Here is a 57,671-nt window from a genome sequence, read left to right on the forward strand (position 1 = left end):
AGCTTTGGCGCGTAACCTGCACTTCGCAAGGGTTTGGTGACGACTATTTTGTAATATTGCTCTACCATTAAATAGATATTGATGATAAATTCGTCTATGGGCATCTCACAACTCCATTGTATTCTTGGTCGAAAACAATAGATTAGTGAGGTGCTCTTCTTTTTTCAATCACTTTCGAAGTTGAGAGTGGGGTTATATTTATAATGCGCAAATGATATCGCAGGTTATTGGCAGCCTTGTATGACGGTAGTAATGTATTCAGGTAATCCTGTTACCATCGGTGCCTAGGCGTTGTACTATGCTTATAACCCTGCTAACGGTTTAGGCGTAATATACCTATCATCCAAACGATTCTTGGCGTCAAATTATTTATCAACCCAGCCCTGCTGTCGGGCATAGGCAAGTTGCTCGGGCGTATCGATATCATAGCTCAGCTGTTTATTGAAGACTGTACTGATTTCACTGGGCGAGAGCGCTCTGATTAAATGACGTAGGCCTTTGTCTCCACGTATATGAAACTGCCATTGTTTAAGTAGCTGATAATCGATAACTAACGGTAGACCAACGATGGGATTTTTCGTTTCATTTTTGACCTCGGCTTTACGCTCGATATGGTCATCTTTTGATAACGTATCGAAAATCTGCCAATACTCATAAGCGCTAGCAGCCACTAGATGCTTACCGGCTAGCAATCCATTAACATGTTCCATATCCAATAAAACTTGGTCAACCCCCATAATCAACACTCGCTCAAGCGCTTCATGATTAAAATCTTTATCATTAACAAACTGAGTCAAGGCTTCAATAGCAGTATAAAGACTATGTCCCATACCAGTTTCGGGCGTTTGGTTAATGACAGTTTCGATATGTAGATGGGTGTCGCTTAGTTTTGCTATCTCACTAGCTATCGATGCCTTGTTTTTAGGAATAACAACAATAATAACTTGCGGATTTGTGCTTGCTGCCAGTCTTATCATATGGCTAATTAACGGAACACCATTTTTACAAAGCAGCTGCTTAGCTTGACCCAGACGACGACTGAGGCCACTGGCTAAAATAATGATGCCATGGTTGGTTTGCTGCTCAAGGTTTTGATTTGATATTGCGGCACTATTTGACGTCGAGTCACTTTTCTTCATACATCGCTCAATATTTCAGATGTCGTATTATTGCTCGCTGAAAATTTGGCAGTCGCAGTTTGCTTATGCATAACGGCGCTTATTTGTGCCATGATGCCAAGTGCTAAAGCTTCAGGGCCATCACCGCCTAATTTATAACCAATCGGATAGTGGAGTTTTTTCACGCCCTCACTTAAACTTGCCGGATTGTCTTTGACAGCACGAATCTCATTTACCAAGCGCTCGGTTCGATAACTTGGGCCTAATTGCCCAAGATATTTATAATGAGTAGGATGCTCTAACAATAGTGAAAGACGGGCACGGTCTTGGGTCAAACTGTGCGACATCAACGCGACCGCCGCATGACGACTGAGCTTCAGCAGTTTCTCATTATCGTCCAATGCGACTGGCATCACGATATCCGCTTCGGGAAAACGCAGACGCGTGGCATAGTGAACGCGACTATCAATAACGCTGACATGCCAATCTTGTAATTTTGCCATGGTCACAAGCGGCATCACATCATTCCCTGCCCCGCAAATAAGCAAACGGTGTTGTGGTTGTAGACGCTGGATAAGCCATTCTGTGGTGATATCACCGTTTTTTAGGACAACGTATTCGGTATTTTTGTTAGAAACTTCATGCGTTGACAGTTTTTTAATGGTATCTCTAATCTCATGAGTAAAAATATTCGATTGCTCAATGAACCCTTTATTGCCCATACTAGCGCCACTGACAAAAGTTATTTTTTCGTTAGCAATATAGTCTTTCAAATCTAGCCGAAGCCCAATGGGTAAATGGTATTGATCATTTGCGCGAATTAACGTCGCTATCGTTGTAGGATTTTGGCTACGACGAACATGACGAATAACTTCTAAAAACGGCCTTGCGGCTGTCAAACGCTCAAACAGTACATGAACCTTGCCATTACAGCCCAAACCGAAATTTAGCTCATTTTCTAAATCGCCATTTCCATTGCCATTACTTTCACTATCATCATCTGCCTCGTCACTCTCATCACTACCCGTTTGATAAACCTGCACGTTTGCGCCATGACGCGTCAACCAAAAAGCACGTTTGATGATATGTGGTTCTAGGCAACCACCGCTAATCATCCCAACCGAGCGTCCATCAGCGCAGATAAGCATCATTGCCCCAGGCCGACGATAGGCCGAGCCTTCGGTACGTACTACCGTTGCTAACACCGCACCGATGTTTTGCTGCTGCGCCTCGCCTGCGAGCTTTAGAATATCAGCGACCTGATTCATAGTGCCTCTTATCTCTATTTATTTTTATTTTAGTTTCAGTTTTAATGATTAAAATTGCATTTCGCCTTATAAAAACCCGCTAGTGATGGCCGCTAGCGGGTTTTTATATCAAGCATCAGTTAGCCATTCGTTAATATCGACTATCAACAATAGTTATTCTGGCAACTCATAAAGCAGCTTATCAAGAGTGATTGGGAAATCGTAAACGCGCACACCGACCGCATTATAAATAGCATTAGCAATAGCCGCCGCTGCTCCAGAAATCGCGGTTTCGCCAATCCCTTTGATATGCATGGGATTGGTATAAGGGTCATCTTCTTCGACCAATATTACCTCCAGTTGCGGCACATCGGCATTGACCGGCACATGGTATTCAGCAAGATCATGATTGCATAGGCGACCATCACGCTTATCATGGATGATTTCCTCCATAAGCGCCGAACCAATACCGAAAACCATACCCCCGTAGCATTGTGAAGTGGCGGTTTTATGGTTAAGAATACGTCCGGCAGCAAAGGCGCCCGTCATGCGTTTAAGACGAATCTCGCCAGTCACTCTATGGACGGCGACTTCCGCGAAATTGACACCAAACGACGCTTGGCGATGGCTTTTGGCATTTTTTCCTGGTTTGATTTGACCTTTAGCGCTCATTTTTTTCTCATCGCATGCAGCGATAATATCTGCCAATGCATAAGACTGAAAATTGCTAAAATCGTATTTTTCTGCAGCAGACTCGGGTAAAGCTAAACCCGTTTTTTCAGTGACTGTATCTTTTAAATCTAGCGCTTTGTCTTTAAGCGTTTCAACCGCTGCTTCTGTTACGCTAGGGTCATGTTCACCTGCTCGTTTAATCTGACCTTTATCAAGCTGAATGGTGTCTGGATAAAGCCCGACTTTTTCTGCCAACATATCGCGTAGTTGCTCACAGGCAAGATAGATACCGCTCCCTGCACTTGCGGCGCCCACACTACCACCCGAACCTGAAGCCGGTGGCAACTCACTATCACCCAGCTTCATCTCGATATGGTCTATTGGTAAGCCTAGTAAATCAGCGGCAACCTGAGAAAATACCGTATAAGAGCCCGTACCGATATCGGTCATATCGGTTTCGATAATGGCTTTAATGCCAAGGGCTTTTGAATCGTCAACTTGCAGTGTCGCCCGCGCCTCTGACGGTTTTAATTGGTTACCACGAGCGGATGCCGCCATCCCCGTACCAATCCACCAATCTCCCTCTAACTGACTGACAGGTTTAGGATTGCGCTGCTCCCAACCGAATTGCGCCGCCCCTTGCTCCATACAAGCAAGTAGCTGCCGCGTCGAAAACGGAATGTCTTGGCTTGGGTCTTGCTCAGGCTCGTTACGACGTCGCAGCTCAAGCGGATCGATATTCAATTGCGTGGCCAATTCATCCATCGCACATTCAACCGCAATCATACCGACCGCTTCACCGGGTGCGCGCATAGAGCCAGAAAGCACGTAATTCATATCTACTTGTTTATAATTCACGCGGCGATTTTCACCGCGGTATAAATATTTAGTCGATAATGCTGTCGGCTCAAAAAATGCCTCACCCGGTAAATTACTGCCAACGGTATCGTGAATAAAGGTATTGATGATGCCGTCTTTATCACAGCCAATGGCGATACGCTGGCGAGTGTTTGAGCGTCTAACGGTCGCTTCCATCACTTGCGGACGCGTCATACTGATCAGCACCGGACGACCAAGCTCTTTTGCCGCAATCGCTGCTGCAATCGACTCAGGCGCGATACCCAATTTACTACCGAAACCGCCACCAACAAAATAAGAAATTAGTTGGACCTGATCTTTTTTTAGATCTAAAGCATCCATCACTTGCTGTTTGCAAGGTGCAATCATTTGGTTTGAGGTATACATGATGAGCTTATCGTCTTCCCAATAAGCCAGCGTCGCATGCGGCTCCATCGGCGAGTTGCTTTGACTTGGCGTATGGTAAAAGCGATCGAGAGTAATTTCCGCTTGCGCCAAGCCTTTTTCAGGGTCGCCTGTAACAGAATTTTTATCTGGGCCCTTTTGCTCATTGACATCATGAGCACTTGGCAGCTCTTGGGTAAAGTTTAATGCCGCTTGTTCGGTCTCATTTTTATAAGTGACTTTAAGGGCATTAGCGCCTTCGGTCGCCGCTTCAAAAGTCTCAGCAACCACTACCGCTATCGGCTGCCCGTGATAATAAATCTCGCTAGCGCCTTGGGTTGGTGCTTCGGTCTCACCGCCTTGCTGTGAGTTTCGCAAAAAATGCTTAGGATCGGTCACCACTTTGATGATGCCAGGAATATCTTCTAAAGCACTGCTATCGATATTTTCCACTTGTCCTTTGGCTATTTTCGCGCCAACTAAAACGCCGTAAACTTGATTTTCTCGATAAAACTCTGCTGAGTAAGGTGCTTGTCCGCTGACCTTTAACGAACCATCAACACGGTTAATCGGTTTGCCGACCAAATTGCTTGCTGTTTTGTCAAAAAGCGAATCGACAGGCTCATTCATCATCATTTTTTTGGTAGGTTCTGATGGCAATACTGAGTCCAATAATGACATGATTATGCTCCCTCGCCCGCTAAGGCGCGCTGAATAACTTGTTTAAGTAGGCGACGCGTCAATGGTATTTTAAAATCGTTTTGACCGTGACCTTTGGCCTCTTTTAATAATAAGTCTGCGGCTTGTGCGATCGTAGCGTCATCACCCGCCGTGCCCGTTAATAATGCTTCAACATCTTCATTACGCCACGGCATCACCCCAATACCACCAAACGCCAAACGTACAGTCGCCAAATTACCCGTATCATCGCTCTCTATGACAGACGCACAAGACACTAAGGCAAAGGCGTAAGAAGCGCGGTCACGTACTTTGTCGTAGGTATGCATGCCTTTGATAGGCGATGGTAAAACAACATGAGTGATAAGCTCGCCACTCTCCAAGACATTTTCGATATGCGGCGTGTCTTTTGGCAGACAATAAAAGTCTTTGACTGGAATAGAACGGGTCGAACCATCTGCTTTCACCGTTTCAATGACAGCGTCAAGCAACCGCATTGCCACCGCCATATCCGATGGGTGCTGAGCAATACAGGCATCACTTGTACCTAAAACAGCTAGGGTACGGTTCTCGCCATTAATCGCTGGACAGCCACTACCGGGTTCACGTTTATTGCACGGACTGTCGGTCTGATAAAAATAATAACAACGCGTGCGCTGTAAAAAATTACCGCCAGTGGTGGCTTTATTACGCAGTTGACCCGTCGCGCCAGCTAAAATAGCGCGCGATAATACCGGATAATTGGCAATGACCTCCGGATGCGCCGCCAAATCACTGTTGGTGACCAGCGTACCGATACGTAATCCGCCATCAGCAGTCGTTTCGATTTGCTCAAGCTCAAGACGGGTGATATCGACCAATTTGGTTGGTGTTTCAATCTCAAACTTCATTAAATCTAAGAGATTGGTACCACCGCCGATAAATGACGCATCTTTTGGGCTGGCAGCAGTCGCTGCTTGCTCAGGAGCTTCGGCACGGACATAGTCAAAGCGTTTCATAAGTGAGCTCCTAATTGGGCGTTATGGTTTTTATTTTGTGACGCCTCATTTTGCGACGGCTTACTAAGCTGAGTTTCACTAGGCGGCGGCGACCAAATACCGGTAACGCTTGCAGCATCTGAGCCTTTTGTAGGTATAGTATTTTTTGTAGTTATAGTAGTAGAGACAGCTTTACCTGTTACGTTATTTTCCAAGACTTGCGAGATGGCATTAATAATGTTCGGATAAGCCGAACAGCGACAAATATTACCGCTCATGCGTTCGGCGATTTCTTGTACCAGCAAGCCATCAGGATTTTGCAAATCGGTAGTCACATAGCTTGGCCAGTTTTGCTTAATCTCTTCAATCAAAGCAGTGGCTGAACAAATTTGCCCCGGCGTACAGTAACCGCACTGAAACGCATCGTGGTCTTTAAACGCTTGCTGTAAGTCTGAGAGCGATTCAGGCATTCCAATGCCTTCAATCGTCGTAATCTCATCACCGTCGTGCATGATCGCAAGGGTCAGGCAAGAATTAACCCGTCGCCCATTAATGAGCATGGTACAAGCGCCGCATTGACCGTGGTCGCAGCCCTTTTTGGGTCCAGTAATTTGTAGATGCTGGCGGCAGACATCAAGCAATGTCGTGCGCGGATCAAGATTATCGAGCTGATAATCTTGCTGATTAATCGTTAACGTCAAGGTAGACATGCTGGCTTCTCGCTGGCAGTTATTCATAAAAGGATAAGTGTGCACGCTCTTAAACAGCGTCAATCGTTTCATTATGGCGTATCAAAAACAGCGCTTTGTTTTTACTTTGTAGTCATTGTAGTGTAGTTTTTTTAAGCAAATAGTAAGGACAAAACTTTTTTGTCAACTTTTAAACCTACGATAACTCTCCTTTACAACTGCGGTTGGCTGCTTAACCTCGTTAGTAGAACCTGTAACTTAGCAACCATTGTAATCACGATTTCATTCTCTTAATATGGATTCAACTTTATAAAACCTTCTATAAATAAATCGAACATAATCAATAAAATAGGTATAAAAATATGGAAAACTCAAATCAACCGCTATCCGGAAAACCTCTGCGCATCGATATCGTCTCAGACGTGGTTTGCCCGTGGTGTATCATCGGTTATCGTCAATTGGCTGAGGCGCTCAAGCAAACCAATACCGAGCACGAAATACACTGGCATCCATTTGAGCTAAATCCTAATATGCCAAACGCAGGACAAAATTTGCGCGAGCACATTATGAAAAAATACGGTTCGAGCAAGGAAGAATCAGACGCGAGCCGCCTTAGAATGACGCAAGCGGGCAATGAAGTTGGCTTTGAATTTAATTTCAACGATGACACGCGGATACACAATACTTTTAATCTGCATCAGCTGTTGTATTGGGCAGGTCAACAAGGACAAAAGCCGATGCATGACTTAAAGCAGGCGTTATTTGGCGCGCACTTTACCGATGGTCGCAACATCTCTGATAATACGGTGCTGGCTGATATTGCAGCGGAAGTTGGACTTAATCGTGAAGAGGCGCTGGCTGTGCTGGAGGATCAGCGTTTTGCCAAAGAGGTACGCGCAGAAGAGCGCCACTGGCAGCAGCAAGGTATCCAAAGCGTACCAGCAATGATTTTTAATGAGCGGCACTTGGTCAGCGGCGCGCAAGGCGTGGACAATTACGTCAATATTTTACAACAATTGGCTGCTATGCAAGAGTAAATAAAGCTTTGCTAATAGGACTATGATTAATGAGTAAAGAAAAATTACTGACGCTGTCAGACGAAGCAGAAGAAATTGTCTTGGATAAGCTTAGAGAGTATATGAGCGAGGAATTTGATGTTGATATTGGCAACCTGCCTGCTAAGTTTTTATTGGATTTTATAATCGAAACCTTGGGACCACTTCTCTACAATCAAGTGGTCGACGATATTGAACCTTGGTTATACGATAGATTTACAGGCGTTTTAGAAGATATGCACAGCTTTAAAAAAGATTAAAAGGCATACAAAAAAACGCCGCCCCATTATAGGAGCGGCATTTTTATTTAATAGCGTTAAAAAAGCTTAGCTATCTAAGCATCATTCTAGAAATGCACCACAGAGCGAATACTCTCACCTTTATGCATCAAGTCAAAAGCTTCGTTGATATCTTCTAACGGCATGGTATGAGTAATAAAGTCTTGTAACGGAATTTCTCCTGCTAGGTAGCGCTCGACGTAGCCTGGCAACTCTGAGCGACCTTTGACACCACCAAAGGCTGAACCGCGCCAGACGCGACCTGTGACTAACTGGAATGGACGGGTTGATATTTCTTGCCCTGCGCCCGCGACACCGATGATGACTGACTCGCCCCAACCTTTATGGCAGCACTCTAACGCTGAGCGCATGACATCAACATTACCGATACATTCAAACGAATAATCAACGCCGCCATCGGTCAGCTCAACGATGACATCTTGGATTGGCTTATCGTAGTCTTTTGGATTGATGCAATCAGTCGCGCCCAATTTTTTGGCCAATTCAAACTTGCTTTCGTTAATATCAATGGCAATAATACGGCTGGCCTTGGCCATTTGTGCACCGATAACCGCTGATAGTCCGATACCGCCTAAACCAAAGATGGCAACCGTTGCACCTTCTTCGACTTTTGCAGTATTCATGACAGCGCCCATACCAGTGGTCACGCCGCAACCAAGTAAGCAAACTTCTTCTAGCGGCGCTTCTTTGTTCACTTTTGCCAATGAAATCTCTGGCAACACCGTATATTCAGAAAAGGTTGAGCAACCCATATAATGGTAAATTGGCTCGCCATCTTTATAAAAGCGCGTCGTACCGTCTGGCATTAAGCCTTTACCTTGGGTCTCACGTACCGCCGAGCACAGGTTGGTTTTACCTGAGCGGCACATTTTACAGACGCCGCACTCTGCAGTATATAAAGGAATGACATGGTCGCCGACTTGCACGCTGGTGACGCCTTCGCCGATTTGCTCAACGATACCGCCGCCTTCGTGGCCTAAAATTGCAGGAAACACACCTTCTGGGTCTTCACCAGATAAGGTGAACGCATCGGTATGACAAACACCACTGGCGACAATTTTCACCAGTACTTCGCCTTTTTTGGGCAGCATCACATCCACTTCTTCGATAGACAATGGCTCATTTGGCCCCCACGCAATGGCGGCTTTGGATTTGATAAAGTTATCTGACATAGTATTCTCTCTTTTTAATTAATTTTATCGTTTATTATCCGCAGACCAATTTAGCTTATAGCGCTTACTTGATAGAGGCAAGCGCTAGTTATAGCAGTTTATATTTGAGCTGTTTGTAAAGGATTCATTTTATGCTGTCCATTATAGTTGTTTCTGCTGTGATAACAATATGCTATATTTGCAAATATCTTTTACACAATGGTAATAATCATGCGCTGGGATGGCATTAGCGAGTTCGTCTATGTGGCGGAATACGAAAGCTTTACACGAGCAGCAAAAGAATTGGGTATTTCAACCGCGCAGGTCAGTCGGCAGATAAGCGCCTTAGAAAAACGCCTTAACATTAAATTGCTCTATCGTACGACGCGCAAGGTATCGCTGACTGAAGAAGGTCGGGTATTTTATCAGCATTGCCGCGGTGTGCTTGACGGCTTAGATGCGGCCGAACAAGCCGTAAGCAATTTACAAACCAAACCCCAAGGCAGAATTAAACTGACCGCCCCTGTCACCTATGGCGAACAGCAGTTATTGCCCCTTATCAATGATTTTATGGTGCAATACCGCGATATCGAAGTGACGGCTTTTTTAAGCAATCAAAAAATTGACTTAATTGAGGGTGGTTATGATTTGGCGATTCGTATTGGCAAATTAAGCGACTCAACGATGATGGCAAAAAAACTTAGTCATCGTACCAATTTTGTCTGTGCCGCGCCCGCTTATCTAGAAAAGTACGGCGTACCATATTCTCTAGTCGACTTAAGACAACATAATTGCTTACTTGGTACGCGGGATTATTGGCACTTTATAGAAAATGATAAAAACGCTGATAAGGAAATAAACTTACGCGTCTCTGGCAGCGTGCAATATAACAGCGGTCACAGCCTAGTCGATGCGGCACTAAAAAGCTTGGGTATCGTGCAGCTACCTGATTATTATGTACAAAAACACTTAGCGTCCGGTGCACTGGTTAGCGTGTTAGATGACTATAGAGAGCCTGAGGAAGGGATTTGGGCGATTTATCCGCACAATCGTCATTTATCGCCAAAAATCAGATTGCTGGTGGACTATTTAGCAGAGCGCTTATCTTAATAAAGCTTGAAAGTGGCGATTTAGGATTAAGGCTACTTATTGTTGTAAGTTAAGTAAAGTCTTATTTTGACGACTTAGCACGTTTTATTGGAGCGTTTAACTCTACTTTTAGCTTTTTTGCACATTCAATAATTTTCTTACGATCGGCCGCTATAGCGCCATATTCAAGCGCGGTTTTACGCATTTGCACCGTGACGTCATAATGCGGATAGCTGGCGTATTGATGAAATAAGCGCTTATCTACTTCAATCAGTGCGGCAAAATCGTGCAACTCTTGCAAGGTATCAGCCAGCATATGGCACCATTTATAGCCTTTAAATTCTATTTGCATAAAATCCACGTAAATTGCCATATGCCTGCACTCCTCTATTTTTACTAAAAATTTATCACGCTCTAAACAGCACCTTCAAAAACAGCCATTAAAACAATTCACTTGTCTCTTTCTTGAGCTGTTTAAGCACCGTTTGATATTCGCTATCGCTGGTTGTAAGGGTACTTAAACGGCCATAGCGTAGCTTGCGATAGTGTTGTTGAATCTGCTCAATTTTTACTTGGACAACTTTTGAATCACCACTAGCAGTTAGCTTACTGGCATTATTATGCTTACTACTATTTTGACCACTGTCATCATCGATTGCGCTTGCCAAACGCGCAAGCCAAGCCAACTGCCCTTCACTCTCTGAACGCGCTAACGATTTATCCGCTTTAGCGATGCGTTTTGAGAGTTGGGCAAGCGGCAGGTCTGCTGGGTGCCAACGTTTGCGGCGACGCTGCCAGATAACAAACACAAGCATTGCCATAACGCTAATGGCACTTACTGCCAACCAAGTGATTTGCTGCATGATTGAGCGAATATTAAACCATTTCAGTAGCGAATCCGCTTGCTTATCTTGATCGTAACCAACGACGTCCTTTTGCCAATAGTAGCTCGCTTGGTCTGACAGACGGCGTAAGGTTTGCAGCATTTGATACTGCTGATAGCTGATTTGTGCCCCAGCGCCCTCGCCAAACATTGCTGCTCCTCGCGCCTGTGTCAACGCATCCATGCCTTGCTCGACGCGCTCAGGGGCGACAAAAGCTGTCGGATCGACACGTACCCAGCCTTGACCGTCAAGCCAGACTTCCGTCCAAGCATGCGCGTCCATCTGCCGCACTTCCCAAACGTTACCGTTACGACTAGGCTCTCCGCCTTGATAGCCGGCGACAACGCGAGCAGGAATACCAGCGGCGCGCAGCATAAAAGTAAAGCTAGAAGAATAATGCTCACAAAACCCCGCTCTGGTGTCAAATAAAAACTCGTCAATACGGTTGGTATTTAAACGTGGCGGTGATAGCGTATAGCGAAAGTTCGTTTGATTTATCCAGCGCTCGATTGCCTGTATATAGCGCACGGGATCCGAGCCAGACTGGGCAAATAACTGCTGCGCCAGTAGGCGTGCTTGCGGATTACCGCTACTTGGTAGTGCAAGATTGAGACGGCGCGACGCCTCAGACAGCACAGGGTCGATACGCATCGGCGCAAACTGCAAGACATCGTAGCGCAGCTGCTGGGTAACTGGCTGATCTTTTCGTAAGGTAAAATTTGAGGTAATACTGATATCTTGCTGCTGAGCAAAAGGATAATCAAGGCCAAATAGCCAGTTTTGCTGCGTTGGCTCTAAGATAATTTGATAACGATTCGGGGTAATTTTCACCTCATCAGGAACGGTCGCTAAGGCATTCGCTATCCAATTTGGCATTTGCGGCGCGGGTTGCCATTCTCGTTGCTGCGGACTGGGACGCCATGTGACCCCGTCAAAATTACTAAAAACCAAACCACGCCAATAAAGCTGCTGCTGTGGCGGGCGCTTAACTGCAAACTCTACCCGAAAAGCCAGCTCAGTCGACTGGCCCAAATTTGCAAAGTCGCCGGGCGACATACTGTCAGAGACACCTGTAGACGCTTGCTGACCTGAGAGCTGTACTGACCATAGCGGCGGCAAGCGCGGAAAGAATAAAAACAGCACGACCAACAGCGGCAATGCGCCAATACCCAGCACACCCAAAGTACGCAGGCGACCATCACCGCGAGTATTGCCATCATCGTTAAGCGCTATAAACGCCAACAATACAATGACCGCACCGATGATTACCTCTAGTGTTGTCACAATGCCTTGATCCATCAAAAACAGTGAAGCAAGGACAAACAAAGATAAATTGAGCACCACATAGACATCACGGCGCTTGTACAATTCCCACAGCTTACTGATAAGGCACAGTACTAAAAATGCCACACCCATATCCAGACCAAACGCCGTGTTATAAGTCACCCATAAGCCCACAAGCCCAAGTAAGAAGCCAAGCATTTGCATGCTTTGATAAACGCGCTTTAGATGCGTCAGTTTTTTAAACTTAGCTTTAATACGCGGTAGTTGGGCAATGATACTGACCAGCGCAAAACCTATAAGCCATAACGGCAAGTGCGCGGCATGCGGTAAAATAACAATAACTTGCGCAATTAATACCCAATAATACGCTGGCAAGGCAAATAGCTTGCGAGTCCATTTAGCATCGCTAGCCTGCTCAGTGTGAGAAGTGATATGTTGACCCAAAGCCAATTGTGCAAAGTTCGCAGGATTTATCTCTGTCTCATTTGCAGAGTAATTTTGAAAGTTGGTCATGGTGCTTTTGCCAACCTTAACAAGCATGCTCGTGCAAATGCCTCACCTTCACCCATCGGTGCATGAGAGGATTGATCAAAACGCATGTCATTCGGTAAGCGTATATTAAATGGGACGCCAAGTTCACCCAATGTCAGCACCCCATACGCCATTTGCGCCAGTTTTTGTTCATGCTGCGCCGCTGGCATATCAGCATAGTCTAAGGTTTGCTCATGGCCAACAGGATCAGCGAAATGCTTGGTAAACATCCCTTCGCCGCGCGCCACGTGACCCCAAGAAACGCGGGCTAACGACTCGCCTTCGATATAATTATCAAGCCGGTCAAAGTCGTCTTGACCTTGGCGATATTGCCCGCCTATGGGCAAATCCTCCGGACTGGCAATGGCATATTGTGCCTGCCAGTCAAATACTTCAGGTTTTGGATAAACCCACGCGCTACGGGCGAAATAAACATACGACCATGCGCGCATAATCCCTAACGGATACACAGTTTTTATTTTTAATCTTGGTAATTCTAGCTGCCCACGACGATGTGTTTGCACCGGCAAACGAATGATTTGCTCGTCTTGTAGGCGCGTGACCAATACTGAGGGCTGACTATCAGCGTGAATCTCATGTTGGTTATCGTTGTTTTTATTGGCTTTTCTATCGACCTTTTTATGAGGCTTTTGCTCAGTTTGCGCAGAGACAATTTGCTCAAAGGTAAATAATAACTGCCGTCTTGGTCGGCGGCTGTCATTACGCAGCTGCAACGTGACCCAAACAGGCGCGCCGGCTTCTGCCATGGTGATATCAAGCAGACGGACTTGCAGACCCGAGATATGGGCGAAGGTTACATGAAAGCTAATGAGCCAGACGCTGATGAGATAAAAGCACAGCCCCAATACCAAGTTATTACCATAGTTGATACCAGCGATAAAGGTGATGATTAATAAAACGGCAAACAGCAACCCTTCACGGCTAAAAAAGATATAGACGTTACGCAAATTCAGCGTCGCACTATCACTTTTGGGCGCACGCGAGGCAAACCAACGGCTTAACACTGAGCGAGCTGGTACGGTTAAGGCTTTTGGCAATATGCTCATGACTACCCTATCCTTACCATAAAAGATGCAAACAATTAAACAACGTCAGCCACATCTGCCAAAATGCGTTGGGCGATGGTTTGTGTCGCTTGTCCTCCCGTCACATGCGCAGGCACGAAACGCTGGCCAAGTCGATGGTCAGTGACCGCCGCAAACACCGCTTGAATATCTTCAGGCGTCACCTCCATATGTCCCGATACATAAGCATATGCTTGCGCCGCACGCTGTAGTGATAGCACACCACGCGGTGATAAACCATGATAATCAAAGCTTGCACGCGTTTTTGCGACCAGTCTTTGCAGATAATCCAACACCACATCGGCGACATATATTTGCTTGACCCCTTGCTGCGCTAATAATACAGCCTGCGTATCAAGCACTGCGGGCAGCTTTTTTAATAGCTCACGACGATTTTGTCCCTTTAACAGCTCGCGCTCAGCGGCAGGCGATGGATAACCAAGCGACAAACACAATAAAAAACGATCTAGCTGCGATTCAGGCAGCGGATAGACGCCCGCTTGCTGCAATGGGTTTTGGGTGGCTATGACAAAAAATGGCTGCGGCAATAGATAGGTTTGCCCATCTTGTGTCACTTGCCGCTCCTCCATCGCTTCTAATAACGCGCTTTGTGTCTTAGGGCTAGAGCGATTGATCTCGTCGGCGAGTAACAGCTGCGTAAAGATAGGGCCGGGACGAAACTCGAATTGCTGCTGACTTTGATCAAAAATACTCATACCCAAGATATCTGCTGGCAGCATATCATTGGTAAATTGCACGCGGCTAAAGCTTAACCCGAGCAATTGCGCCAAGCCTTGCGCCAACGTCGTTTTACCCATACCTGGCAGATCTTGCAACAACAAGTGCCCGCCTGCCAAAATACCACTGAGCGCCAGTTTAACCACCTCGGGTTTATCTAGCACTATTTGATTTAATTGCGCCATTAGCTGAGCAATTTTTTGCTGATTATGGCGATAGTCATTGGTGGCTTGGCTCATTATCGATTCTTGGCTCATTTTTTAATGAAATAGGTTTAAAAAAGAACACCTCTCTGTTAGGTATTTCTCAATCGAGCGTTGCTGCTATTTTGTTTCATCAACTGTTGGTACCGGTGCCCGCAGCGTTGATAAATAGGCAATCACATCGGCACGCTCCTTACTATCTGGCATCGGATCTGACAGCATTTTTGAATCGGGCATGGCTTTTTCAGCATCAGCGATATAAGTATCAAGCGTCTTAGCATCCCATACCCAACCTGATGCCGCAAGCCCTTCGCTATAGGTATAATCCTCTAGCTCGGCGGCTTTTGCGCCATAAATATTCATCAGCTGCGGCCCTTTTTTATTGAGCCCAGGGTTAAGCTGATGACACTGACCGCATGCGTCTTGGTATATCAGCGCACCGTTATCGGCATCACCCTCAGTATAAAGCGGCAGCGTGACCGGATCTCGATAATCAGGCGGTGTTTTTTCACAAGCGGTGAACAATAGCATAGCGGCACATACAGCGCCTAATGAGTATTTTTTGATAATAGACATGGTGGAATAATCTTAAATTGAGGAGCAGAGGCTATGTATGCGCCTACCTTCACCATAATACAAGGTAAAAAGGATAAACAAACATAACGCTGCGTAGAAGTATATATCGTTGCTAACCGTTAAACAGGGCTAATGTAACATGAAGTTTATTTACCCAAATTTAGCTCTCGCTTGCCACTTTTATGGTATTACTAGGTGCTTCTAAATAATAACCCTGTAAGTAGCGTGCGCCTACGCTCCACGCGACTGACATGGTCGCCGCATCTTCAATATATGGCATCAAGACATCAACGCTAATTTCATTGGTACGCATGATGAGCGACTTAACCGTTTCTAAATTCTCTGGGTTATCAAGGCTATCGACATAATTTCGGGCTAAGCGCACCATATCAGGCTGCACAAAATTGGCCAGCTCAACCGATTTAGCAGACGAGCCAAAATTATTAATACCCAGCTGACAGTTTACTTAGTTAAGCGCCGTAAATTGAGATTTCGCCACGGTTAAATGGTCAGCAATGTCTTTTTCATTAAACTGCAAGGTTAGCGCGCCCGCTCTGCCGCCAACTGCATTGATGAGTTGACTAGCAACGCTCGGTAGTTTTTTATCTATCAACGACGCATTGGTCAGTTGTACCAGTAACCTTGCATCTGGATGGGATTTACGCACATCATTGATTTTTTTACAGGCATTAATCAGTATCCAGCGATCAATTTTTTCAAGGAGCTTGTGCGCTTTAGCCACCGCCATAAACTGGTCAGGGGTCAGTACGGTATTGTTTGCATCGGCTAATGGCAGGCGTAGATACACCTCAAAGAAATCACTGCGATCATGATTGATATCATATATGGGCTGGAAAGACAACTCAAAGCGATTATTAGCAATAGCATCGACTAAAGACTCAGCAAGGGCATGATCATCACTATTGGCATGTTCGCTAGCGTCATATAAATGGTATTTATCACCATGATTGGAGGTTTCAATCATAATTTGATTGATAGCATCCAGAGCCCGTTCGAGCAACACTTTTGGCTCAGGCGTATTTTTTTCTATTTTTACGATCGCAATACTTGCCGTCGTACTTGTCGTCCGTTTATCCACTTCAATTAGCATATCACTAATGGTCGAGCCAATTTTCTTAGCCAATTTCTCAAGCGCAGCGGTATTTTGATTTTCTACCAAGATAGTAAAAGCGGTATCGCTAAAGCGACTCACATGGCTGTTTCCCTCTATCTCATTTGTCATTAGCTCATCTATTGATGAGGGCGACATAATAAGAACAGACTCATAATACGCAGTGATGGCGGTTCAATAGAATCTAGCAGGTCATTATTAGCAATCCTTGCTATATCTTTTATCGCTTTAGGGTCATAGTCTTTTTCGAGGGTATCATTTGTCTCTCTGCTTTTTATTGATGCCTCAGGGCCAAAAAATGAATGAACGTTTTTGCACGCCATATGCTCAGCCGTTGCTACTGGCTCTTTTGGTTTGGGCAATAGTCGCAAGGTACGAAAAACGGACAAATCGTCGTTATTGACAGCGCCACCATTAAATCTACCGTCAAATGTCTCTACCGCTAACCCTTTATCGGTGGCATGTTTTTTTGGCAAGGTATCGTAGCGGGGTTGCTGATAATCTGGTAACGCTTTGGCGACAATCAAACTTGATAAGCTTTGCTGGTTACTGACGCGGCAATGAATGTCATTGAATCCTGTGATGACGTGAGCCTCTTGTTTGGCACTTTGCTTGATGGGTAGTGTCAAGCGAGGCTGGATATAGCGATAGCTTAATGTCATGGCAACCGTGTTAAGCAAGCAATATTCAGCGCCTTCTCGACCATCCTTGATAAGTTTGTCCTTACGCGATTTCAAATAAGCGACCAGCGGTGCTAACTCGATAAATACACAATCATGATGGGCATCATAAGGATTAATCGCACAATGGGCGGTCAAATACGTCGGTGCGCTGTCACTATTTAAATTGACGAACACCTTTGTCTCCGTCTGCAGCTCTACCGTTATAATAAGGTGTTCACTCCACTCTAAGAGCAAACGCTGTACCATCAAGATATTGGCTCGGCGCATGGCACGCACGTTTAACAAGCTATGCAAACATAACTGAGCATATAGCTGATGGATAGTATCCGCACAGTGGGTGGTGATATAAGCACTGACATCAATATCAACTGTCCGCTGTTGGCAAGCCATATAGTAGAGCTGATTGATGTTAGACCATAAAGACGCTGTAGGCTTTTGGTAGCAAAGCGCTTCTTCAAACAGCAACTTTTGATACATCAACAGCGTCTGATAGGTCGCAATGGCCAAGGTAATTGACGAAGATTTGTCATTGGTAAAATAGCGCTGCCACAGATGGGTAGATGGTGATGGTTGATTATCTGCTAAAAAAGCAGTCTCTCGCTTTATAACACCGTCGTAACCCATAATCATTAAATAGTACAGCGATTTCACATGTGCTACATAGTCCAGCTGATAAGCGTTAAAAGCCTGCGTTTCATAGATATAATGCTGGCGCAGCAGCGCAATCAGCTGATTGGCCGCATCCAATACAATATTAAATAGCGTTAGGCGCTGGCGATCCTCTATATTTGCCGTACGCAGCTCTGTGAGCACTTGTTCTAACTGCTCTATTTGCTGCATCTCTGCCTGCAGAGGCAACAGCGCCGCCCATTTGCGTAAATGCTGCTCATCGCTATTAAACGATTTAGGCAATGGTTGCGATAAGGGCGCATCCGCTGTTAAATACTGCTGAAATGTCGATAAATTTACCATTACTATCCTTAGTAATTGCGTAGATTACCAATAGAAGTCGACCGCTATCTCTAGAGTTTACTTTTATAGACGACGACACTTAAGCACAAACCACTCGGGCACAAACTATTTATGCACAAACTATTTAGGCATAGACTTCAAATTGACTGCTCAGTGACCGCTCTATGAGTTTGACTCAAATTGCTTTAACAGTGCCTATGTATGAAAATTTTTAAACTTATCACTAAAAACAACTGTAATAATCACTTAACCGTTATTTGTTTACTAAAATTTAGATGTATTATATTGCCTATTTTAAGATTCATTGTAAATATCAATCGGTACTTTAAAGGGTTTATTAGGCAGTTCGCGCACCAACTTTGGCACTAAATAACCAGGCAAAGCGGCGAGTAACGCCCAGTACAGCTGAATAGCTGCGCGCTCGTCACTATCAAAATGGGCAGCACCGTCTACTTTGTCCAAGACATGCAGATAATAAGGCAGAACGCCAGCGGCAAACAAGCGCTGACTCAATGCGGTTTGCACCGTCACGCTATCATTGATACCCTTTAACAGTACCGCTTGGTTTAATAAAGTGACGCCCGCCGCGCGCGTACGCTGCAAATACTCAGCGGTCAGCGCATCAATCTCATTGGCATGATTACAATGAATCACCATCACTATTTGGCAGCGACTTTGCGACAGTCTATCCAATAGCGCCTCATCTAAACGCGCTGGAATGACCAATGGCAAACGAGTATGCAGCCTGATGGTGGTCAGTTGCGGAATCGCTTCTAAGGTATCGAGCCAAGAAAATAAGCGTCTGTTGGTGACATTTAACGGGTCACCGCCGCTTAAAATCACCTCGTTAATCTCAGGATGGGCGCTAATATAATTGATAATATGCTCTTTGGCATCGGCGGTTGGCATATTGGCGCTATAGTCAAAATGCTGGCGAAAGCAGTAACGACAATGGACGGCACAAGCACCGGTAATGGTTAATAAGACTCTTGATTGGTATTTATGCAATAAACCCTTTACTGGATTGTGCGTATTTTCGCTTAAAGGGTCTGCCACATAACCGGTCACAGCGATTTGTTCTTTTTTATTGGGCAATACTTGTTTAAGCAGAGGGTCATCAACGTCACCGACCGTCATTTTTGCTACAAAACCGCGCGGTACACGCAGCACAAAATGTTCAGGTATATAAACCTCTGAGCGCAATGATTCAAGCTTTAACAGCTCAAGCAACTCATCAATAGAGGTTATCGCTTCCGATAATTGCGTTTGCCAGTTTTTTTGTGTGATTAAATGGTTTATCATGACAACCTTATACCTGTGCCCAAAAGCCGCTATTATACGCTCTTAGTACGTCCGCTATCAAAGCGTACGAATTATTCTACAACCTTGTGCATCATAGGCAGCTTTAGCACAGCAAGGCGCAAACCCCACATCCAATTATTGATGACAATACTTACAACCCTTAGGAGTCTTCCGTGGCAAGTTTTTCTACTAACGAATTTAAAGCTGGTCTCAAAGTCATGCTCGATGGCAATCCGTATGCCATTCTTGAAAATGAGTTTGTCAAACCGGGTAAGGGGCAAGCCTTTAACCGTGTCAAAATGCGCAACTTACGCAGTGGTCGCGTGCTCGAGCAGACGTTTAAATCAGGCGATAGCTTGGAAGCGGCGGATGTCATCGATACAGAAATGAACTATCTTTATAACGATGGTGAATTTTGGCACTTTATGCACCCTGAGAGTTTTGAGCAATTACAAGCCGACAAAACCGCGATTGGTGATGCACTAAAATGGCTAAAAGAAAACAGTAACGCGCTTTGCACCATCACCCTATTCAATGGTGTGCCATTATCGGTCACGCCGCCTAACTTTGTTGAACTGCAAATTACTGAAACCGATCCAGGTGTGCGCGGAGATACGTCAGGTGGTGGCGGCAAACCTGCAACCCTAGAGACAGGTGCTGTGGTACGTGTGCCGTTATTTGTCCAGCAAGGTGAAGTGGTTCGTGTTGACACCCGTACCGGCGATTACCAAACGCGCGTTAACTAAGCGTCTTTATCTCGTTTAAAAAAAGCTTAACCGCTATTAGGGGTTAAGCTTTTTTAATGTCAAATGCTTTTTAGATGAGGAAATTATTCTTCCATCGATTGCTTATACATCAGCCAGTATTGCACCAAAGCATTAAGCTGCTCTTGTTTAAAGGGTTTGGTGCAATAATCCTGCATACCGACATCAAGATATTTTTTACGCTCACCATCCATCGCATTGGCGGTCAAGGCGATGATAGGCGGCAATGCTTGCGGGTCATAAAGCTCATGCAGTTTAATCGTCGCTTGTACACCATCCATAATCGGCATGTGATGATCCATCAAAATGACATCATACTGCTCAGGATTTAACGCAAAAACCTCTATGGCTTGTTGTCCATCCGTGACGTGAGTGACCGTATGACCGCTATTGTTCAGTGCTTTTTTAGCAATCATGGCATTGACGCTATCATCTTCAACCAGCAATATATGACCAATAAGCTCATGACTTGGTTCTGTCATACCAAAGTCGTTTGAGTCTTGCCAGTTCTCGTAATGCGCTTCATCGATAGGAGCTAGCGGCAATAATACGGTGAAAGTCGTACCAATACCGACGGCACTATCTACTTCGATATAGCCGCCCATCAGCTCTACCAAAGATTTACAAACTGACAGACCTAGACCTGTTCCACCATAAAGGCGATGAGTCGATTTATTGGCTTGATCATAAGCATCAAATATCGCCTCTAGCGATTCTGGCTTGATACCGACACCGGTATCTGTAACCTCAATACAAAGCGTCATGTCTTGATGATTAACCGAACCACTATCATCAGTATTATAATGAGAAGCTTGCTCTACTTGTAGCTCATGACTGCATATAGACTTATGATTACCGTATTTATCCTCACAAGGGTTGTTTTCCATGTGTTTAACGTCAATGGACACCCGTCCACCTTCACGGGTGAATTTGATCGCGTTATTGACCAAATTTACCATAATTTGTTTGATGCGTACCGGATCACCTTTGATATAAGGCGATAATGCTTCGGTATAATGATAATCTAAGGTCAAACTGCGTTGACGAGCTTTGACCGCAAATAAACTCACCACTTCATTACAAAGGCTCGAGATGTTCATCGGTATTGAATCGATGGTCATTTTGCCCGACTCAACCTTTGACAAATCTAAAATACCGTTAATAATAGCCAGTAAGTGCTCGTTTGAAACTTTAATATTATCGACGTACTCTTGTTGTTCAGCGCTGAGTTTGGTTTCAGCGAGCATCTCAACCATACCAATGATGCCATTCATCGGCGTACGTATTTCGTGGCTCATGTTAGCCAGAAACTCTGACTTCATCTCATTAGCATGCTTGGCATGGCGCTGCTGGTCTTGAAGTTTCAAAGCATCGGCAGCCATCGCAGCAAACTGCGCCAATATATCTGCATCCTTTTCGGTAAAATCGTGGTGCGCTTGCCTATCCATCAAACATAAAGAACCCAAACGATAGGTCTTGCCATCTTCTTGCATAATAATCGGCGCGCCAGCATAAAAACGCAAATATGGCGCTTCTGTCACCAACGGGTTTTGACTAAAGCGACTGTCCTCTGTCAAATCTGGCAGTACCAAAACCTCATCCGACAGGACAGTATAATTACAAATAGCCACTTTGCGCGACGTTGTACAAATGCCATCGAGCCCAAGCAGCGATTTTAAATACTGGGTTTCCTCATCCATAAAGGTAATGGCTACGACTGGCATATTAAAAAACAATTTCGCAAGCTCGGTTAAACGCGCAAAAGCTGGTTCCTCATTATTGTTGAGTACCTGATATTTTCTGAGCTTACTAATACGCTCAGCGTCTTCCGCAGCGACAGGATAACGATAACCGATTTCTGACGAGTTAGATGTAGACAAAATGGACTCCGTTAATTCAGGTCAGACGCTTGGCTTAACCGCCGCCTGTTTGAGCAGTAATTGTAATGCTTCGCTAACCATCAGCATCGCGACCACTGAGGTGACGACGACCGCCGAACCATAGCCACCGCAGTGTAAACCGCCTGTTCGACAGCTTTTATCAACACGTGGCGGCTCTGTCGAATAGACACATTTGATGCCAAATTTTTCTTTTAGCGCACTATTGATGCCTTTTTCGTGGCGCAGTTTATTACGTAGCTTTGCCAACAGCGGATCTTGATAACTGTCACGTAAGTCGCTTATACGAATCTGGCTTGGGTCTATCTTACCACCTGCTCCGCCTGCACACACCAATTTTAGTTTGTTAAAACGGCAATGCAGGGCAATAGCAAGCTTGGCATTCATATCATCGACACAGTCTAAAATAACAATCGGATTTTTTTGTATAGCCATTTTTGCTTGCTCGCGCGTGGGCAATAATGCTGCGACATTTTCAGGTGTTAAAAAATCATCTATCAGATTTATTTTAACTTTCGGATTAATCTCACGGATACGTGTGGCCATTGCCGCGATTTTACTTTGCCCAAAAGTACTGTCTAATGCGGGCAGCTGACGATTGACATTTGACGCCACCAATATATCCAAGTCAATCAACGTAATCGTACCAACGGCGGTGCGCGCCAGCGCCTCTGCCGCCCAAGAACCCACTCCGCCAACGCCAATAACGTAAACATGCGCTGCGGCAAAAGTATCGACAGCAGAGGCACCGTAAAGGGTTTGCGTGCCTTTAAAACGGCGTTCATACTGCGCTGACGATTCATCAATCACATCGACGCTATTAGCAGCAAGTTGTTGCTCGCTGCGCGCAGTGACCTCTTTATTAACTAAAGTATCTGTTTGATTTATAGTTTGCTGCAATTGTGTCTCTTCGGTCATAACAAATTAAAGCTCGATTAAAAGGTTGTTTATTATTAATAAGTATTTTGGACTACTTTTAAGCTGGATAACACCAATCGGTACGTAAAGCACTGCAACTGTTGTGCCACAATTGCTCAGCAAGCGTCTCAGTTGGCACCGCAAGTAATTCACTTAAACTGCCTAATACATAAGGTAAGTTGGCTGGGACATTTCTATTATGAGCGGGCGCATCGCCCCATTCATCATCTGGGCTTTGCCCAAGCGCTGACTGACTACCGATTGAGTCTTGGCACATTATCGGCGTCATATCTGGGCAATCTGTCTCGATGACCAAACATTCAATACCATAAGTATCGACCGCTGCTTGAATCGCACGGCGCAGCTTTTTGGCATTTGGATTGGTCACCTGACCGGTCACCCCAAGTTTAAAGCCCAGTTTTACAAAGGCTTTTGCTTCTTGTTCACCGCCACTAAAACTATGGGCAACGCCGCCAAGCTCATGAGCATCATAGTCATGCGCCTTTAACAACGCCAATGCTTCAGCATGCGCTTTACGGATATGTAGCATCACAGGTAACTGCTGGCTCACCGCCATATCCAATTGGGCTTTAAAAAAACGCGCTTGCTTGGCGACCATATCAGGCTGTTTCATCTCATCCGTAAAGGTATCAAAGCCGATTTCACCGATGGCCAAAGGACGTTTGTCATTTAACATCTGCGCCATGTTTTCTAAATGCTCATCCGTATGACTATCGATATAAAAAGGATGCAAGCCTAGGGCAATATGCGCATGCAGAGAGATTTCTTTTTGCTCAAATGTCTGTCCTGCAATAGCGTGCACCTGTTTATTAATAAATTCTTTAGTTGCGTATAAACGGTCAAAATGCCGTTGTAAATACCCTACCAATACCAAATGGCGCACGCCTCGCTGATACGCTTTTTGTATTTGCTCCTCTCTGTCGACATCAAACACGGGAGCGTCAAAATGGGTATGGGTATCAATGAGAGGAAAAATTGTAGGCAATTTCTCATTAGCGTTAAATGAGGCGTAAATCGCAGTCATCAATAGCCTCCAAATTTAATGGTTTTCATTATTTTTCTTAAATATAGACGTTTATTTTAAATTAGAGACTTTATTAGCTGCTTTTTCGTCAGGCACTTTATCATCGTTATTATGATTTGATAATTGGCTATCGGCCTTTTTACTACTACGCCGCGGAATCAGTAATAAAGCCATGGTAACCGCACTTAAGGCTAACCATTTCTTTTTCTTTTCATTATCAAGATTGCTCATTAGTGGCGCCTATAGGTTCTAGCTACTTTTAAGATTCTAGCTATTTTTACTATTAACTTAAAAATCACTAACTTAACCCAGTCTACTTAAAGGACAGTTATTTAAATAATTATCTTAAAAAATTGCTTATAAAAGCAATATGTTATTAGATTCACTCTAATTATACGCTCCTCTAAAACGTACTGTGTTTATCTGTGTTATGAATACGCAAGCTAATGTACGGCAGCGCTATCATGCCGTACATTTACTGATGAGATGGGCTGTATTCTAATCAAGAAGTTAGCGCCTGCGTTATCCATTCGCAAGCGCTCTATATTAGAATTTAGCGTTTTAAAGGATACGTGGTGATGCCACTACTACTTGGCGTATCTACTTTGGTAAACCCTTGTGAAGTGGTTTTTGGCGTTTGGTCACGCTTAGGTACCAGTGGATTGAGTGGCATCAATTCATAGTCTGCGCTGACATTGCCATTCCAGCCTTCTGTACCGCTAAGTGGCAGCTGTTTAATAGTGCCGTTTTTGTCGATAACCAACTGTAGGACGCGCATCTGATTGTATTTGCGCTCAGTCACACTAGCGACAGCGCCGCCGTCACGTAAGATGGTCGGCTGCAAAAATATAATTAAGTTACTCTTTTGCGTGCTGTCATTATCAGAACGGAACAGCCGTCCGATGACGGGTACACTGCCCAAACCGGGAACTTTTTGTTGGCGGGTAGTGGTGTTATCGCGCATTAAACCACCCAAGGCAATGGTTTGCTGATCGTCGGCTAGGATGGTGGTATTAATCAAGCTTTTATTGGTAATCAGGCCACTGGCATTGGCGGCACTGCCAGGTACTACCGACGAAACCTCTTGCGAAACCTCTAGACGTACGGTGCCATTGTCGCCGATATGAGGTATAACATTTAGATTAATACCAATATCTTGACGATCAATGGTCTGGAATGGATTGGTTGATGAGTCACTGCCTGTGGTATAAGAGCCGGTGACAAAAGGCACGTTTTGACCGACCAAAATACTGGCCTTTTCATTATCCAAGGTTAGAATTGATGGCATCGACAGCAGATTGGCGCTGGTCGACGAATCAAGCGCTTGTAAGATTGCACCATAAAACTGAGTATTACCTTGGCTGTCTTTTTTACTATCACCGATGCCAATTAACGCCCCAGCAATAGAACCTGCTGCTGCACTAATATTTGCGCCACCTGATAACGCGGCGGCGGCAAGCGAGACGGCACTCGCGCCGACGTTATTAAAGTTGACCACGCCATAGCCACTATTGGCATTACCCAGCGCCCATTGTACGCCAAGTTGGGTAGCGTCATCGCCTGAAACCTCAACAATCGCCGCTTGAATCAAAACCTGGGCACGGCGGCTATCGAGCTGAGCGACGGCATCCTCAATCTCAAACATCAGCTCGGGCGCGGCATTGACGATAACAGCATTTTGCGTTTCATCCGCGATAATGCTAAAAGGTCGCCCGCCGATACCATTACCTGTGCCACCTGTACTTGCAGTAGATAACGCTGCTCCCGTAGCGCCAGTATTAGTATTCGTAGCACTGTTGGTAAGCGCATTAGTATTATTGTTAAGGGCCGAGCCTGTACTACTGGCGCCGTTTAGCGAAGCTGACTCTAAAGTTGAAGCCGCACCAGCGCTATTAATAGACTGACTGGCAAGCAAGCCGCGCAGCATCTCTGCAATGTGACCGGCACTAGCATATTTTAAGCGAAAGACGCGCAGACCACTTAAACGTCTCGAAGGCGTAGTGTCTAATTGATTGACCATTTCTTGAACTTTGGCAATCATCTCCGGACTGCCTTTGACGAGCAGCCTATCACTAGAGGTGTCAGCGATGACTTTTAGCTGATTACTGCCACCTTGTGCTTGCCCGCTACCTGCGCTTGCCACCAAGGCGCTAATCAACTCCATCATACGCTCAGCGTCGACATGACGCAGCGGTATGACTTGCAAACTGTCATTGACGTTGCTGTCTAAATCGCGGATAAGTGACGTGAGCTGATTAAGACTATCAGCACGGTCAGACAATACTAGCGCATTAACGCCCGGTACCGCTGCTGCATGGGCGGACTGCGGCATCAAGGGCCGAATGACACCAAGCACTTCTGCCGCTTGGGTATTGGTCAAATAAATCACCCGTGTCGCTAAGGCTTCACCGACACTGTCCCCGCGTAAGTCCACCGCCACGCCAGATTGTTTGGCGACGTTATCTGGTACCAGCTTAATGGTCGTACCCGAATCGATAGCGGCAATACCATTGACCTGCATGACACTTAAAAACAGCTGAAAAATCTCGTCACGCGATAGCGCTTTATTAGAGATGACGGTGACGTTACCGTTGATACGCGGATCAAGGACAAAGTTTTGATTGGTAATGGTCGCCACTTCATTAATAAATGCTTTGATATCGGCATCTTGCAGATTAACTTTCCAGCTTTCTGCACTAACAAGCCCTGTACTCGCTGCCCATAGCGGAACGGCTAAACATAGCGGCCGACACAAACGCATCAAACGCTGCAAGATATGGTACAAAGGCGTGACCGAAAAATTTTGAGAACTGACCATATTGATAATTACCTACAGTGATGACGCGGATATACTGATTTTCGTGCTTACTGAATAAAACTTTTGCTAAATATAATATGAACCAAATGTATTAACCGATGAACTTTTTAACTAAAACTGCTGGCGAATGGTGATAACTTGATCGCCGCGCTGTACTTCTATTTGCGCTTCGCCAGATTGTTTGACTTGCTGCAGTATACTGGCATCTTGGCCGGGATTGCTGCCAACGCTTTGACCATTAACAGTTAGTACCTTATCGCCCGGCTCTAGCCCTAAACGGTTACGCAGTTTGGCTGGCATGGCGGCGGTGACCTGATAGCTTTCTCCAGATGCCATCACTCCCATCCGACTTAAATAACTGGCTGGGTTTGACTGTAATTCGGTAACGGCTTCATCAATTGGCGACTGCGGCGCGCTTTGATCGGTTGCCTGACCATTTTCTTGGCCATTTTGCTCAGTTTCAGGATTGCCTTGCTCGGACATTGGCGCATTAGACAGGTTTGGCAACATACTATTATCGGGCAAACGCTGATTGCCCACCGCACCCGCCAGCATGGCACTTTGATCAAGCGGCATGGCTTCTGGCATTCTGATGACGACTTCTTTATCGTAAGCATCGGCGATAATGACTTCATTCCAATCGACGGCGACCAGCGTATAGTCACTGTCTTTTAAAGTGTCACCGATACGGTAATTTTTTACTTCGCCATTGACGTCCAGCATCGCCGAAGACAGACTCTCTGGTATGGCGATAAGTACACCTTTTAACAAAACATTGGGCGGCGGTTGTACGGGCGCAGCGGTAGGATCAGGGTCCGCAAAAATGGCAAATAAACCACTATGATCTGTACTGGTGTTCGCTGTACTCTGTAAAGGAGCAAGCGGTAAGGTAGGCGCTAATGGCGCAGCTAGCAGCAACCAGAGTAAACGCGCAGCACTCCAGCATAGCCAAATAATCGCTAATAGCAATAGTGCTGCTGCAAAGCGATTGAGGGTATTAATAACAGGTTTTAAACGGCTAGATACATCGGCAACATTCATCATCTAGCGCGCCCCTAAGCCACTAAGCAATGGCTGGCGCACACTGACCACAGGCGTGTCTTGCGGAGCTTGCCCTTTATATTCTGGCATATTTTCTAGTAAACGCTGGGTTAAGCTCACATCTAGCATATTATCGCCATCGATATACAAATCGCCCAAGCGCTTATCTTGATTGTTGATAAGATTGACATGCAGCAGATTTTTATTATTTTTTTGCTCGGCACTGAGCTCAGCTCGCAGCGCAGGCATGGTGAGATAAAAAACCTTACCACCGCTAGGATAACCGACTTCGCCACCAACCCACGTTAACTGACCACTGGCCTCACTAAAACCGGCGGCGTTTCTATCTGAATTGCCTGCTTCAGAATTTTTAGCAGATTGACGTTTTAATGAAACGTTATTGACCTGAATGGGGGTATTAGGCAGCTGCCAATCGACCACATTTGATAAAGTTTCAGGGGCAATCTTACCGCTCATGTTTTGAATTTGCCATGAGCTGGTGCCTACTTTCACCTGACCATTTAAGCGGGTCTGCTCTGAGCTGATATCGACCTCTGCGCCTAATTTGCCTAATAGTAGATGCCATGGCTGCCACGACCACTCAGCAGCACCGGTAAGCGGTGTTGCTGACACAGGTAGCTGCCAAATCGCTGAGCCCTGCCATAAGTTGCCAGACACATGTTGTACATACGGCGTATCAGGGGCATATTTTTCAAGCAGCCACGCGGCAGGCATTTGCAACACGGCAAATAGCGCAAATAATATAAAGCCAAGTAGCCACCAGAGCTTGCGGGGACGCTTGTGAGACGACGTGGAAACGTGAGGCACGGTTAGCTAACTCTTATAGAAGACAAAAACGTCATTATCATAGCAAACAATGGCGTACAGATGACAGAAAAAAAAGCCAGTATCTTTGCACCAAAATAGTGGCGATAAAGAGACTGGCTTTTATCTAGCAACTTATTTTATAAAACCATCATAATTAATAATACATGAAAGCAGAATAGAATAAGCCTTTAACCAAGAGTTTTTAAATGGCTAAATGGCAAAATCTTCAAGCTTGCGACCTGACGCTAGTGCATCTACCAACCAAGTTGGTTTGCGTCCGCGCCCAGTCCAAGTTTCTTCATTATTATCAGTATTGCGATATTTAATACTGCGTTTTTTCTCAAGCTTCTCGCCCGCTTGTAGAATTTCTTCGATGCTGGCATCGCTTTCTTCAGCGATTTTTTCAAACTGCATATAGGCGTCATATAAACGCTGATGCTGTTTTTCTTCAATCAATTGCTGCGCATTTTCAGTAATCGCGCGTAGCTCATCAACGTTTAAACTATTTAAATCTATGACGTTATTTTTGTTCATCGTAAACTCTACTTTTATATTAAGGTTATAACCGAGTTGGATTTTTACTAAAAACTTATGCGTAATAAAAATCGTAAGTAGCAGTAATATAAACAAAAATATAAACCGCTACAAGTATTGATTGATATTTAATAATAAATGCCAGCAAGCAAATAATTATTTCCAAGAAAATAAACTTTTATATTAAATAGAATTTATCATATAAAAAAAAGAGCCTCTAAAGGTAGGCTCTTTTCTCTGATTCATTCAACATTATTAGATTACGTATCTTAAAAAGGAATATCATCATCTACCGGACCGTCAGGCATTGCCGTCGGTTTTGACTGTGCAGGCGATTGAGCAGGTTTATTAAATTGGTTCTGCTGTGCAGGTGCATTTTGATTATTAAAGCTGTTTTGGTTGCTACCCTGAGCGCCGCCTTGGTTATAACCGCCTTGTTGGTTATTTCCCTGTTGACCATAGTTATTTTGGCCACCTTGGTTTTGGTTCTGACCAGCAAAACCGCCGCCCTGATTGCCATAGCCGCCTTGGTTCTGATATTGATTCGAGCCTTGAGCGCCACTAAAGCCGCCGCCATCATTACTACCGCCAGTCGCACCATCGAGCATTTGCATTTGCTCAGCACGAATCTCGGTAATATAACGGTCTTGGCCGTTAGGATCTTGGTATTTACGCGTACGCAAGCTACCTTCGATATAAACCTTACTGCCTTTACGCAAATATTGCGCTGCGATTTCGCCTAGACGGTTGAACAATGAAATGCGATGCCATTCTGTCGCTTCTCTTTTTTCACCGCTTTGCTTGTCAGTCCACTGCTCTGAGGTGGCAACCGAAATGTTGGTCACGCTACCGCCATTACTGAACTGGCGAGCCTCAGGGTCTGCTCCAAGGTTACCAATGATGATAACTTTATTAACTCCGCGCATAATATCGTCCTTTTACTTATAAATAATTTGTTTGCCAGCTTTAATCGAGTATTTAATATAGAGTATGAATACTAGCAGTAATATGACTTCACTTTAACCATTTTTCTGTTAAATATCTAGGGGGCTTTGCGCTAAATGCGACAGCTCTTGTCGTGCAGAATCTGTTAATTGCGTTTTATCCAATTTTAAATAAGCGACCTGCTCTTTTGCCATCACGACCAACTCATCAACGCCATCTACCGCCAGCATTTGCCGTGACCAATCTTGGATATTGATATCTTTGGGAATGGTCACCGTGGTGCTTGATAAATACGGTGGATCAGCAATCGGAATAATCAGCAGCAATGCCGCGCCCATAATAACGGCCAATATACCCCATGCCAACAGATTTGGCTGGGTTAATAATAAGCCGCCCATCGCCCCGCCAACAAAAGCACCAAAGAACTGACTCGATGAGTTTAGCCCCATCGCCGTTGCTTTATTTGCAACGGGCGCACGCTTCGATATCCATGAGGGAATGGTCGCTTCGAGTAAATTAAAGCCCATAAAGTACAGCAACAAGCCTAGAATAACACCAACCCCGACCTGACTACCAAGTGCTAATAATGCCAGAGCCGCGGTCATTAAGGCAATCGCTGCCAAGAATACTTGGCGCATTTTGCGTTTTTTTTCGGCAATAATAATAAAGGGTATCGCTACGGCAAAACCAATAAATAATAACGGTAAATAAACCAAACCCTGCTGACGTACCGATAAACCAAGTACTTCACTGAGCTGATGCGGTAAGATAACAAAGATAGCCGTCATGGTTAAATGCAGAGCAAAAATACCGATATGCAAACGGTTTAAATCGCCAATCTTTAGCACATCTGCCAATTGCTGACCAATCGACTTGTTATCGAGATTGTGCTTAAGCACCCGTAGCGGCGTCGGTACGAACAATAATAGCAACATCGCTAAAACAGCGAAACCAGCGGTGAGCCAGAACAGCCCTGAGATACCTAGGGAGCCGACCAATAAAGGCCCAAAAGCAAAGGCCAGCATAATAGAAGTGGCAATGGTCAAACCCATGGTCGCCATCGCTTTGGTGCGCATCTCTTCACGCGTCACATCAGCAAGTAGTGCCATCAATACCGCCGATACCGCGCCACTGCCTGCCAGCGCCCGCCCGATAATGACTTCGTAGATATCAGTGGCATTGGCAGCGATGATACCGCCAATAGCAAATAATATCAGACCCAAAAAGATAATCGGCTTACGCGGAAACTTATCCGCGGCAAGGCTCATCGGTATCTGAAAAATCGCTTGCCCGAGCCCATAAATACCGACCGCCAAACCAATCAGAAACGGCGTTGCGTGCGCATAATTATCACCATACACCGAAAACACGGGCACAATCATAAACAGGCCAATCATCCGCAAAGCGAAGATACCACCGACCCCGAGAATTGCCCGTTTTTCTACGCTATTCATACTTGCCTCACTGGTTCATCATTGCTGGTTTATCACTGCGGCTTGCTGGTATTATCACGCCTTTATCAAGACGTTAGCCTACAAATCAAGCCCACTAGTATAAGTCATTCGCCGTTTGCTTGCCGAAACTTTTATCTTACTGCTGCAGCCGCACGGTTGGCTTCTACTTGCGCTTTTTATAGAGGCGATAATTTTGTTACCAAGTGCATTTAATGGCGCATTACACCTTGAATAATGCCGCTGCCATGACAATAAAGTAAGACGTTGACAAGATACTTGCCTTGACTGTACGGCAGCTTTTAGACTGATTTTAATGATACAGATTTATAGCAAGTATAATGGCTTTTAAAGCAGCCAAGCTTTTAAGAAATACGATATTTAAAATAATAAAATCTAAAGTGGCATGATATAAACAAGTAATACTTAAAAAAGCCGTGCTTACAACTAACAATATTCAAAACCGACATTTTCTCGAAAACTATGCTGAAAAAACTGAAAAACAAAGCTTAATTCAATCTATAACAAAGCACTTATGTTAGTTAACAAACATTTCATTTAGATTGTTTTAATGATTTCAAGGTTAAGACTTAAGTTAGGTTTGAACGTTACGCTTATATAAACCTACATCACTGACGCTTTATGAAAAAATTAGCGTATGAAAATCTATTTTATAACTGTTGTTTTATTAAGAAAATTTCGTGATAACGGCAGATTTTTATAAAGCCATAGCAACTTAACAACCAAATATGCTTTTAACAGCCCATTCATTAACTATATTTAACGTTTAGATTTTATATACCATTAGCAAATAGGAAACCTATCAACGATGGCACATGACCATATTGCAATACGCGGCGCACGTACGCACAATCTAAAAAATATCGACTTAGACATTCCACGCGATAAATTCGTGGTAATCACTGGCTTATCAGGCTCTGGCAAATCGTCACTGGCGTTTGATACGCTTTATGCCGAAGGGCAACGTCGTTACGTTGAAAGCCTATCGGCTTATGCGCGTCAGTTCCTTTCACAAATGGAAAAGCCAGAAGTTGATAGTATCGAAGGCTTGTCGCCAGCGATTGCTATTGAGCAAAAATCGACCAACCATAACCCGCGCTCGACCGTTGGGACGATTACCGAGATTTATGATTACTTGCGTCTGCTTTATGCGCGTATCGGGACGCCTTATTGCCCTGAGCATGGCGAGCCAATGGTTGCACAGTCGGTGACTGAAATGGTCGATCAAGTCATGGCATTGCCAGAAGATACCAAGCTTATGATACTGGCGCCGGTGATTCGTGAGCGTAAAGGCGAGCATACAGTGCTACTTGAGCAGTTAATTGGGCAAGGCTTTGTCCGCGTTCGCGTCGACGGTGATGTTTATGATACCGATGAGCTACCGACGCTCGATAAAAAGAAAAAGCATACGATTGAAGTGGTGGTTGACCGCTTTAAAGTCCGTGATGACTTGGGTAACCGTGTTGCTGAAAGTTTAGAGACCGCCCTACGCTTAGGTCAAGGTCTAGTCACGCTGCACTTTATGGATGGCAATCCAAAAGAAGGCGGTGACGAAAATCAAGTCATGTCAGCCAAGCATTCTTGCCCTGTTTGTGATCGCGCAGTTTCTGAGCTTGAGCCGCGGATGTTTAGTTTTAATAACCCTTATGGTGCTTGCCCAAGTTGTGACGGTCTCGGTAAACGTCAGTATTTCTCTGCAGAAAAGCTGATTACTCATCATGAAAAATCGCTCAATCAAGGGGCGATTAATGGCTGGGATAAGCGGCACGCCTATTACTTTGGTTTGCTATCGACCGTTTGTCATCATTTTAAAATCGACATGGATACGCCATGGCAAGACCTGCCAAAAGCGCAGCAAGATATCATCATGCATGGCTCGGGTAAAGAGAAACTGACCTTTAATTTTACTGATGAGCGCGGACGTAAAACCAATAAAACTGTGCCGTTTGAAGGCGTGCTACCGTATTTAGAGCGTCGTTATGCCAAAACCCAAAGCAACCTAGTACGTGACGAGTTGGCGAAATATTTAGCCGACACCACCTGTAACGTCTGTGATGGCGCGCGTCTCAATGAAATATCACGCAATGTGCGCGTAGACGATCAAACCATTGCCCAAATCGTTAAGCTGTCTATCGGTGATGCTGCTGACTATTATAAAACGCTCAAGATTGGCGGTCATAAAGGTGAAGTTGCCGAAAAAATCTTTAAAGAAATTAATGAACGTCTTAACTTCCTTGTCAGTGTCGGGCTTGATTATCTTACCCTTGCCCGCTCTGCTGAAACGCTATCAGGCGGTGAAGCGCAGCGTATTCGTCTTGCCAGCCAAATCGGTGCGGGGCTGATGGGCGTCATGTATGTCCTCGATGAGCCATCAATCGGCCTGCATCAACGCGATAATGATCGCTTGCTTAAAACCCTCACGCGTTTACGCGATTTGGGCAATACGGTACTGGTCGTCGAGCACGATGAAGATGCCATTCGCCAAGCCGATCACGTGATTGATATCGGTGTCGGCGCGGGCGTTCATGGCGGTCATATCATTGCCCAAGGGTCGGTCGATGACATTATGGCAACCAAAGGCTCGCTCACAGGGCAGTATATGTCTGGTGAGAAACGAATCGAGATTCCAAGTATTCGTCATAAAGCCAAAACCATCGAAGTTGAAGCAAAAGGTAAAGCCAAGCCCAAACAAGTACCGATGTCGATTGAGCTAAAAGGCGCAACAGGCAACAACTTAAAAAATGTCGATTTGAGCTTGCCGATTGGCATTATGACTTGTATCACAGGGGTTTCTGGTTCTGGTAAATCGACCTTGATTAACCGCACCTTAATGCCTATCGCTGCCACCCAGTTAAACAATGCTTCAACGCTTATCGCTGATAAGCATGACAGTATCAGCGGTCTTGAGCATTTGGATAAAATGGTTGATATCGATCAAAGCCCGATTGGCCGTACGCCGCGCTCAAACCCTGCAACCTATACCGGTGTATTTACGCCAGTGCGTGAGATGTTTGCCCAAACCCAAGAAGCGCGCGCGCGTGGTTATAAAGCCGGACGCTTTAGCTTTAACGTCAAAGGCGGTCGCTGTGAGATGTGTCAAGGCGATGGCCTTATCAAAGTTGAGATGCATTTCTTACCTGATATGTATGTGCCCTGCGATACCTGCCATGGTAAACGCTATAACCGCGAGACGCTAGAGATTCACTATAAAGGTAAAAACATCGCCGATGTGCTCGATATGACAGTTGAAGATGCGACTGAATTCTTCTCAGCGATTCCAGCGATTCATCGTCGCCTGCAAGCGCTGATGGACGTTGGTCTTAGCTATATTCGTTTGGGTCAATCAGCGCCAACGCTATCAGGCGGTGAAGCGCAACGCGTCAAACTGGCGCGTGAGCTTGCCAAACGTGATACCGGACAGACGCTATATATCTTGGATGAGCCAACCACTGGTCTGCACTTCCATGATATCGATAAGCTGCTGCATATCCTCCATACCTTGCGCGATAAAGGCAATACCATCGTGGTCATCGAGCACAATCTTGACGTTATCAAAACGGCGGATTGGGTGATTGACCTTGGCCCTGAAGGCGGTAAAGGTGGTGGACTGATCATCGCGGAAGGTACGCCTGAAGAAGTGGCAGAAGTGAAAGGCTCATATACTGGTGAGTTCTTGAAGCCAATGCTTAAGCAAGGTATGAAAGCAGTGAGTTAATAGAAAATCAGTTAATTATTGATGAAAGGCTACTCTTTAGGGAGTGGCCTTTTTTTGTAGTAACTTCCACTTTTAAAAGAAAAATCTTATATTTAAACTAAGCTTATAAACAGATTCTAAATATCTGAAAAAATTGATTTATCATTTTCCTGGCCAAAGAATTTTTGTGGTTTTTTCTCACTTTTTTTACTCAGTTTATCTTTATAGTCTTTATCTGTATTTAGTCGATAAATATCAGGGCTTTCTACGAACTCCAACCAACCTTCCTTCATCCACTTTTCTATTATATCTCTACCCATTATAGAAATTAAATTAGCAAGCTGTGCATGAGGAGAACCGAAATAATAGACAATTACATTAATAGAAGGTTTCGAACCTTGGTTGAACCCAAATATTTCCTCGATATAATCACTATCAGAAGAGTCTAGAGAATGTCCCCAAAGATATATTTCAATTATCTCGTTTTCACCTCTGACACCATCTTCAATTTTTTCTTTCTCTAAATCAGTTATATCAGGATTACCTCTTAGAAATTGATAATCTGTACTATTAACCAGTTTTTGATAATACTTTACAAACCCATAGACTTTTTCTTCTACTAGAATTTTATTTTCTAAAGCAGATATACCTAAGACTATTGTATTTTTATACCCAGTCTTTCCATGTAAAAACTGGGTATTGGCATGATTATAGAGCCGTTCTACAGTAGAAGAATAATTAAAACTATAAATAGTACACTCATCTTTGGATAAGACTTTAGGTAAAGCTAATTTCTTTCTAGGTTTGAAAGTGTTGATGTACTCGATATATATAGAAAATATCTCAATAAAATCGTTCCAATGCTTAGTTAGATTTAAAAATATTTTATTCGTATCTAAATAAACAGCTTGATTATGATAATACTTAACGAATTCTCTGTTTAAGGTAAGCCTTTCTCTAACAAACTGTTTCTCCTCTATAATATTAAACTGCCATAATATTTTGGAAATAGCAGGATATTTTCTAAACATTTTTTCTCTAATTAATTTTGACTCTATACTTGCTTCTTTTCTGTCTTCTGTTACACGGAAGTACTGAGGTTCTCCTTCTATCTCATCTAATAAGTTACATACTGAATTAAGAGTATCTTTAACCTCATTCTCAAAGTCTATCCATGTATCTATGCCGCTATCAATTTGACTTTTAAAAAACCGAAACCAGTGATTACCTGTCAACTTTTCTTTCAAACTATCTACTTGCTCTGCTGTTATTTCCAGATCTTCTGTCTTATATAGCACTTTACATTTAGTTAGAATAAAGTCTTCATTATCTAAAAGATCTTTATATAGGTAATCAAATGATAATGAGGTATCTGATGGGGCTTCTTCTACCATTTTCATAGTATGAATAAAATGTTCATACTTCGTTGGTAAAAAATGAGCTAGATCAAAGCCATTACCAATTATCAATATTCTTTCTCTAACAGTCATTAACGTTCTCTTTATTAGCTTAAAATAGCCATTTGTCTACTTTTTTAGCAAATAGCAGTCTAAATTATATATATTTTAGCCTATATACTGGGGATGGCTTACAACAAAATATCAATTAATCTTCAATTTTAAATAGTTACATCAAAATGCAGTTTAGCCACGATTTTAGCAGATATCCTTGAAACTCTATAGAGTTGCGAAATTAGATCCTTATAGTCCATTCAACCTAAATAAACTCTCTCTCAACATTCATCACCCTTGCATCTACTGTACGTTCTAGCTTCTCCTCAATTTGACTGCATTGCGACTCAACCTCACGTTTAGACAGCCCGACAATTACGAACGTCCATTCGCTGGCGTCATGTTGATCCCGCTCACCGCTTTCACATACCGCGACGCTTGGCGTATTGCCAAAACGTGCATGCAAGCCGCCCATCCGTTGGCGTTTTTCTTTTAACGAGCTACAGCCGGGTAGCGCAAAAGTCAGCGTTAAGATAGCGATATGCATTTTATTCTCCTTGCGACAGTGGTTTACGCTTTATAATAGTAGCAAATAAGCACGGCAAGTTATGCTATCGTTACCTTGTTGTCTCGATAGACTATAACCGCTCACACTGTTTATAGTTATACCATTCACAAATATCACAATAGCCAATATGCGTATCTAATCAATGACCTCTATCAGCTACGTACAGCAACAGCACATTACTCGATTATGCGTGCGCTGCGGATTACTGCTTATGCAATATGGCGCTGAGTCTGCCGTGGTGGTGGACTTATCCAAACGCTTAGGGCTTGCCTTGGGGATGAACAGCGTAGAATGTTCGCTGAATTTTAATGCCATTACCTTGACCACTATCTGTGATGAGCGCTGTATCACCACCACCAGAGACACGATCAATCAAAGCATTAATGTCAATTTACTGGTACAAATCCAGCAAATTATCAATAAAACTGAAGCCACTGTCGATGATAATGAGTTGACTCAACGCACTACCCTTGCCTTTGATGAGTTAGATAATAAGTCGGTGTATCCAACATGGTTGGTGGGCATATTTGTTGGGGCGTCTTGTGCTGCGTTTGCTTATCTAAACGGTGGCAGTTGGTCGATTACCGCCGTGACCTTTATCGCGGGTATGGTAGCTATGTTCACTCGCATTTATCTGGCCAAGCACCATTTCAATCCCTTTATCACCGTTATCGTGACGGCTTTTATCGCCTCTTTAATTGGGGCAACGACCTATTATTTTGATATTGGTAATAATGCCGATATTGCGGTTGCCTCTAGCGTGCTGTTACTGGTACCAAGCTTTCCTTTGATCAATTCTTTCTCAGATATCCTAAAAGGCTATGTCAATATTGGCGTTGGCCGTGCCGTTTTTACCTATATGTTGACCTTGTCCGCTTGCGTTGGTATCGTCATGGCGCTGGTTTTACTTAGAATACAGCACTGGGGGTTTTAAGATGTGGTTCATTAAAACCGTAGTGTTGTCGTGCATTATTACCCTTGGTTGGACGCTGATGTTTAGCGTGCCCAAACGCTATATTCTGCCGTGTTTGCTGATGACCGCGTTTGGATTTGGGTTAAAAACCGCGCTTGTTTATCAGCACATCCATCTGGTGGTGGCTAGCTTCTTTGGGGCGATGCTTGCCAGCTTTTTGGGTGTCTACTTTTCTAAAAAATATACGCTACCGCCCAAAGCGTTAATTTCACCGAGCGTCATCTGTATGATGCCAGGTATCGCTGCTTATAAGGCGATGGTCAGTATGGTGCAAATTGGTTATTTTGGTTTTTCCGACGAATTATTTAGCCAAATGATGGTGTATTTATTTGAGGCCTTGTTTGTAACCTCGGGATTGGTGCTAGGCTTATCCATTCCCGGACTGTTATTTTATAGGCGGCGTGCTATAGTTTAGATGGGCTTAGATATCAAGCTATTTATGCCTAAATACTTTTATATTCTGATACTAGCTGGCATATCCTTATAATAAAAACCTTGTAAGATTAATAATGATACCCATTACAATAGAGTTCAAAATAACAGAATTAAAAAATAATAGACTGCAAAATTGCACCAATACGCATTAATACGTACTGAATAAAGAGACTTAACCATGACAAAACATTATGACTATATTTCCATTGGCGGCGGTAGCGGTGGCATTGCCTCGATCAATCGAGCAGCGAGCTATGGCAAAAAATGCGCCATTATCGAAGCCAACCAATTAGGCGGCACCTGCGTCAACTTGGGCTGCGTACCCAAAAAGGTCATGTGGTACGGCGCGCAAGTGGCCGAAGCCATCGAAAAATATGCACCCGATTATGGTTTTGACGTCGAGGTCAAAGGTTTTGACTTTCAAAAACTGGTCCATAGCCGCCAACAATATATCGAAAACATTCACCGCTCTTATGATAATAATCTGGCGAAAAATGGTGTTGAAGTGATAAAAGGCTTTGCTACATTTGTCGATACCAATACCGTCGAAGTCAATGGCGAGCTGATTACCGCCGACCATATCTTAATCGCGACAGGCGGTCATCCGATTCTCCCCGACATCAAAGGCGCAGAATACGGCATCGATTCTGATGGATTTTTTGCGTTAAATGAAATGCCAAAACGGGTTGCTATCGTTGGCGCTGGCTATATCGCTGTCGAAATCGCTGGCGTGCTCAATAGCCTCGGTGCTGAGGTGCACCAGTATGTGCGTCAACATTCGCCGCTACGCTCATTTGACCATACTATCGTTGAAACCTTGCTGATAGAGATGGAGCAAGACGGTATTCAGTTGCATACTAATACCACACTCACTGAGATTCATAAAAATGAAGATGGTAGCCTGACCTTATGTACCGCAGATGGTAGCCTTGATACGGTAGATTGTTTGATTTGGGCGATTGGACGTGCGCCCTCAACCGACAATATCAACTTGCAAGTGACCGGCGTTGAGACCACTGAATTTGGCAAAATCAAAGTTGATAAATTTCAAAACACCAATGTCAAAGGTATTTATGCGGTCGGCGATATCATCGAAAACAGCATTGATTTGACGCCAGTGGCTATCGCTGCCGGTCGCAGGCTTTCAGAGCGCTTATTTAATGATAAAACCAATGAGCATCTCAGTTATGACTTGATACCGACAGTGATTTTTACCCACCCCGCTATCGGCACCATCGGCTTGTCTGAGATTGATGCCGTTGAGCAGCATGGCAAAGAAAATATCAAATGCTATAAATCGACCTTTACCTCTATGTATAGTGCGGTCACGCAGCACCGTCAAAAGTGCGTGATGAAACTGGTGTGTTTAGGTGAAGAAGAAAAGGTCATTGGCTTACACGGCATTGGCTACGGCGTCGATGAGATGATTCAGGGCTTTGCGGTAGCGATAAAAATGGGCGCGACGAAAGCTGACTTTGATAATACGGTCGCTATTCATCCAACGGGCTCAGAAGAATTTGTGACCATGCGCTAGTTTTTATGGACCAGATAATATAAGTAAAAGGCTACCTTTAATAAGGTAGCCTTTTTTATTACTAGCCATTAAGGCATTTTGCGTTTTTCATATAAATATCTTCATTTATCAAAGCGGTTACTTATCCAGCGTCCATTCTCCATTGACTTGATAAACGTTAAATATGGTTTTATTAGTTCTGCTATTTCCCGCAATCTTTTGGGTGATATCAGCGGTACAGCTAAAAGTACGGTTACCCTTGACGCGGTTACAGTCTATATTCTCGACGCGTTCAAACGTTGGCATCATGCGCTCCATTAGACTGCTTATATCTTGTGCCATTTTGTCATTGCCAGCGTTCGCCTTGGCAGCCTGCATTATCTTGATACCTTCTTTATATTGTGCTGCAATCAAGCGCGCAACCGTACTGTCGGGAGGTGCTTTAGAGTAGGTGACAAAAAATAGTATATATAGGAGGAGTAACGTCAATTTTTTAAACTTTCCCACTTTGACCTCCTGTTATGCTGATAACGTTTTTCAAACGTAAGAGGCAGATAATGCAGACAGCACAATCATGATACTGCTATGATGCGTTTAATAATCACCGTTGCGAGATGCTTGTGTGGCAGATGTATTTTTCTATATTACCGATTGGTCTTGGCATCATGACCTTGGTCGCCAGCCTAATCGGCCTGTTTGCTTATTTGATGTCCAATGATAATGCCACGCGCCTGCTCGGTTTTAACTGGTTTAAGCGTTTAATTATCGTGGCATTTCTCCTATTAAGTGTCGGATTGTTTATGACCTTTGGCAGTTTTTGGGGTTAATGGCCATTAGTTTAAGAAAACTGATTGATTGATAATTAGCTTACAAGTTTTTCTAATTCTAACAACTCTAAATCTTGGCGTTTAGGTTCGCCATTATTGCCATCGATGGGAAACGGCATGCTATTGCCATTTAACTGATAACCGCGGCGCTGATAATATGCCAAGAGCTCTGGTCGATGACTTAAAATAGACATCGTTAAACGCGCGGGATTTTGTACAGACGCTTGGATATTTGCTTGTAAATGCCGCTGCGCAAATGTCTCAGCTGCCTGCAGTATCTGATGACCGACGCCATGCCCTTGTAGCTCAGGCAAGACGGCAAACATACCGATATACGCTTTTTGATTACCAGCACGCTGATTTGTAGTAACTTCGTCTTTTATATCGACCGCGATACAGCCTAATAGCTCACCTGTTTCTTTTCCGTCACGCTCACCTGTCGTGGTTTTTGGATAAATAAAAACGTAATGCTTGGGGTCATTAATGACAGCCAATAGCTCGTCCTTGGTGGTGCGAATACCGCCGACCAAATCTGCTTCATTGGTCCAGCCTGCCGCTTGCCGATAACAGCGATTGAGCAATTGCTCGAGCGCGTCGATATCACTTACTTCAGCTTGACGTAAAAATACGGTTGTTTTGTTTAAGGCTTCTTTAGTAATGTGGTCTTTATTCATAGCATCGGTTTTCCTTTTCCGTTCATAGCTTATAAGTCATATAAAAAGCTGGCTCGGATAACCAAGCCAGCCTTTATAATAATACGTATCCGTTTTTACTACTAGCGCGATAACGCATGGGCTTGCTCGATAATATCAAACCCAGCATTGATTTGCGCGCGCGTTGGCGCGTGACCTCGGCGTAGTAGCTCGCCAAAGGCAGCCATTTCTTTATCATGACCAACCCCACTAGCAGCACTGGCTCGCGTGTTCTCGCCTTCATCATCAAAATAAAACTCGATATAATTGAACTGCTGTAGATCGCCTCGCAAAATACTATGATCAGTCGTGGCTGCATGACCGCTATAGCGCATACTTTTGTCACATTGCATCGTCCAAAAAAATGGCACACGCTCGGCGTTGTCATTGACATCGTCTGCTCCCACTATCGCTGCCGCGGTTACAAGGCCATGCTGTAGCGCCACGCGCCAATGCTCAATGCGCAGTCGTCCCATTTGATTAGGCGCTTTGGCAATATCGCCGAGTGCATAAACACCGTCGCGCAGTTGTAGATGATTATCAACTTGCACGCCATCAGGATCGTTGACGTCGCTGAGTACATCCGTTCGCGGTGACACGCCCGTACCAAGAATGACCATATCAGCGTCTATGCGATCGCCACTTGCAAGGGTCACACCGTTCACCCCTTTATCATCGCCATTGATTTTGCCGACTGAAGCATTAAGGACAAAGGTCACACCTCGGTCTTGGTGACGGTTAATGAGCGCAGCGCTGACTGACTCTGAAATGATATGACTCATGACACGAGACTCTCGACCTATCACGGTAACGCTAGCAACACGACCTGCTTTTGCAAGCGCTGAGGCGACCTCCATTCCGATAAATCCGGTGCCAACGATGATCACACGCTTATCCACACTTGCTGCTTTCATCGCTTTAGCATCGTCTAAACTGCGAAGGGTATAGACGCCGTTTTGCTGAGCCCCCTCAATCGGTGGAATGACCGGCTCGGCGCCCGTCGCCACGACTAAAAAGTCAGGGCGGATGGTCTCATTATCGCCCGTATCTTTTTTGACGGTCAGGACGTTTTCATTGGGCCTCACCTCGCTGACAGTGGTTTTTAACTGCAAGTTTATATTGTGATTTTCTGCCCAGTCACTGCCGCCGAGCATGAGTTTTTTCTCATCTGCATCACCTGACAAAAAGGCTTTGGACAATAATGTTCTATCATAAGGGGCTTTGTCATCTTCGCTAATGATGGTGATTTTGCCGCCATAGCCGAGCTTACGAAGGCGGTGCGCGGTCATAAATCCAGCCGCGCCACTACCTACGATCACGGTATGAGTGTCGTCAAGTTTGTCATTGATGGTACTGTGATCTATAGTTTTGCTGGTATTGACACTCAAGCTGTCGCCATTGTCAGTAAGCTGATACTGGGTTAAGCCGTCAGCGGCAACCGGCTCTAATAATGAGCCGTCCGTGCTATCAAACGTTCCATGATGCCAAGGACAAATCACTCGATTGCCACAGCGCACACCAGCGCCCAAATCAGCCCCAGCGTGAGGGCACTTTCCATCGAAAGCGTAGAACATATTATCATCGCGGGTGACTAAAATGATGCTGTCATCGTCTTGCTTGAACGATTTCATGCCGCCATTAGGGATATCGGCTTTATCGATCGTGACGGTTTTGATAGTTGAGCTGGTCATAGTTATCCTTAACGGTTATTATTAAAATTTATTATTTCCTGCTGCAAACGTATTTTTTATCGGCATTTTAAATAAAATATTAACGCCCAAAATACGTGATTAAAAAACCAGATGTCTTGCCAGATACTTTGATACTAGCAAGACCCATTGCCAGACGCCATTTTTTTATATACTGACTGCGTTGCAAAACGTAAACTTACCTTTATTCCCTCTTTAACGTTTTGCTCTTACCACTTTTTATCAATACAAAAGATACCTTTTATGACTTCTCAAGACGATTTTGCTAACGACTCATTTAATAACGATTCTCCTAATAACAAACCTTTGACTGATAAAACCTTTGATATCTCAAATATCGATATTACCGCCGCCACTGATACATCCAAATTACCACAGCCGACGCAGTCGCCTTTAAAACAAGCGACCTATAAAGCCCATGCCACAGATTTTGTGGTCAATGAGATATTGCCGCTCGACTTTACAGGCGAAGGTGAACACTTATGGCTGCATATCGAAAAGCTCGGTATGAATACCGCCTATCTAGCTAAACTGCTGTCCGAGTGGGCAGAAATTCCACTGCGTGATGTCGGTTACTCGGGACTAAAAGACCGTCATGCGCTGACGACACAGTGGTTTAGCCTGCGCCTACCAAAAAAGCAATTACCTGAGTCTGAATTTGCTCCAGTAGATATTGGCGCCAATGAATCGCTCACCATCCTTGCGCAGGAGTGGCATAATAAAAAACTCAATCGTGGTACGCATAGAGCCAATCAATTTATCATTACCTTGCGTGACATCCAGTTTGCGGGCACAGAGACGACGCCGTCTAACAAAAGCAACAAGGATACCGTCGAGCAGCATTTGGCCCATATCAGCATAACGGGCGTGCCCAATTATTTTGGTCCGCAGCGCTTTGGCCGTCACGGTAATAATGTTAGAGAAGCATTGGCGTTATTTGCGCGTCCAGCGCCAGAAAGTCGTCCGCAACCCAAAAAAGGCAAACGTAAACAGGCGCCGCGTGAACAAAACAGTATGGAATTATCAGCGGCGCGCAGCTTGATATTTAATGAGATATTAGCAGCGCGGGTGCGTGATGGTAGCTGGAATACGGGGCTTACCGGTGAAGTGTTTAATTTGGATGGCTCAGGTTCAATATTTGCCAGCGAAGTAATGGACGACACTTTGCAAGCGCGACTTGCCAGCGGTGATATTCATCCAACGGCAGTATTATGGGGCGTGGGTAATGATAAAGTCAGTGGCGCAGCAGCTACTATCGAAAATATTATCGTACAGAAAAGTCCATTGTTAAGTCAGTTGGCAGCAGGCTTAGAGCAGCGCGATATCAAAGCACAACGACGCGCGCTAAGATTACCGATTGAAGAATTAAGGTGGAAATGGCAGGACGCAGATCATGGGCTGAGCTTGGTACTCAGTTTTACTTTAACGACCGGCAGCTTTGCAACCAGTGTACTTTCAAGCTTAGTACAGAATTTAAGCACTTCATCTGGCGTTAGTTAACGATTAGCTAGTCGCATAAAGGACAGCGATCTTGTCTGTTTCTGCCGCGAGCATATGGTTGGCACTGACCACCTGATTACGCCCGCGGTCTTTTGCCTCATACAAGGCTTTATCGGCGATACAAATTAAGCGCTGACAAATATCGCTGGGCAGTTGGGCTTGCACTATTTCTTTAGCAGCGCGCTTTCTTCTCTGCGAAATCCTTTTTTGTGCATGGGTCTGTTGTGCGCCTGCTTGGTTTGAGCTGTGCGAGCCACGCTCTTGTCTACGCTCTCCTTGCCTACGGTTTTTGCGCGCTTCTGTCAGCGCTTGCGTATTTTCTTCTAGCGCTAAAGCTTTATACTCATTTTGAATACGCGCACGCTCTTCATGCGTCAGAGTATAAACCCCTAAACTGGCGGTGATATAAAAATCGACATTATCATCGCTCTTGATGACTTGTTGGGCGATATCTTTGCGTAGCTGTTTAGCAATAGTCATCGCGCCCTCGTGCGTGGTATCTGGCAGCACGATTAAAAACTCTTCGCCGCCATAACGACTGACAATCACCTCTTCTGATAACGATTTTAATAGCGTTTGGGCAACCTCAGACAAAACTTGGTCGCCGACATCGTGTCCATAGTTATCATTGATATTTTTAAACCAATCTAAGTCCAATAAAATCACGCTAAAATCTTGTTTATCGTCCATCGCTAGCAGTGCTTGCTGCATTTGCGTCAAACCGTAGCGCCGACTTTTTAGTTGGGTCAATTCGTCTTGATTGGCATACTGCATGATTTCAGCTTTACTATTATCCAATATCAACAGCAGGGTGCGAAACATATAGATGATAAAAATCGCCTTTGGCAGCGCCATATAAATATGAGTGGTACGCCAAAAAAATGCCGAAGAAGAGCGCAGTTGATTAAATGTATCCCAGCTGAGCGTGCCATTTTGAAAAATTGCAGCAGAAATGGCGTTTTCGATTGCCGCCGTTTCACTAAAGGTAAGATAGCTATAAGTATCTAAGGGAAAAGAAGTGATGGTCATTTGACGCAGATTGGGAATGGTAAAACCAAAATAAGGAATTAAGGTGACCAAAAAGATCAAAGCAATGTGAGCCAAAAAGGCTTTCCATACATAGCGCCGCCGTATCAGCATCATCCCAAGCATCGCCCCACCAACCAGCGAAACCCCAGCGACCAAACTGCTATGACCCATGACTAAAATTACCACTGCAATATAAAGGCTATAAAGCGTGATCATAACCGCTTGCCATTTATATAACGAGCTTGTGTCTGTCCTAATCGGCGATGTGCGGCTGACCATCCAAAAAAAGAACACTAGCATCAGCGTCACCCCAGTCCATAAAGGATAGAGCAGACCCATATCTACATAGGAGCCATAAAGATCTTGGCGCCACCAAACAAACGCGCACCATAACCAATGTGAGGTGACTTCTATTAACACAAACAGCGCCAGCAGTGAGGCCCTATCAGCCGCTTGCCACTCGAAAATCACTCGCGAGAGCTTTCTATAGCCTAGATGAGATATCGATACAGCCATAATGGGCTACCGCAGATAGTGAAAGTTATTGAGCCAAACCAAACATGAAAATAAACAGCATGACTTATATTAGACCTAAACTGACGCATTTAGTGTGGCAATTTTTCCTTTAATTATCAATCGGTTTTAATCGATTTACCCGTCAATATCTAAAGTTTTATTTTAGCGTATCTATTAAGCTTAAGAATAACCTGTTTTGGACTAAGCCAATGCCGCAAATGACTGCCAAACACCTTGCTGTTCAGGATTAAGGTTTGGTACGTCGCCCAAACGTCGCCACGGCATATTACTTCCATGAAAGTCACTGCCAATAGAGGCCGCAAGCTGATGTTCAGCGATACTGCGATCGACCATTCTTCGGGTACTAATCGGTTCGCTATTTGAAGGTAACTCACAAGCATCACCGCCAAGCTCGGCAAATTCTTCGATCAGTTTACGTACGCGGGTGGCAGATAGCTGATAGCGCGTTGGGTGCGCGAGTACCGCCTTGCCGCCGCAAGCGTGGATCAGCTCGATGCCGCGCTGCATGGTTAATGCTTCAATCGCCACGTAAGCGGGCTTATTATCGGCCAGATATTTATCAAAGGCTTTTTGCACGGTTTTTACCGCACCGCGCTCAAACAACACTTGCCCAATATGCGCACGCCCTACCGCTTGTGGATTGCCGCCTGCTTTATCGAGCACCGCTTGCCATAGCTCGGTATAATCAATATCTAGCAGCTCGCTAAGCTTTTCAGTGATACGCTGACCGCGCGTGGCACGGCTGTCTTGCAATTGCTGCAACGTCGCATGCATTTTATCAAAGTCGGTGAAATCAAGTCCCAACACATGGATAATTTTATTGGTGGATTTATTTTTGCCATAGCCGCCGCTAAGTGTATGCTCGCAGCTAATCTCAACCCCATTGATTAATTGTATATCATAGGCCGCCGCCGCCGCGCGTGCCTCGTCAATACCCATCAAGGTATCATGATCGGTCAGCGCCAGTACATGAATGCCAGCGTTGTGCGCGCGCTGTACTACCTCGGTCGGCGCATAGGTACCATCAGAGCATGTACTGTGGCAATGTAAGTCGATTTTCATAAAGCTGGCCTTAAGATATTGAGGGTGTTGAAAGTGTTGTGCATATAGATATGCTGTCATTACTGACTATATTATCAGTAAAAAAGACGAAATGCGGCGAAGATAACGCATGAAGGCAGATCATAACGGATGATTATCCTGTTACTTGCTTTTTTTTGCAGCAGTAGACGTGTAAACTACCCCATACGTTTTTTGTTGGACATCCTATTTGCTATGAAAGCCTTATTAGACTTCATTCCGTTGATCGCGTTTTTTATTGCTGCGCGTTACAGTGGCATTTTAGCGGCGGCAGGCGCCTTGCTCGTGGCCACTATCATCATTTATGCCATCCATTTTGTGCGTCAAAAAGGCAAATTTGATAAGCAGCAATGGGTCGTTTTATTATTAACCATCGTCTTTTGCGGTGGGACGCTGCTATTGCGTGACGACATCTACTTACGCTGGAAGTCGCCTATCATCAACGGTATCTTCGCGGTAACACTATTGGTCAGTGCCATCATCAATAAGCCATTGATGCAATTGGCGATGAAAGAAGTGTTTTCACTGACCTTGAGTGGCTGGAAAAAACTGACCGTCGCTTGGGCACTGTTTTTTGCCTTTATGGGTATTTTGCATTATATCACGGCATTTACGATGTCTGATGAGGCTTGGATTAACTTTAAAACTTACGGCTGGATTCCGATTATGTTGGTATTCGTAATTGCGCAATTTGCCGTATTAAAGAACCATCTCAATCCAGCGTTAACCGATAAAACCACTAAATAGAAGCTAGTTCAATCATAATATAAGACTTAAAAATATAATGAGACATATCATCATTGTTTTTTATTGTCGTTATTAGCGCTTTATTCATATTATTTACTTGAGGAAGTCCCATGTCCTTATTTGCTATTATCGGCCACGATGTTGCTGGCAGCAGCGCCCAACGTCAGGTGACGCGCGCCGAACACGTTGCCCGCCTGCAAGTATTACAAAGCGAGCAGCGACTTATTATCGCAGGTCCAACGCCCATCGAACACGGTAAAAGCGAGATGTCAGGCAGCTTGATTATTGCTGACTTTGACTCCCTTGATGCCGCGCAAGCATGGGCAAGCGCTGAGCCTTATTTGCGTGATGGCGTCTATAGCCATGTAGATATCAAGCCGTTCGTGCAGACCTTGCCTGCGCCTACTGACAGTGCCGCAGTTACATCATCAGACAAGCCAGCAAATAAGGTAACAGCATCGTGATTCAGCAGTTATTATTAAATGGTTCTGTTTCTCATCATGTTTTTAATCATGTTACTAAGCCCGCTTTTGGTTTCGTTACTAATGTTAGCGTTGCAAGCTTATTATTACTTGCCAGTCTATCAGCACAAGCAGCACCAACTGTGACCAATGCTGATCCTGTGGCAGGAACTGCTCCGCTAGCGCCTAACGCTGTATTAGCGCCCAATACTGTTAATCAACTAGCGTTTCCAAATACTGCCTCAAATACGGTGTCTACTACAGCGCCGAACCCAGCTACCAATGCTCAGCCTGCTACCAATATTAGCGACACTTTAGCGGCGCAGCTACAACCATCAACTAAAGCGCTCTCTGAAGCCAATCAAGAATTGCTTAGCCGTAATGCCCAGCTTCAGCGTCAAGTCAATGACTTACAAACACAAGTAAACGTTTTGGTTTATGAAAGCAAAGGTCAGTTGTTTTTATACGGCGCATTTACGGTGTTAATGAGCTTATTGGTTGGGATATTTATTTCGTGGTTGGTGTTTGTGCGCCGCGAGCGCTGGTAGTAAATCCTCTATAAATGTGATGCTTTATGTCCAAATTTGTGTCTAAACCTCAGTCTAAATCAGCTATATCTAAGCCTACCTCTCCTGCCACTTATAAAAAAGCCACCAAGCCCCCTAAAAAACCTGCGCCGCCAGATGTGATTACCCCTGCTAATATTACATGGCAAACCGATGATGCTGGCAATCAAGTGCCAGTATCAGGGGAGTTTGGCGATGTGTATTTCTCGCACGCTGATGGCTTAGCAGAATCTCGCCATGTATTTTTAGCCCATAATCAATTACCCGAGCGCCTAGCAAACCTTGCTGATAAGCAATGCTTTACGATTGCTGAATTGGGCTTTGGGACGGGCTTGAATTTTTTAGCGACATGGCAGCTTTGGCGACAGCTTCGTACGCAGCAGCCGCAGTTAACAAGCGCGCGCTTACACTTTATCACTACCGAAAAATACCCCATACCGCTTAACGACTTAACGCAGATACTCGCTTTATGGGCACAGCGCGCGCCCGAACTTGCCGAATTGATTAAAGAGCTTTTAGCAAACTACCCACCGCTGATTGCTGGCTGTCATCGACTAAATTTTATTGACGATAATATCACGCTTGATATTTGGTTGGGCGATGCGGGCGATGGTTTGGCAAGTCTGGCTACTTTTAATAGCCTAGCTACTTTAAATACTGAGACCGCTATCAAGCGCCCTTATATTGATGCTTGGTTTTTAGATGGTTTCGCGCCTTCTTGTAATGAAAGCTTGTGGGCAGAGTCGATATTTACCCAGATGCAGCGCTTATCTCGCACTGGCACCACTGCCGCTACTTATAGCTGTGCTGGTATCGTCAAACGCGGCTTGCAAGCGCATGGCTTTAGCATTAAAAAGGTAAAAGGCTTTGGACGCAAGCGTGAAATGTTAACGGCAGCGATGGCGGACAATGATGAGTCCTTACCTGATTCTTTAGCACTAAATAACGATAACAATGTTTGCGTTTTGTCACACCCTCATGACCATACTCCTAATCATACAGTGGTTATTGGCGCAGGCGTTGCGGGACTACTTACGGCTTGGACGCTAGCCAATCGCGGTATGACTGTGTCGATAGTAGATAAAGTCGCGCCGCTTGCTGGCGCCTCTGGCAATCCGCGCGCCCTCCTCGCACCAAATATGACGCCCATTCATCATGTTTATGAGCACTTGCACTCTATCGGCTATCTCTATAGCGGCAGGCTGTACCGTTATTTTAATCAGCAAGCAGAACTGCAGCAAACGCCGCTCATACTTGAGCAAACAGGCGCGTTAGACTTGCTAATCAAAACCAATATCGGCCCTGTGCAAATTGCCGATTATCCCAATGAAATGGCAACCACGGTTACGATTGAAGAGGCGCGGCAATTAAGCGGCTTAAAAACTAAAGACTTAACGGACAATTTATATTTACCAAAATCTGGATTGGTCAATCCACAAGCGCTAAAAACGCTCATCCTTAAGCACTCAAATATCAATTATCAGCAGCTTAGCGTTACCGATATCAAAGAAACTGCAGATAAAGTGACGGTGATTGGTGATAAAGAAAGCAGCAGTGATAATAGTCAAAGCTCTGTCACTATCTGCGCTGATAATGTCGTTATTTGCGCCGCCTATGAGAGTCATCAATTAGACAAACGTATCGTTGAGTGCCGTACTATTCGCGGGCAATTATCTTGGTTTACGCCCACTGACGAGCAGGTAGCTGGTCTGCCTAAATTACCGCTCAAATATAGTGGTTATTGCGCGCCCTTTATCGGACAAAGCGGCGATGCTAAGATAAATAACATTCGCGACAATGAGCCGCAGTTTTTATTGGGTGCCAGCTTTGTAGATGCTGACGCCAGCATTGATATCCGTGAAGAAGAAAATCAGCAAAATTACGAAAAATTGCTTGAGGATATTCCTGAATTAAGCGATATATTGCCAGACGATACCAGCGCATGGCAAGCACGCGCCGGTGTGCGCACGCAAACGATTGACTACCATCCCTTGGTCGGACAACTTGCGCAAAGCCGCCGCATTTGGGCGCTCTCCGCGATGGGTGCAAAGGGTTATGCTTTAGCACCGATATGCGCTGAAGCATTAGCAGATATGATGCTCGGCTGCTTTACCCCTTTATCGGCTATTATGTTAGGGCGGCTATTACCTAATCGGGCGCGATTGCATAAAGCGTAAAAGGTAATAATTTAACGTTACGCTAGGGCGTGTCCTCATTTTAAAAATGGTGAGAAAAATGAGATAAATTGTAGCCAAACAAGGAAAATAGTGCAGTTAATATCGGGATATTACCCAGCTATTTGACGAAGTTTGGCAAAATTTAGCCATTTTTAGACCTTTTAGATGTCCATCGATTGAATTGAGGACACGCCCTAACCTTTATCAATATTTATACGGATGCTGTTTTATAAAAATGCTCTCAAAGCCAAGGCATGTATTTATAACAGTATAGAAGCAGGCTTAAAGAATAATGCTAGACTAGCCTTAAAGTTTAAAACACTTAAATAACGATGATAAATGGATAGCTATCTATTATGAAAACCGATATTTTTACCTTAGTGAAATCAAAACCCTCCTTTAAAGCAATTTCTATTGCGTTCTTAAGCCTATCACTGCTAAATGCTTGCCAAAAGACGCCAGAACCTGAAACCGTTAATGAAACTGCTGAAGCAACCACCCAAACGACGCCAGTAAGCTCTAATATTAATGCACCGAAAGTTGCTGAAACAAAGCCAAGCGCTACTGATTCGGCAGCCACTTTAGAGCAAGATACAAGCTTAAATGAAACAGAAAACGAGCTTAGCGCAGCGGATACCTCAACAAATAGTGCTGCGATAATGCCCAATCCAGAACAAGCCATCAAAGGCGCGCAAATCACTGATGTCAATTATCGCAGTGCCAGCGGTGAGACGTTATTTGTCATCTTTGAAACCTCAGAAAAAGGCGTACTTAACGCTATCGTCACCTTGCCAAATAAACCAAAAATGACCTTGAGTGCGCCAGAAGGCCAAGGCAATAACCCTACTTATCGCTCAAACGATGGCAGTATTCAGCTGGTCAGTCATGGCGGTGGTAGCAGCATTGATCTTATTCAAAACAATAAAACAACGAGCTTTGAGGCCATGAGTGTAGAAGCAGAAGTCATTACCGAATAATGTTATCAATAAGAGTTTGGCTTAAAACCTGTCGAAAATAATAAATTAAACCCTAAAAAAGGCGGCAAATACTTATCATATTTGCCGCCTTTTTTACTCTACTTTACCTTTAACCAAAACCAGTGGTCTTGCTAAACAGACCGACCAGCCAGCTTATCAGCGCCCATAAGCCCCAACCAATAACCACAATAACGATTAATCCCAATAGATCAGGAATATGCAGGTATAGCCAAGCAACGATAGGATTACGCCAAAAGAACGCAAAGCGACTTTGCTGCTGTCTATCTTCTAATGATTGATGCAAAAACGGCCGATCCATATGCATGGTTTCGGTGATGCCATATTCATCGTGTAGATGCTCGTGGACGATAGTCAATGTCTTACGACTTGGCCGAATAAAGATATCGAGCACTGTGCCAATCCCCGGTACGATACCAACCACCATATCAATCAGCGCCAACCTAACCGCTGGGGTCATTTTATGCGCCGGTACGCCCAACTGCCGACCTAATATAAAAGCATAGCTGGTCAAAGCAAGACCTGCCAAATCTCCCGCCAGCGGAATGGTCGACAGTGCCGCATCCGCCCCCATGCCTTGTTTGGTAAAAGGAATACGTACGAGCGAATCCATGGTATTGGCAAATTTCGCCAGTTTACGCTCAGTTTCGATGACTTGTGCACGTGTTAAGCCATGTTCAGCTAGTTTTGCATGATAATCGATAACTGGTGCATTAACATCAGATACCTTTCTAGCTTTTGACTTTGAGAGCTTCTTAAAGTTATCCATTAAAAGTCGTCCATAAACACGCGATTGCGATAAGAGCAAAGACGTAACGCCCTACCCATATATTGGCCAAAAATGCCTGAAAACAGGCCAGTGCTTGACGACTGGCACAAGCGCTGTTCTGCTTGGCAAACATCATTGCCACGAGCGCCAAGCCAAATACTGGTATCACGCCTACACTGGTTGGCGCAAAGTAATGCCACATGACCGCACCCATAATAAGTAAAAATGCGGTTTGTAGCAGCGAGATGATAATCACATCGTAGCGACCAAATAATATCGCCGTTGATTTGACTCCTATTTTTAAATCATCCTCACGATCTGCCATCGCGTACTGGGTATCATAAGCCACGGTCCAGCACATATAAGCGATAAACAGTAACCAACACCAGATATCAGGCGCGCCTTGTATCGCGACATAGGCCATCGGTATCGCCCAACCAAACGCTGCCGCTAAAAAGACTTGCGGCAAATGGGTAAAACGCTTCATAAAGGGATAAATAAACGCCAATATAACGGCGCCAAGCGACCAGTAGAATACCGCAATAGGCAAAAAGAATAACAAACTGGCACTCAGCAATACCAATACTGAAAAAGCAGCAATGGCTTCTTTAGCGGATAAACGCCCGTCCGCTAATGGACGGCCTTTGGTGCGGCTGACATGACCGTCGACCTTGCGATCAGCAAAATCATTGATTGCACAGCCTGCCGCGCGCATAAAAATCGCGCCCAGTGCAAATAATACAAATATCTTTAGACTCGGCAAACCTGCCGTTGCCCCTTGCTGCTGCGCCTGTCCCATCGCCGCCAGCATTACCCCCCAGAGCGTTGGCCAGAGCAACAGCTCGATACCTACAGGTTTATCAAAGCGCGTTAATTGCAGGTAGGCTTGTAATTTGTCGTTAAATGTCATGGCGTTTTATTATCATCTATAGAAATTTTATATACTTTTTTGCAGGCTGCTAGGTTAAGCGAATAGAAGCGAAAGGATTGGCGAGCTATTGGATTTGTTGCCATAAGTTGTTGGCTTCAATGAGTGACAACTCAGGATATTGCTTGCGTAATGCCTTAATGGATGCCATCTTATTATTTTGGCTAAGCTTTGCTTGCTGCCGTAAGTAGTCCATTTGTTCTTTTGGATTCCTAAGCGCTTTTAGGTGGGCTTTGAGCTGTAAAACTTCTGTTCGCAACGCAATATTCATCAGTAATAAGCCTGCACCAATGACCCAAATTATAATCGTTGACATCCTTTTCTCCTGAATCCATTACTATTAAATCCACCACTTCTAAATATTTGTATTCTAAACACTCAAACTGATTAACTGAGTCCATGCATGATAACGAAAGGTCTTTTAAACGAAATAACCATCAAAGCGTACCGCTTCATTATGCCAGCTTTCACTCGGTTGTTGATGCGCCAGTAATGGTGCAAGCTGCGGACGCTTGACGACGACGCGGCCTTGTCCTGCACCTTGACTGACAACCGCTTGTGCACTTTGGAGCAATTGCGACTCTTCTTCTAGCGTTGGCGGACGTGCCAATTGGTGCAAGGCTTGCATATGCTTACCCACTTTCGCGCCTTTACCCGTTTTGCTATCTTGATAGCTATCCTCTGGAAACATAGGATCGAGATATACCACATCAATAGTTTGATAGCTATCAGCGGTCGAACCATTACTAGAATCTGCAAAATCAATACTTTCAAAATAACTAAGCGCATCGACATTAATAATCTGTAGTCGGCTCATCAGCTTTTGCCAATTTGGTAGCGTACTCATCCGCTGCTGTTCAGCTAGCAAAAACAGCGCCATCAAGGGCTGCTCCTCAAGCATAATGACTTGAGCGCCAGTACTGGCTAATATGAGGCTGTCATGCCCAAAGCCTGCGGTCGCATCAATGACCGTGCTATCCGCTGTAATTTTAGCAGCTTGTAGCAGTAACTCAGACTTACGCCCGGCACTCACCACTCGGCGTTGTAGCTTATCCCATTCGGGCGCCACGCTCAGCCCATCGCTCAGCCATGATAGCTTATCTTTTTCATCTAATACTAAGATAGGCTGGATAGAATGCTGGCTTAATTGCTGGCGACGTTTTTGATTGAGCTTTTCGCTAAACAACTCAATGTTTAGAACAATAGGCAATTGATGTTTCACTACCAGCGCTTTTAGGCTGGCGATTTGCGCTTGTTGGGCTTCATTAACATAAAAAAGCTGGCAATGCATAAAATCGCTTGATGTTTGTTGCAAACTGCTCATGATTGCCCTCCCTTTTAATACTTTACGGTTTAAAACGTTACCGTTAACCCAGTTGAAAATGATAACGCCACATCGTTAAAACTTAGCCTGCCATCTGATAGCCAAAACCCCAAGCGGCGACCAATACGATGATGCCGGTAATAATGCGTAGCCATGCAAAAATTTTGAAATCGCGACGGCTAACCCAAGCGACCAATAGGCGAATACAAAGTAACGCCACGACAAATGACACCACGGTGCCTATACCCAATACCAGCCAGTCTTCGCTACTGGTCAATACATCATGGTGCTTTAGTAAATCCAACAATGCCGCGCCAACAATGACAGGTATGCCTAAAAAGAAAGAAAATTCCGCCGAAGCTTTGCGCGACACGCCAAGCCAGAGGGCGCCAATGATCGTCGCACCTGAGCGTGAGGTTCCGGGTATCAAAGCCAGACACTGCATCAAACCAATCATTAACGCTGTTTTTAGACTGACGTCTTCTGCTTCTTGGGCAATAATCGTTTTAGGTCGATTTTCGACATAAAATATCAGCAGACCGCCGACAATCAGCATAATCGCTACCACGATAGGGTTAAACAAATACGCCTTAATCTCGTCTGCAAAGGTAAAACCTACAATCATTACCGGAATGGTCGCCACAATTAAGCTTAAACCAAGCTGCCTTGGATTACTCATACCTTCTGCTTTACCGGTCAGTAGCCCCATCAGCGCTTGCCACAGCCTGCCCCAGTAATCATAAATGACCGCTAAGATAGCACCAAGCTGGACTACCACCACAAACAAATCAACTTTTTCCTTAGTCCAAAAGCTCATCAAATCGGCTGATAAAATCAAATACCCCGTACTAGAAATGGGTAAAAACTCCGTGATACCTTCAACGATACCCATAATGAGCGCTTGGATTAATAACAGTATATCCACAGTTGCTTCCCTAAAAAAACAGCGCTAGCCGCTGTTTTATATTGTTGTTGCTTTTATAATCGTTTATACGTAGAAGTACAAAGTGCATTGCTTACGAATCATCATGTAAGCACTATGCCTTACCTTGCTCTTTTAGCGTTTTCCATGCTTGATTGCGCAAGTACTTTGGTAAGGCATTAGCGGCATCGCTACCGCCTGTCTGTATGAATTGAGCGATACCCAATTGTCCAATCACTACCGCATCTGGCCAAACCTCTTCATGGAGAATTTGTTCGTCATGCATTTTTAGTAGCGGCGCACCATTACCGGCGATAGGAAGATTAGCAGCGGTTTGGCTGTCATAATCAAGTAAGCGCTCGGTATCTTCGCCATTTTCTTGCACAACGGGTTGCATAATATGGTCTATTAGCGCATATTGCCCAAAATATACTTGCTGCATACGCGCATCAAGCGCGCTATAAACTTGGGTCAAACCATACCTTTGATACGCACACTGGGCAATGGCTTGTAAGCTAGAAACACCGACACAAGGAATATCGTGGGCGACAGATAAGGCTTGCACCACCGCTGTATTGATTCTGATACCGCTAAAAGCACCAGGACCACGGTTGAATATCAATGCTTTTATATCAGTAAGACGCAGATTAGCCTCAGATAAGGCCGCATCAATCATTGGCAAAATGTGCTGAGTTTGCTCACGTTTACCTTGTTCGGTATGACTCGATAGCACCTGACCATTGGCATCTAAAATCGCGATCGAACACTGCTCAAATACGGTATCCATTGCTAAAAACATCATTACCTCGGCTTATTTTCTTAATACCACAAAACATGCGCTCATCAATCAGCGCCTATCATAGCATTTAGGATAAAAAAATTTTATTAATTTCTAAATTTTCCT

51 protein-coding genes and 2 pseudogenes are annotated in these 57,671 nt (G+C 44.5%); 15 read left to right on the plus strand and 38 right to left on the minus strand.

Going from position 1 to position 57,671, the window contains the following annotated elements:
• The 6 genes and pseudogenes from A7325_RS13650 to A7325_RS01035 form a co-directional block, all read right to left on the minus strand.
• A pseudogene (locus A7325_RS13650) lies at window positions 1–104 on the minus strand (IS982 family transposase); the annotation flags it as partial.
• Between the two features lie 261 nt (window positions 105–365).
• Window positions 366–1,139, minus strand: coding sequence for an NTP transferase domain-containing protein (locus A7325_RS01015; protein ID WP_068403858.1), 774 nt, complete (start codon window positions 1,137–1,139; stop codon window positions 366–368).
• Window positions 1,136–2,386 (minus strand): XdhC family protein, encoded by a 1,251-nt coding sequence (locus A7325_RS01020; RefSeq protein WP_068403860.1) that lies wholly within the window; start codon window positions 2,384–2,386, stop codon window positions 1,136–1,138. The genes A7325_RS01015 and A7325_RS01020 overlap by 4 nt, the downstream gene beginning before the upstream one ends.
• A gap of 153 nt (window positions 2,387–2,539) precedes the next feature.
• A complete protein-coding gene (locus A7325_RS01025) occupies window positions 2,540–4,960 on the minus strand; it encodes a xanthine dehydrogenase family protein molybdopterin-binding subunit (RefSeq protein WP_068403862.1) in 2,421 nt (806 codons plus the stop codon).
• A gap of 2 nt (window positions 4,961–4,962) precedes the next feature.
• Window positions 4,963–5,955 (minus strand): FAD binding domain-containing protein, encoded by a 993-nt coding sequence (locus tag A7325_RS01030; protein ID WP_068403864.1) that lies wholly within the window; start codon window positions 5,953–5,955, stop codon window positions 4,963–4,965.
• Window positions 5,952–6,644: a 2Fe-2S iron-sulfur cluster-binding protein gene (locus A7325_RS01035; RefSeq protein WP_068403865.1), complete on the minus strand. Its 693-nt coding sequence runs from the start codon at window positions 6,642–6,644 to the stop codon at window positions 5,952–5,954. Before A7325_RS01035 ends, A7325_RS01030 begins: the two co-directional genes overlap by 4 nt.
• Window positions 6,645–6,985: 341 nt before the next feature.
• Between A7325_RS01035 and A7325_RS01040 the strand changes: the two genes are divergently transcribed.
• The gene (locus A7325_RS01040) at window positions 6,986–7,660 is read left to right on the plus strand and encodes a DsbA family oxidoreductase (RefSeq protein WP_068403866.1); all 675 of its coding nucleotides are present in this window, start codon (window positions 6,986–6,988) and stop codon (window positions 7,658–7,660) included.
• A 29-nt stretch (window positions 7,661–7,689) separates the two neighbouring features.
• Window positions 7,690–7,938 carry a DUF2164 domain-containing protein gene (locus A7325_RS01045; protein WP_068403868.1) on the plus strand — a complete coding sequence of 83 codons (249 nt, stop codon included), beginning with the start codon at window positions 7,690–7,692 and terminating at the stop codon, window positions 7,936–7,938.
• A gap of 86 nt (window positions 7,939–8,024) precedes the next feature.
• Here the strand turns inward: A7325_RS01045 and A7325_RS01050 are convergent, their stop codons facing one another.
• Window positions 8,025–9,149: an S-(hydroxymethyl)glutathione dehydrogenase/class III alcohol dehydrogenase gene (locus A7325_RS01050; protein WP_068403870.1), complete on the minus strand. Its 1,125-nt coding sequence runs from the start codon at window positions 9,147–9,149 to the stop codon at window positions 8,025–8,027.
• Between the two features lie 210 nt (window positions 9,150–9,359).
• Here A7325_RS01050 and A7325_RS01055 point away from each other — a divergent pair, with 210 nt between their 5' ends.
• Window positions 9,360–10,238: a LysR family transcriptional regulator gene (locus tag A7325_RS01055; RefSeq protein ID WP_068403872.1), complete on the plus strand. Its 879-nt coding sequence runs from the start codon at window positions 9,360–9,362 to the stop codon at window positions 10,236–10,238.
• A gap of 61 nt (window positions 10,239–10,299) precedes the next feature.
• On the opposite strand, the gene A7325_RS01060 is transcribed toward A7325_RS01055, so the two are convergent.
• The 8 genes and pseudogenes from A7325_RS01060 to epmB all read right to left on the minus strand — a co-directional run bounded on the left by A7325_RS01060 (window position 10,300) and on the right by epmB (window position 19,607).
• Complete coding sequence (locus tag A7325_RS01060; RefSeq protein ID WP_068403874.1) at window positions 10,300–10,590, minus strand: DUF4031 domain-containing protein; 291 nt, start codon at window positions 10,588–10,590, stop codon at window positions 10,300–10,302.
• Window positions 10,591–10,657: 67 nt separating this feature from the next.
• A complete protein-coding gene (locus A7325_RS01065) occupies window positions 10,658–12,898 on the minus strand; it encodes a transglutaminaseTgpA domain-containing protein (protein ID WP_068403876.1) in 2,241 nt (746 codons plus the stop codon).
• The gene (locus A7325_RS01070; RefSeq protein WP_068403880.1) at window positions 12,895–13,983 is read right to left on the minus strand and encodes a hypothetical protein; all 1,089 of its coding nucleotides are present in this window, start codon (window positions 13,981–13,983) and stop codon (window positions 12,895–12,897) included. The genes A7325_RS01065 and A7325_RS01070 overlap by 4 nt, the downstream gene beginning before the upstream one ends.
• 35 nt (window positions 13,984–14,018) lie before the next feature.
• A complete protein-coding gene (locus tag A7325_RS01075; RefSeq protein WP_225211579.1) occupies window positions 14,019–14,978 on the minus strand; it encodes an AAA family ATPase in 960 nt (319 codons plus the stop codon).
• Between the two features lie 84 nt (window positions 14,979–15,062).
• Complete coding sequence (locus A7325_RS01080) at window positions 15,063–15,518, minus strand: c-type cytochrome (RefSeq protein ID WP_068403883.1); 456 nt, start codon at window positions 15,516–15,518, stop codon at window positions 15,063–15,065.
• Between the two features lie 160 nt (window positions 15,519–15,678).
• Window positions 15,679–16,788 (minus strand): annotated as a pseudogene (locus A7325_RS01085) (EAL domain-containing protein).
• Entirely contained in the window at window positions 16,770–18,305 is a 1,536-nt protein-coding gene (locus A7325_RS01090; RefSeq protein ID WP_068403885.1) for a hypothetical protein, read from the minus strand. Before A7325_RS01090 ends, A7325_RS01085 begins: the two are co-directional and overlap by 19 nt.
• A gap of 294 nt (window positions 18,306–18,599) precedes the next feature.
• Window positions 18,600–19,607, minus strand: a complete 1,008-nt coding sequence (gene epmB, locus A7325_RS01095; RefSeq protein WP_068403886.1) for an EF-P beta-lysylation protein EpmB — start codon at window positions 19,605–19,607, stop codon at window positions 18,600–18,602.
• 173 nt (window positions 19,608–19,780) lie between these two features.
• Between epmB and efp the strand changes: the two genes are divergently transcribed.
• The gene (gene efp, locus A7325_RS01100) at window positions 19,781–20,353 is read left to right on the plus strand and encodes an elongation factor P (protein WP_068403887.1); all 573 of its coding nucleotides are present in this window, start codon (window positions 19,781–19,783) and stop codon (window positions 20,351–20,353) included.
• Between the two features lie 83 nt (window positions 20,354–20,436).
• Here efp and A7325_RS01105 read toward each other — a convergent pair whose 3' ends face one another.
• The 10 genes from A7325_RS01105 to A7325_RS01150 form a co-directional block, all read right to left on the minus strand.
• Entirely contained in the window at window positions 20,437–22,251 is a 1,815-nt protein-coding gene (locus A7325_RS01105) for a GAF domain-containing hybrid sensor histidine kinase/response regulator (protein WP_227514912.1), read from the minus strand.
• Window positions 22,252–22,272: 21 nt separating this feature from the next.
• Entirely contained in the window at window positions 22,273–23,079 is an 807-nt protein-coding gene (locus tag A7325_RS01110; RefSeq protein WP_413771788.1) for a ThiF family adenylyltransferase, read from the minus strand.
• A gap of 166 nt (window positions 23,080–23,245) precedes the next feature.
• Entirely contained in the window at window positions 23,246–24,232 is a 987-nt protein-coding gene (locus tag A7325_RS01115) for a TatD family hydrolase (RefSeq protein ID WP_068403891.1), read from the minus strand.
• A 51-nt stretch (window positions 24,233–24,283) separates the two neighbouring features.
• The gene (locus A7325_RS01120) at window positions 24,284–24,463 is read right to left on the minus strand and encodes a hypothetical protein (protein WP_068403893.1); all 180 of its coding nucleotides are present in this window, start codon (window positions 24,461–24,463) and stop codon (window positions 24,284–24,286) included.
• A gap of 322 nt (window positions 24,464–24,785) precedes the next feature.
• Window positions 24,786–27,050: a type II secretion system secretin GspD gene (gspD, locus tag A7325_RS01125; RefSeq protein ID WP_068403895.1), complete on the minus strand. Its 2,265-nt coding sequence runs from the start codon at window positions 27,048–27,050 to the stop codon at window positions 24,786–24,788.
• A gap of 111 nt (window positions 27,051–27,161) precedes the next feature.
• Window positions 27,162–28,094, minus strand: a complete 933-nt coding sequence (locus A7325_RS01130; RefSeq protein WP_068403897.1) for a type II secretion system protein N — start codon at window positions 28,092–28,094, stop codon at window positions 27,162–27,164.
• A complete protein-coding gene (gene gspN / locus A7325_RS01135; RefSeq protein ID WP_068403900.1) occupies window positions 28,095–28,919 on the minus strand; it encodes a type II secretion system protein N in 825 nt (274 codons plus the stop codon).
• Between the two features lie 210 nt (window positions 28,920–29,129).
• Window positions 29,130–29,453: an H-NS family nucleoid-associated regulatory protein gene (locus tag A7325_RS01140; RefSeq protein WP_068403902.1), complete on the minus strand. Its 324-nt coding sequence runs from the start codon at window positions 29,451–29,453 to the stop codon at window positions 29,130–29,132.
• A 269-nt stretch (window positions 29,454–29,722) separates the two neighbouring features.
• Window positions 29,723–30,379, minus strand: coding sequence for a single-stranded DNA-binding protein (ssb, locus tag A7325_RS01145; RefSeq protein WP_068403903.1), 657 nt, complete (start codon window positions 30,377–30,379; stop codon window positions 29,723–29,725).
• 108 nt (window positions 30,380–30,487) lie between these two features.
• Window positions 30,488–31,852, minus strand: coding sequence for an MFS transporter (locus A7325_RS01150; RefSeq protein WP_068403904.1), 1,365 nt, complete (start codon window positions 31,850–31,852; stop codon window positions 30,488–30,490).
• A gap of 826 nt (window positions 31,853–32,678) precedes the next feature.
• On the opposite strand from A7325_RS01150, the gene uvrA reads away from it, so the two are divergent.
• Entirely contained in the window at window positions 32,679–35,585 is a 2,907-nt protein-coding gene (gene uvrA / locus A7325_RS01155; protein ID WP_068403906.1) for an excinuclease ABC subunit UvrA, read from the plus strand.
• Window positions 35,586–35,701: 116 nt separating this feature from the next.
• Here the strand turns inward: uvrA and A7325_RS01160 are convergent, their stop codons facing one another.
• Both A7325_RS01160 and A7325_RS01165 read right to left on the minus strand, forming a co-directional pair.
• Complete coding sequence (locus A7325_RS01160) at window positions 35,702–37,054, minus strand: AbiH family protein (protein WP_068403907.1); 1,353 nt, start codon at window positions 37,052–37,054, stop codon at window positions 35,702–35,704.
• A 226-nt stretch (window positions 37,055–37,280) separates the two neighbouring features.
• A complete protein-coding gene (locus A7325_RS01165) occupies window positions 37,281–37,562 on the minus strand; it encodes a DUF503 domain-containing protein (protein WP_068403909.1) in 282 nt (93 codons plus the stop codon).
• A 163-nt stretch (window positions 37,563–37,725) separates the two neighbouring features.
• On the opposite strand from A7325_RS01165, the gene A7325_RS01170 reads away from it, so the two are divergent.
• The 3 genes from A7325_RS01170 to gorA all read left to right on the plus strand — a co-directional run bounded on the left by A7325_RS01170 (window position 37,726) and on the right by gorA (window position 40,525).
• Entirely contained in the window at window positions 37,726–38,517 is a 792-nt protein-coding gene (locus tag A7325_RS01170; protein ID WP_068403911.1) for a threonine/serine ThrE exporter family protein, read from the plus strand.
• A gap of 1 nt (window position 38,518) precedes the next feature.
• Window positions 38,519–38,971, plus strand: a complete 453-nt coding sequence (locus tag A7325_RS01175) for a threonine/serine exporter family protein (protein WP_011280954.1) — start codon at window positions 38,519–38,521, stop codon at window positions 38,969–38,971.
• Window positions 38,972–39,169: 198 nt separating this feature from the next.
• A complete protein-coding gene (gorA, locus tag A7325_RS01180; RefSeq protein WP_068403913.1) occupies window positions 39,170–40,525 on the plus strand; it encodes a glutathione-disulfide reductase in 1,356 nt (451 codons plus the stop codon).
• A 117-nt stretch (window positions 40,526–40,642) separates the two neighbouring features.
• Here gorA and A7325_RS01185 read toward each other — a convergent pair whose 3' ends face one another.
• Window positions 40,643–41,011, minus strand: a complete 369-nt coding sequence (locus A7325_RS01185; RefSeq protein WP_227514913.1) for a hypothetical protein — start codon at window positions 41,009–41,011, stop codon at window positions 40,643–40,645.
• 107 nt (window positions 41,012–41,118) lie between these two features.
• On the opposite strand from A7325_RS01185, the gene A7325_RS01190 reads away from it, so the two are divergent.
• Window positions 41,119–41,331: a hypothetical protein gene (locus tag A7325_RS01190; protein WP_068403915.1), complete on the plus strand. Its 213-nt coding sequence runs from the start codon at window positions 41,119–41,121 to the stop codon at window positions 41,329–41,331.
• A gap of 35 nt (window positions 41,332–41,366) precedes the next feature.
• On the opposite strand, the gene A7325_RS01195 is transcribed toward A7325_RS01190, so the two are convergent.
• Window positions 41,367–42,005, minus strand: a complete 639-nt coding sequence (locus tag A7325_RS01195; RefSeq protein ID WP_068403917.1) for a GNAT family N-acetyltransferase — start codon at window positions 42,003–42,005, stop codon at window positions 41,367–41,369.
• Between the two features lie 101 nt (window positions 42,006–42,106).
• Entirely contained in the window at window positions 42,107–43,714 is a 1,608-nt protein-coding gene (locus tag A7325_RS01200; protein ID WP_068403919.1) for an FAD-dependent oxidoreductase, read from the minus strand.
• Window positions 43,715–43,975: 261 nt separating this feature from the next.
• On the opposite strand from A7325_RS01200, the gene truD reads away from it, so the two are divergent.
• Window positions 43,976–45,232, plus strand: coding sequence for a tRNA pseudouridine(13) synthase TruD (gene truD, locus A7325_RS01205; RefSeq protein ID WP_082894238.1), 1,257 nt, complete (start codon window positions 43,976–43,978; stop codon window positions 45,230–45,232).
• 3 nt (window positions 45,233–45,235) lie between these two features.
• On the opposite strand, the gene A7325_RS01210 is transcribed toward truD, so the two are convergent.
• Window positions 45,236–46,777 carry a sensor domain-containing diguanylate cyclase gene (locus A7325_RS01210; RefSeq protein WP_068403921.1) on the minus strand — a complete coding sequence of 514 codons (1,542 nt, stop codon included), beginning with the start codon at window positions 46,775–46,777 and terminating at the stop codon, window positions 45,236–45,238.
• Between the two features lie 201 nt (window positions 46,778–46,978).
• Window positions 46,979–47,860 carry a PHP domain-containing protein gene (locus A7325_RS01215; RefSeq protein ID WP_068403923.1) on the minus strand — a complete coding sequence of 294 codons (882 nt, stop codon included), beginning with the start codon at window positions 47,858–47,860 and terminating at the stop codon, window positions 46,979–46,981.
• A 213-nt stretch (window positions 47,861–48,073) separates the two neighbouring features.
• Here A7325_RS01215 and ispZ point away from each other — a divergent pair, with 213 nt between their 5' ends.
• The 5 genes from ispZ (at window position 48,074) to A7325_RS01240 (ending at window position 52,806) form a co-directional block, all read left to right on the plus strand.
• The gene (gene ispZ / locus A7325_RS01220) at window positions 48,074–48,625 is read left to right on the plus strand and encodes a septation protein IspZ (RefSeq protein WP_068403925.1); all 552 of its coding nucleotides are present in this window, start codon (window positions 48,074–48,076) and stop codon (window positions 48,623–48,625) included.
• A gap of 110 nt (window positions 48,626–48,735) precedes the next feature.
• Entirely contained in the window at window positions 48,736–49,089 is a 354-nt protein-coding gene (locus tag A7325_RS01225) for a YciI family protein (protein WP_068403927.1), read from the plus strand.
• On the plus strand, window positions 49,086–49,634 hold the full coding sequence (locus A7325_RS01230; protein ID WP_068403929.1) for a hypothetical protein: 549 nt from the start codon (window positions 49,086–49,088) through the stop codon (window positions 49,632–49,634). Before A7325_RS01225 ends, A7325_RS01230 begins: the two co-directional genes overlap by 4 nt.
• Window positions 49,635–49,660: 26 nt before the next feature.
• Window positions 49,661–51,829, plus strand: a complete 2,169-nt coding sequence (gene mnmD / locus A7325_RS01235; protein ID WP_082894239.1) for a tRNA (5-methylaminomethyl-2-thiouridine)(34)-methyltransferase MnmD — start codon at window positions 49,661–49,663, stop codon at window positions 51,827–51,829.
• 356 nt (window positions 51,830–52,185) lie between these two features.
• Entirely contained in the window at window positions 52,186–52,806 is a 621-nt protein-coding gene (locus tag A7325_RS01240; RefSeq protein ID WP_068403931.1) for a hypothetical protein, read from the plus strand.
• Between the two features lie 109 nt (window positions 52,807–52,915).
• Here A7325_RS01240 and A7325_RS01245 read toward each other — a convergent pair whose 3' ends face one another.
• From A7325_RS01245 to tsaB, 6 genes are all read right to left on the minus strand, one after another.
• Entirely contained in the window at window positions 52,916–53,593 is a 678-nt protein-coding gene (locus A7325_RS01245) for a DUF4112 domain-containing protein (RefSeq protein ID WP_068403935.1), read from the minus strand.
• Window positions 53,586–54,503: a 4-hydroxybenzoate octaprenyltransferase gene (gene ubiA, locus A7325_RS01250; RefSeq protein WP_068403937.1), complete on the minus strand. Its 918-nt coding sequence runs from the start codon at window positions 54,501–54,503 to the stop codon at window positions 53,586–53,588. The genes A7325_RS01245 and ubiA overlap by 8 nt, the downstream gene beginning before the upstream one ends.
• Window positions 54,504–54,588: 85 nt before the next feature.
• Entirely contained in the window at window positions 54,589–54,837 is a 249-nt protein-coding gene (locus A7325_RS01255; protein WP_068403940.1) for a hypothetical protein, read from the minus strand.
• Between the two features lie 105 nt (window positions 54,838–54,942).
• Entirely contained in the window at window positions 54,943–55,845 is a 903-nt protein-coding gene (locus A7325_RS01260; RefSeq protein WP_068403942.1) for a class I SAM-dependent methyltransferase, read from the minus strand.
• Window positions 55,846–55,927: 82 nt separating this feature from the next.
• Window positions 55,928–56,770 (minus strand): undecaprenyl-diphosphate phosphatase, encoded by an 843-nt coding sequence (locus A7325_RS01265; RefSeq protein WP_068403943.1) that lies wholly within the window; start codon window positions 56,768–56,770, stop codon window positions 55,928–55,930.
• Between the two features lie 112 nt (window positions 56,771–56,882).
• Window positions 56,883–57,566 carry a tRNA (adenosine(37)-N6)-threonylcarbamoyltransferase complex dimerization subunit type 1 TsaB gene (gene tsaB, locus A7325_RS01270; RefSeq protein ID WP_068403954.1) on the minus strand — a complete coding sequence of 228 codons (684 nt, stop codon included), beginning with the start codon at window positions 57,564–57,566 and terminating at the stop codon, window positions 56,883–56,885.
• Window positions 57,567–57,671: the final 105 nt, after the last annotated feature.

This window comes from Psychrobacter sp. SHUES1, assembly GCF_001652315.1.
Lineage (GTDB): Bacteria > Pseudomonadota > Gammaproteobacteria > Pseudomonadales > Moraxellaceae > Psychrobacter > Psychrobacter faecalis.

Bases quoted from the DNA above. Each gene is read 5' to 3' on its own strand.
- A7325_RS01015 (WP_068403858.1), bottom strand. From the start codon at position 1,139: ATGAAGAAAAGTGACTCGACGTCAAATAGTGCCGCAATATCAAATCAA.
- A7325_RS01020 (WP_068403860.1), bottom strand. From the start codon at position 2,386: ATGAATCAGGTCGCTGATATTCTAAAGCTCGCAGGCGAGGCGCAGCAG.
- A7325_RS01025 (WP_068403862.1), bottom strand. From the start codon at position 4,960: ATGTCATTATTGGACTCAGTATTGCCATCAGAACCTACCAAAAAAATG.
- A7325_RS01030 (WP_068403864.1), bottom strand. From the start codon at position 5,955: ATGAAACGCTTTGACTATGTCCGTGCCGAAGCTCCTGAGCAAGCAGCG.
- A7325_RS01035 (WP_068403865.1), bottom strand. From the start codon at position 6,644: ATGTCTACCTTGACGTTAACGATTAATCAGCAAGATTATCAGCTCGAT.
- A7325_RS01040 (WP_068403866.1), top strand. From the start codon at position 6,986: ATGGAAAACTCAAATCAACCGCTATCCGGAAAACCTCTGCGCATCGAT.
- A7325_RS01045 (WP_068403868.1), top strand. From the start codon at position 7,690: ATGAGTAAAGAAAAATTACTGACGCTGTCAGACGAAGCAGAAGAAATT.
- A7325_RS01050 (WP_068403870.1), bottom strand. From the start codon at position 9,149: ATGTCAGATAACTTTATCAAATCCAAAGCCGCCATTGCGTGGGGGCCA.
- A7325_RS01055 (WP_068403872.1), top strand. From the start codon at position 9,360: ATGCGCTGGGATGGCATTAGCGAGTTCGTCTATGTGGCGGAATACGAA.
- A7325_RS01060 (WP_068403874.1), bottom strand. From the start codon at position 10,590: ATGGCAATTTACGTGGATTTTATGCAAATAGAATTTAAAGGCTATAAA.
- A7325_RS01065 (WP_068403876.1), bottom strand. From the start codon at position 12,898: ATGACCAACTTTCAAAATTACTCTGCAAATGAGACAGAGATAAATCCT.
- A7325_RS01070 (WP_068403880.1), bottom strand. From the start codon at position 13,983: ATGAGCATATTGCCAAAAGCCTTAACCGTACCAGCTCGCTCAGTGTTA.
- A7325_RS01075 (WP_225211579.1), bottom strand. From the start codon at position 14,978: ATGAGCCAAGCCACCAATGACTATCGCCATAATCAGCAAAAAATTGCT.
- A7325_RS01080 (WP_068403883.1), bottom strand. From the start codon at position 15,518: ATGTCTATTATCAAAAAATACTCATTAGGCGCTGTATGTGCCGCTATG.
- A7325_RS01090 (WP_068403885.1), bottom strand. From the start codon at position 18,305: ATGGTAAATTTATCGACATTTCAGCAGTATTTAACAGCGGATGCGCCC.
- epmB (WP_068403886.1), bottom strand. From the start codon at position 19,607: ATGATAAACCATTTAATCACACAAAAAAACTGGCAAACGCAATTATCG.
- A7325_RS01115 (WP_068403891.1), bottom strand. From the start codon at position 24,232: ATGACTGCGATTTACGCCTCATTTAACGCTAATGAGAAATTGCCTACA.
- A7325_RS01120 (WP_068403893.1), bottom strand. From the start codon at position 24,463: ATGAGCAATCTTGATAATGAAAAGAAAAAGAAATGGTTAGCCTTAAGT.
- gspD (WP_068403895.1), bottom strand. From the start codon at position 27,050: ATGGTCAGTTCTCAAAATTTTTCGGTCACGCCTTTGTACCATATCTTG.
- A7325_RS01130 (WP_068403897.1), bottom strand. From the start codon at position 28,094: ATGATGAATGTTGCCGATGTATCTAGCCGTTTAAAACCTGTTATTAAT.
- A7325_RS01140 (WP_068403902.1), bottom strand. From the start codon at position 29,453: ATGAACAAAAATAACGTCATAGATTTAAATAGTTTAAACGTTGATGAG.
- ssb (WP_068403903.1), bottom strand. From the start codon at position 30,379: ATGCGCGGAGTTAATAAAGTTATCATCATTGGTAACCTTGGAGCAGAC.
- A7325_RS01150 (WP_068403904.1), bottom strand. From the start codon at position 31,852: ATGAATAGCGTAGAAAAACGGGCAATTCTCGGGGTCGGTGGTATCTTC.
- uvrA (WP_068403906.1), top strand. From the start codon at position 32,679: ATGGCACATGACCATATTGCAATACGCGGCGCACGTACGCACAATCTA.
- A7325_RS01160 (WP_068403907.1), bottom strand. From the start codon at position 37,054: ATGACTGTTAGAGAAAGAATATTGATAATTGGTAATGGCTTTGATCTA.
- A7325_RS01165 (WP_068403909.1), bottom strand. From the start codon at position 37,562: ATGCATATCGCTATCTTAACGCTGACTTTTGCGCTACCCGGCTGTAGC.
- A7325_RS01170 (WP_068403911.1), top strand. From the start codon at position 37,726: ATGACCTCTATCAGCTACGTACAGCAACAGCACATTACTCGATTATGC.
- A7325_RS01175 (WP_011280954.1), top strand. From the start codon at position 38,519: ATGTGGTTCATTAAAACCGTAGTGTTGTCGTGCATTATTACCCTTGGT.
- gorA (WP_068403913.1), top strand. From the start codon at position 39,170: ATGACAAAACATTATGACTATATTTCCATTGGCGGCGGTAGCGGTGGC.
- A7325_RS01190 (WP_068403915.1), top strand. From the start codon at position 41,119: ATGCTTGTGTGGCAGATGTATTTTTCTATATTACCGATTGGTCTTGGC.
- A7325_RS01195 (WP_068403917.1), bottom strand. From the start codon at position 42,005: ATGAATAAAGACCACATTACTAAAGAAGCCTTAAACAAAACAACCGTA.
- A7325_RS01200 (WP_068403919.1), bottom strand. From the start codon at position 43,714: ATGACCAGCTCAACTATCAAAACCGTCACGATCGATAAAGCCGATATC.
- truD (WP_082894238.1), top strand. From the start codon at position 43,976: ATGACTTCTCAAGACGATTTTGCTAACGACTCATTTAATAACGATTCT.
- A7325_RS01210 (WP_068403921.1), bottom strand. From the start codon at position 46,777: ATGGCTGTATCGATATCTCATCTAGGCTATAGAAAGCTCTCGCGAGTG.
- A7325_RS01215 (WP_068403923.1), bottom strand. From the start codon at position 47,860: ATGAAAATCGACTTACATTGCCACAGTACATGCTCTGATGGTACCTAT.
- ispZ (WP_068403925.1), top strand. From the start codon at position 48,074: ATGAAAGCCTTATTAGACTTCATTCCGTTGATCGCGTTTTTTATTGCT.
- A7325_RS01225 (WP_068403927.1), top strand. From the start codon at position 48,736: ATGTCCTTATTTGCTATTATCGGCCACGATGTTGCTGGCAGCAGCGCC.
- mnmD (WP_082894239.1), top strand. From the start codon at position 49,661: ATGTCCAAATTTGTGTCTAAACCTCAGTCTAAATCAGCTATATCTAAG.
- A7325_RS01240 (WP_068403931.1), top strand. From the start codon at position 52,186: ATGAAAACCGATATTTTTACCTTAGTGAAATCAAAACCCTCCTTTAAA.
- A7325_RS01245 (WP_068403935.1), bottom strand. From the start codon at position 53,593: ATGGATAACTTTAAGAAGCTCTCAAAGTCAAAAGCTAGAAAGGTATCT.
- ubiA (WP_068403937.1), bottom strand. From the start codon at position 54,503: ATGACATTTAACGACAAATTACAAGCCTACCTGCAATTAACGCGCTTT.
- A7325_RS01255 (WP_068403940.1), bottom strand. From the start codon at position 54,837: ATGTCAACGATTATAATTTGGGTCATTGGTGCAGGCTTATTACTGATG.
- A7325_RS01260 (WP_068403942.1), bottom strand. From the start codon at position 55,845: ATGAGCAGTTTGCAACAAACATCAAGCGATTTTATGCATTGCCAGCTT.
- tsaB (WP_068403954.1), bottom strand. From the start codon at position 57,566: ATGTTTTTAGCAATGGATACCGTATTTGAGCAGTGTTCGATCGCGATT.